Here is a 57,671-nt window from a genome sequence, read left to right on the forward strand (position 1 = left end):
CGCTGAGTACATTGCTAAGAAAAATAATAATCCAAAAACATTCAAACTCGTTAACGAAATGGATCCTAAAGATTGGCCAAGCTTAGCTGATATTTTTAATACGGAATATAAAGATGGTACAGATAGAGTTTATCGTTGGGGATATTTAGCTGTTCGTTTTATGAATGAAAATCATCAAGATGATTATAGGAAAATGGCACACTACTTAAAAACAGACTTCTTTGAGGGTTATAAAAAACTTGTAGAGGAGTCAGGTAATAAGTATAGAGCAGAGTTCACCCAGTGGTTGGTTGAACATAGTGCTAACTATGTTGCCAGCGATCAAGAAAGTAACCCTCACAAACCACGGCAATTCTATCGTTATACCTATAAAGATTATTTGCAGCCAACACATCTAACGGAAGATAAGTTGCATATGCACTGGCAGTATTGGCATGAAAATGCTTTAAAAAAGGTAGATCATAAGGTAGTTAATGAAATTAATACCATTAGATAAGGCATTGCTGCATTAGATATATTTTATTTTTAACATGGTAGTTGACTTAATTATAAAGCCTCACTTTTCAGTGGCGTTTTATAATGGCTGACAATACTTACATCAACATAATTATCATACTGATTAAGTGTCAGTACAATTTACCTCCTAAATTGCAATATTTATGTTGCAAAATGAAAATGAAATGACCTTTTCTCATTCGGATAATTAAAAGCATCGATAAATCAACGATTAAACTATCCTAAACTTTGGCATCTTTAATGCAAAAAAAACTAATAGCAATGCAAAAGTGCGGAGCCGTTGAATAAATTGAGGGTAGTCTTATGTTAAATAATTGTAATATGAGTAATAGACGAATGATCATGTCAGCAGAAATGCTGGATGCTTACCAACAAGATGCAAAGGAAAGCGGTAAAAATAGTGAGCAGGTTACTCAGCGAAACCAACAAAAGTCTGATGCTTTATATGAGCATGATGATAATCCTATTTATGAACTAGGGTATAACTAAATAATGGATAAACTATTACGGTCTTTACTATAAAGAAACTTTGCTTTTTAGTTATTTCTACTATGATGAAGCAGGATTTTATTTTTGAACGATGAGTATTATTCGCCAACACCATATACTAATAAATTACTCATCTATATATCTTTAATAATTTACCTTTGCATCATAGCGTTTAACTAAGTGGTGTTTTTGTGGGTGTCGGGCGCACTGGTTTCATGTTGCATTCTTGCTATTTGGGTATGTGAATAAGGTGGCGTGGTAACCTTGATAGGTAACCTTGTTGGTGAGCAATCTTTAACAAGGAAAGCTACTCAGAAAAATGTCGAAGGATAAGTTACGCAGGGAGAGGTGACGTTATTACTTTTGCCCGGATAATAATTTACCTCTTCGACTAATGTTATATCTCTGAGTTTTGTCATTTTTGTTAAGTGTTCAAAAATTACCTTGGTTGGTAATACTCTTATTTTACATCAATATATAATTGGAATAGTTAGGTTATTATAGCCATTAAATTATATTAATTTGATGAGTAATTGGTGGGTATTGTGACAGAATCTTCGAGCGTATTGCGGTTATCGAATGAAAAAATGGTAAGTTTCGGTTTAGTATTTTTTGCAAGTTTAGCCATATTTTTTATCTCGCAAGTTATCCAATTTTACCTCGGTGAGTATGATCTGACCACCATGTATATATCTTTTTGTGCAGGCTTTATTTTATTCATTCCTTTGGTAAGTCTTGTTTTACATCCCTTGTTAATTAACAAAGAAGGCAAAAGTGATACCTTTCACTTTAGTTCATTATTTGCCAATATTGGCTTAGTTTGCGTAGTTCAATTTTTATGCTTTCTTATTTGGATGACAGATGCCATTGCTCTGTATAGTTTATATGTCGATCAAAACTCATTTCTTGCTAAAGTTTTTGATATTCAAACACAAGCAAGGGGAGATATGACGTTTGAATTCTATGTATTTAACTTTGTTCTCGCTTGGCTATTTTCACTTTTATCTATGGTTGTCGGTGTATTACCTTGCCTGATTGCTCGCTTAGACAATCGTGGTGTAGTAGGAGACTTCGTCGCTTCTTTTGCTTTTTTTAAAGCACATAAGGGATTGATGTGTCTATATGCATTGATCATTGCTAGCTCAGTGTTATTAACCTTATTATATGCAAAATATTTATTCTTAATCTTGTTTCCTGTTAGTTTAATTTGGGTCTTTATTCAGTTAAATAATAAGTATTTACAGGCATAAGTACTAACCGATATGTTGTTTAGTTGAAATCATGCTTTAATTGACTGTTATTGGCCGTGTTTTTTTCTATAAGCAAAGGCTTTTTCACAAGCGGGTAACTCATAAAAAAGTGGTGCGCCATTAATTCTGTTCCCGTTATAATCCTTTGCTTCATTTTTACAAACCGTTTCACTTTTTTTAAACTTATGAATACACTCTTGGAAAATTTCCTGTCTTCTGGGCTCAAGCGCAACTTCTCTTGCGGCCTCACATGCTCGATCTAACTTGACTTGTTTCCCTTCACTCGCATATGAAGTTGAAATTAAGTTGGTGATAATAAGTACGGTAACAAAACGATATAGATTACTTGGCATATTGAATTCCTTGTAATAATTTTGAGGCCTGAGTTATTGTTGTTCAATAAAACCACTAAGTCTACTATTAAAATTGTAATAAAGTTGTAATAAAGGTGAGTAAAAATTGGTTTTTTGGCAAAGGCTTATCTACAGTTATTAATAGCACCACTTAGGTTTTCTTTGAGCATGAGAAACTAAATAAATTTTAGTTAAGGGTTAAAATGGAATCATTAAAAATACAAGAATATATGAATCACTACCCAGTAACTTTTACCGAGACTATGTCTGTAGAAGAGGCCACAATACGTTTCTTAAAAACGAAGCAAATTGGCGGTCCGGTGGTTGACCAAAATTATAAGGTACTTGGTTTTATCTCAGAAGGGGACGTTTTAGAGAAAATGCTTGAAACTATTTATTTCAATGAAAATGTTGCGATTATCAAAGATATTATGAGCAAGCAAGTACTTTCAGTGAAGCCTTATGACAGCATTATTGAGCTGGGACAATCCATGCGAAAGAATAAGCCCAAAGTGTACCCTGTGATTGATGATGATGGTAATTTACTCGGTACTATCGCTCGTAATGAAGTTTTACAAGCCTGTTATAAACACGGTAAAGCAAGGAGCTCTATTGAGAAGGAGCATGCTTCGGTGTGACTAACTTGTCGCTAATGGTTTTATAATTGTTGTACTATCTTCTTAAAGGAGCAGAAATGCTCCTTTTGTGTACCTGAAAGACTAGATAGTCATGAGCAATCAATATGTCTTTATTAGCGGGTTGGAGCGCTACTACCATGGGTATTGCAAAACGATATACCTTGTTAAATATTAAAATCCTAGAATAATTATGCTTGAATTATTTACTGGGCTAAAGTCATGTAAATCTCCACTAAAATACTGCACTTTGAATACTAACAGGTATATATATAATGTGTAACTTGCTGCCATTTAAAGCGTATTACTGTTAAAATATTTTTTTTGATTTTTATCCGAGTTTGTTTTGTCTGTTTCGATTGATTCCGCTATTACTTCATTTTCCCATTTACAAAAACTTTTTGAATTATTGCCGCAAGCAAAAAAGAGTGATGTGCCACGCTTTAAAAAAAGGTTGATGAACCTTAAAAAAGCGATAACGAAAGAAGCAGGGCAAAAGTCAGCTTCAGAATTAGCAGCCTTGCCATTATCAGCCAAACAATTAAAGCAGGTTGAACTATTAGAGCAACTTATTCTCAAATCTATCCAAGATAAACAGCAAAAAATTAGCAGCTTACCAAAAATAACATACCCTGAAGGCTTACCTATTTCAGAAAGTACTGCGCAGATTTCAGCAGCTATTGAAGCTAATCAAGTGGTTATTATTGCAGGAGAAACAGGCTCAGGTAAAACCACACAAATTCCTAAAATTTGTCTTGAACTTGGTCGAGGTGTTGATGGGCTTATTGGTCACACTCAACCAAGACGTATCGCCGCAAGAACAGTTGCTAATCGCATCGCAGAAGAGTTGGGTACTAAATTAGGCGAACAAGTAGGTTATAAAGTACGTTTTAATGATCAAGTCAGTGAACAAAGTTATATCAAATTGATGACTGATGGTATTTTGCTGGCGGAAATGCAAAGAGATAGGTTACTGCTTAAGTACGATACTATCATTATCGATGAAGCGCATGAGCGTAGTTTAAATATTGACTTTATTTTAGGTTATTTAAAGCAAATTTTAGTAAAGCGACCCGATCTTAAACTAATTATTACGTCAGCGACAATTGACCCCCAACGCTTTGCAAAACACTTTGCGACTAGAAACGGCGTACCTGCACCGATTATTGAAGTCTCGGGCAGAACATTCCCTGTTGAAATGCGTTATCGACCGCTAAATGACCGTACGATGAATGATGATGATGACCAATCATCGCAAGAGATTGATATTATCAGTGGTATATTGTCAGCAGTGGACGAGTTAAGTGATTGTGGTAATGGTGATATTCTTATTTTTCTTAATGGTGAACGTGAAATACGTGATACAGCCGCTGCGTTGAACAAGGCCAATTTACGGCACACTAATATCTTACCTTTATATGCACGCTTAACCGTTAGTGAACAAAATCAAATATTCAAACCTCATAGTGGCCGTAATATTGTATTAGCCACTAACGTTGCGGAAACAAGTTTAACCGTGCCTGGAATTAAATATGTCATTGATCCAGGTACGGCACGTATTTCACGTTATAGTTACCGAACAAAAGTGCAACGTTTACCTATTGAACCCGTTTCACAGGCGAGTGCTAATCAACGTTCTGGTCGATGTGGGCGTGTTTCTGAAGGTATTTGTATTCGCTTATATTCAGAAGATGATTATAAAAGTCGCGCAGAATTTACCGACCCAGAAATATTACGTACTAATTTAGCAACAGTCATATTGCAAATGCATGCACTGGATTTAGGTAATATTGCTAATTTCCCCTTTGTTGAAGCACCTGATAATAGAAATATCACCGATGGTGTTCGTTTATTAGAAGAAATTGCTGCGGTTGAAAGCATAGATACTCCTAAGAAGGCAAACAGAAATACCCCTAAAGGCCAACGAACAAGTTCATCAACTCAATTGACAAAATCAGGTCGTTTATTAGCTAAATTTCCAATTGATCCACGTTTAGCCAAAATGGTTATTAGTGCGATTGAGTTTGGTTGTATTGAGCAAATTTTGATTATCGTGAGTGCGTTAAGTATTCAAGACCCACGTGAAAGGCCACACGAAAAACAACAACTTAGTGATGAGAAACACAGTCGATTTAAAAATAAGTCATCTGACTTTATAAGTCTGCTTAATCTCTGGCAGTATATTAACGAGCAGAAAAAAGACTTAACACAAAACCAATTTAGAAAGCTGTGTCAACGCGAGTTTCTGTCTTATGTTCGTTTACGTGAATGGCAAGATATTTTCAGTCAATTAAAGTTGACGCTAAAAGAACAAAACATAGCATTGACATCGATTGATTATCAATTTTCTATGGCAAATGTTCAACAAGGTCAAGAAGCCGTAGACAAAGCAAAAGAGACGGAGCAAGAATCAGCGCTAGTACCTGTACATCAAGCACTGTTATCAGGCTTGCTTAGTCATATAGGTCAACAAGATGAAAACCGCGAATATAAAGGCGCGCGCGGTATGAAATTCTTTATCTTCCCAGGCTCAGCCTTAGCTAAAAAATCACCTAAATGGTTAATGTCTGCTGAATTGGTTGAAACAAGCCGGCTATTTGCGCGGATGAACGCTAAGATTGACCCATTATGGCTCGAACCGCTTGCCCAGCACTTGGTTAAGCGAAACTACAGTGAACCGCATTGGGAGAAAAAACAAGGCGCTGTCATGGCCTTTGAACACGTGACTTTATATGGTTTAAGCATTGTTAGTAAACGTAAAATCAATTTTAAGGCAATAGAGCCTGCGACCTGTAGAGAAATCTTTATTCGTGAAGCATTAGTCAATGGTGACTGTGTTATTAAAGAAAAATTCTTAAGTAAAAATCAGCAATTGGTAGAAAGTATCGAAGAGCTTGAACAAAAGGCTCGTCGTAGAGATTTTCTCATTGATGAACAGCACTTAGTTGATTTTTACAGTAACAAAATTCCTGAGACCGTAAGTTGTCAACGTAGCTTTCTTGCCTGGTGGAAAAAAGCTAAGCGAGAGAATGCACAATTATTAGATTTTAGTAAAGCTTTCTTGTTGAATGAATCGTCGAATGAGTTGAGTGCAGCAGAGTACCCCGATGTTTGGCAACAAGAGGGTATTACTTTGCCGTTGACTTATCATTTTAGCCCAGGTGATATTGATGATGGTATTAGCGTGATCTTGCCCATCGCCTTATTAAATCAGGTGCAGGACGTTGGTTTTGATTGGTTGATTCCTGCATTACGCGATGAGTTAGCTATCGCATTGATTAAAGCTTTGCCTAAAACATTGAGGCGTAATTTTGTTCCGGCACCGAACTATGCGCAAGCTTGTTTAGCAGCAATGCCTGCTGAGCAGGGCTCTTTACAAAGTGCATTAGCAAAACAGTTATTAAGAATGACAGGGGTACGCTTACCTGAAGATGCTTGGCAGAACATTGCATTACCAATTCATTTAACCATGAACTTTAAAGTTGTCGATGAAAAGGGCAAATTGATAAAGCAGGGCAGAGACTTAAATAAACTTAAAGCAGAGCTACAAGGTAAGGTTAAAGCATCGATTAAACAGGTTGCTGAAAAAGGAATCGAACAAGCTGGTTTAACTCAGTGGGACTTTGGTACACTGCCTAAAGGTTATGAAAAAAGCGTTGCGAATATAACGATTAAGGCATTTCCTGCACTTGTTGATCATAAAAAAAGTGTCGCTATTGAGCTTTTTGAACAAGAGCAACATGCACAAGAAGCTATGTTGAAAGGGCTTAGTCGACTTATTTTATTAAATATTCCAACGCCATTAAAATATTTACAGGAAAAACTGCCCAATAAAGCCAAATTAGGCTTATATTTCAATCCTTTTGGTTCGATCAATGAGTTATTACAAGATTGTATTCAAGGGGCTTGTTTGTTTTTGGTTCAGCAATTTTCTACAAAACAAAATGATGGTTTGCTTCCTCGAGAAGAAAAGCAATTTGCACAATGTTGTGATTATGTTAGGGCTGAAATAGCTGATTGTGTACTCACAGCAGCGATAAAAGTTGAGCGTGCTTTAACATTACGTCATGAAATTACTAAAAAAATGAAAGGTAGTGTGCCTTTAAATGTTATTCAATCTCATGGTGATATAAAACTGCAATGCGAGCAGTTAGTCTTTAAAGGTTTTGTTAGCGACTCGGGTTTAAGTAAATTGGATGATATCATTAGGTATTTACAAGGCATGTTACGCCGTTTAGAAAAGCTGCCAAGTGACCCTAATCAAGATCGATTAAAGCTTATTGAAGTATCAAAAGTGAATGATATGTATCAGATGATTATCAAAAAACAACGAAAAGATAAACCAATAGACAATGAATTACTTGCTACGCGTTGGTTAATTGAAGAACTCAGAATCTCATTGTTTGCTCAAAATCTTGGTACCTCAACACCAGTATCCGTTAAACGAATTCTAAATTACTTAAAAGATTTTTCTTAACTAAGCCTAACTGAGTTACAGAGCTAAGCCTTGAATTACTAATCTGGCTAATCATCAGTTTATTTGTCAGAAAGTTAATTTGATCAAGCTTTTACTTCTTTATTACTGTGAGTTGACACATCAGTCATTGCTCAGTATAAATAATAGAGATACATATCTATTTTGGAGAGCTCATGAAGGATTTTGATGATAAACGTGATTATTACCGGATGATGATTAACAGTGAAGTTGTTGTTACTGTGATAGATGACGAAGTAAACAGTCAACTATCTGCGACTTGTCGTGACTTAAGTGCGACGGGAATGGCGTTTGAAATTGAGCACCCTTTAGCAATATCTACCCATGTCAGAGTGAGAGTCGATTCTGCCAGCAGTCAAATACAAGCCCTTGATATTCGTGGCCGTGTTGTACGCATTGAAGAAGAGAGTAAAAATTTTTATCTGATTGGCATCGCAATTGAAGAAATAGATTAGCAGTAATGTGATTGCTACAGAGACTAAAAAGCCAGAGTTTACTCTGGCTTTTTAGTTTTTAGGTTAAGTGAAGTCGTCAACGACGCTACTCAACTTGGCAAACCAAGCCCTTTAAATAATAACCTTCAGGGTAGTTTGATGAGATAGGGTGATCTGCTGCTTGTTGTAATCGCTCAACAAAATATACATTACGCCTTGCATCTAAAGCAGCGTCAGCAACGACCTTTTGAAATAAACTTGCTTCCATTAATCCAGAGCAAGAAAAGGTTAATAATAAGCCACCGGGCTTTAATAATTGCATAGCGAGCATATTAATATCTTTATAACCCCGGCAGGCGCCAGTTAATTGAGCTTTTGATTCAACAAACTTTGGTGGGTCAAGGATGATCATGTCAAAACGGCGCTTATCTTCACGGTATTTTCGTAATAATTTGAAAACATCCTCTTTAACAAAAGAAACATTGCTATCAGATAAACCATTTAAAGCTAAGTTGCGCTTACCCATGTCAAGTGCTGCTTGTGATACGTCCACATTAATCACTTCTTTGGCATCATTTGCCGCACAGTGTAGTGAGAAGGTACTGGTATAAGAGAAGCAGTTTAAAATAGTTTTACCTTTTGCAAACTTACCTGCTGCAAGTCGTGAATCTCGTTGATCTAAATAAAATCCAGTTTTGTGTCCCGTGGCTATATCAACATGAATTTTGATACCGTGCTCTTCTATGATGCACTCAGTAGAGTCTTGAGGCTCAGTTAACCAACCTGTGGTAGGCTCTAAACCCTCCTTTTTACGAACATCGACATCGGAACGTTCATAAATATGACAACCTGGGTATAATTCAGTTAGACAATTAACTAGGGTGTAGCGATGAAAATCAGCACCGGCGCTAAGTAATTGGCAAACGACAAAGTTATCGTATTTATCAATAGTGATCCCAGGTAAGCCATCGGATTCCCCAGCAATGAGACGATAGCCAGTTAACTTGCCTTGCTTTATAAACCAGTCTCGTCTTGTTTGAGCATTCTTCAATTTATTAAAGAAAAATTCACGATCAATTTCTTGATGCTCGTCAAAGCTCCAGACTCTAATTCTAATTTGTGATTCAGGAGAGTAGGCGCCTTTTGCTAACCAATTACCTTTGCTATCGAATACATCAACAGTATCCCCAAGCATTGGTTTACCTTTAACTTTGTTTATAGCTTTCGAAAAAATCCATGGGTGTTTACGTAATAAAGATTTTTCACGACCAACATTTAAAGAAATTCTTGCTGACATAGGTCTATACTTACTTTTAATGAATAAATAAGCGTGTATTAAACAAGGTTATTTATTCTGTGGAAGAGAATTTGCGTCGATTCTAGTCAATGACAAGCTTGGGTGCAAACTTTACTGATAATAATACTGATTTAAGAAGAGAAATACGTATGAATGTTAGTTATATTGCTCATATTTCAGGAAGGGTGCAAGGGGTTTACTTTAGAGCCTCATCTCAGCAACAGGCCATCGAATATAGTTTAAGCGGCTATGCGCGTAATCTAGCCGATGGTGATGTAGAAGTACTGCTCTGTGGTGAGGAAGATAATATTGAAAAAATGCTAGCCTGGTTGGCTCATGGCCCAGAACAAGCACAAGTAACTGAAATTCAACATAAAAAAGTACCTTGGCAAGAACATAATTTTTTCTCAATAGGGTAATGCTTGTTGCCAAGGGTATTCTCAAAAATTGATGGTATAAATGCGTTATGGCCGAACAAAGCTAAAGCGCTTTAGTGTTTTACCATCTCGTTCAATGATTTCATCAAACATGGCTAACGGGCGTAACCAAATATCCTCTTTATTCTCTAGAGGGTGATAAACCACCATATATTCTTCAGTTTCACTATGCCTAGCGATATGGAGTACTTGGTAATAATTACCTTTGAAATGCTGATATGTGCCAATTTTTAACATTATTTAATCTTATTCGTTTTGTATGGGGAAATTTTAAAAGGGATCTTTTAATACTTTATCAATAAACCACTCGCCATCACGTTGGACAAACGCTAGCCGTTTAACATCCTTAATACGGTTATTATGATAATAGCCATCAAAATAGATGGTGATATTTGCATTATCTTTAAATTGTTCACGTACCTTAACACCTGCACTGTCTGGTTTAATTTCAACCTTGTCGAAAGACATATTAAATAAGTGGCGTGCTACCGCGCCAGGTGAACGATAATGAAGAATAAGCCGTGCTAATTGTGGATTACAGACTGAAGCTGCTTTTTCTACATTCTTTTCATTATAAAGAGCGTCAAAGAAAGCGATAGCAACTAATTCTGGGTTATCAACCGACGTTATTTTTTTTGAATTATCTTCACCACAAGCCGTTAATAAAGTGAGAGAACATAATAACAGTACTAAAAAACTGTTTTTTAAATGATGCATGCAAGTAAGTCAACAAGGGGAGGATTATTCAATAATAGCGTAATTACTTTGTTAAAGTGAAGCTAAATCTTAGTGCTAGTTTTTATCAAAAAAAAGGCACCTAAGTGCCTTTAATAAAATCGAGGTATAAATTTATCTAATTATCAAATTACTGAACAAGTTCTTTATCACTAAAGCTTTCAGTAAAAAGCGCACTTGATAAGTAACGTTCTGCTGAACTTGGTAGAATCACAACGATATTTTTATCTTTATTTTCAGGAAGCTCTGCATGACGTTTTGCGGCAATTACGGCTGCGCCAGATGAAATACCAGCAAGAATACCTTCTTCTTTCATCAAACGATGTGCCATTGCGAAAGCATCTTCATTTGAAACAAGCTCAACAGCATCGACCATATCAAGATCTAAATTGCCAGGAACAAAACCAGCACCGATACCTTGGATTTTATGAGGACCAGGTGTTAGTTCTTCACCAGCAAGTGCCTGAGTAATCACTGGAGAGTCTGTAGGCTCGACAGCTATCGTTTGAATTGCTTTACCTTTGGTAAGTTTCAGGTAACGACTTGTGCCTGTAAGTGTGCCACCGGTACCTACACCAGCAACAAAAATATCAACGTTACCATCGGTATCATTCCAAATTTCAGGGCCAGTGGTTTCTTCATGAATTTTTGGGTTAGCAGGGTTATCAAATTGGCCTAATAAGACATATTTTTCTGGATCTGAATCTTTAAGCTCTTGCGCTTTAGCAATTGCTCCGCCCATACCTTTCGCACCATCGGTAAGCTCTACTTTAGCACCTAAAGCCGATAATAATTTACGACGCTCTAAACTCATAGTGCTAGGCATGGTTAACGTAATACCGTAACCACGTGCTGCAGCAACAAATGCTAATGCGATACCTGTGTTGCCACTAGTCGGCTCTACAATTTCTTTGCCAGGGCTTAATAAACCTTTTTCTTCAGCATCCCAAACCATGCTTGCGCCGATACGGCATTTCACGCTGAAGCTTGGATTTCTAGCTTCGATTTTGGCATATACATTAGCGCCATTTTCAACATCAATCACGCGGTTTAATTTTACCAGAGGTGTATTGCCTATAGCTGTGGTGTTGTCTTCGAAGATTTTAGACATATTGATTCCTGTGAATTAGTAACTTTAATAGCTTAATGTTAGCTAGTTGTTATGAAAAAAGAAGTTATATTTTGTTATAAGTTATACTGCTATATAGCAAAAAGGTATAGAAAGCTCATTTTCTGATATTACACAAATATTATGTTAGTGTTCTGTTCTTTTTGCTTTTAATTGTAACATTCCTTGCTGGTCAAACATTGATAACTCTCCATTGTTGACTTGAAAGCGTTTAACTTTACTGAGCGACTGTAAAAAAATAGCTTCTTGCTTCATTAGCGCAGGCGCACACATTTTTCTAGTTGTTGCTATTGGTGCTATTTTTAGCGTGCTGTTATGTGAGCTATAACTAGTTGAAATGTTATTACATGACGCTGAACCTGACAATTTATTTTCTTCTGAAAAGACAAGTTTAGCCTTACTGTTAGCAATAACGGGTTTATCTTGGATAGCACTAACCATCCAACTCCCTGCTAACCTTTCTGGAGGCGGCAGCGATGGAGAACTGTTGCAAGCGCTCAAGATTGTTGAGACAGTCAATAATAATAAGAGTTGTCTGATGCCTTTCATAAAATTCCTGTATTGTATTGTATGACTTTTAAAACATGTGAATAACGTTATTGTCAGTGTTATGCAATTATATATAAAACTCAAGTGCTTAGTTTATTAATTTTGCTTAAATGGCTGTTTGCCTTAGTCATTTGTTATTATTTCATCTTATTTGATAAATGTTATTTACCATAAAAATACATTTAATGAATCAAATGAAGTTGTTGGTCAATAAAAGTTGTTGGCGTATAATCTTATTTTTTGTTGTCCCTTTACTTATTAAGGAATAGACTTTGCCTTTCTCTCCAGTCGATATGTTAGCTTTATCTGTTTTTATTGTTGCTTGGTACGGCTATACCGTATTCGCACGTAGAAAAGCCAAGACAACAGATTGTATTGCTCGCTCATTACATCAACATCGAATCCATTGGATGTATGAGGTTATTTCTCGTGAAGTGAGAGTTTCAGAAGCGGCTCTACTGGCTAATTTAGAACGTAATATTGCTTTTTTTGCCTCGAGTACGCTATTAATTCTAGCGGGTCTATTTACCTTATTCGCCAAAGTTGAAACCTTAGAAGTTGTTATTTCGTCATTACCTTTTGCTGCTGAAGTGAACCACTTAGCGATACAATTAAAACTCAGTTTATTAGCATTTATTTTTGTACTTTCTTTTTTCCAATTTACTTGGTCTATGCGTCAATACGGCTTTTTAAATGTAATGATAGGGGCAACACCTTTTGACCTATCAGGTTCAAATGAAAATTTAACCGCGTATGCAAAGCAAATGGCTATTGTGCAAGACCAAGCTGCGCACTCATATAACTATGGATTAAGATCTTATTACTTTGCGCTCGCCGCTATGTGTTGGTTTTTCCACCCTTTTTTATTGATATTTATGAGCTTATGGGTTGTTTATACCTTATTTACACGAGAATTTAACTCCAAGGCCGTTAAAGCAATCACTACTGCCCAAAGTTTGTTACATCAAGAACGTCAATTAAGGGATGAGAAAACACCAGGTGTCTAAGAAATACCAAGAATATTCTCTTGAAGACTTTGATAAGTTTGACTGCTTGAAATTGTCAAAGCACTTTTATTTAGTATTGCTATTCGTCCTGCGGGGTTATTTAGTATGGCTTATGTCAGTTACTAATATGAAAGATAGAGTAGCGACCATGCAGTGGATATACCCAGAAACAAATTTATTCTTTTTGAGCTTGGTCTCTGGGGTTATTGGTTTATTTGTTGTGGTTATTATCAGTTTGCGTAAACCAAACTCTGCAAATTGGGTAAAAACCATTTGGCCCCATAGTCGAAGTATGTTGGTGGTGGCGTTAATTTTTGACTTTAGCATCAATCTCATTGGTTTTTTCTACTGGCAAATATCATCAATTACATGGTTAGTGTGTCAAGGGCTAATAAGCTCTGCATTAATTGTATTATGTTTTACTAGTAAACGTATGCAAATAAACTTAATCGAATTCCCCCAAGCATTACCCGAAAAATAAAGACAAAGTCACTAGTTAATCGTGACTAATTTTACAGAGAAGGCTCGTCAGTGAATAATATTACCGATACCCAAAACTTAGAGAAAGATAAACGATTAATCATTCTTGATACAGAAACTACAGGCATCAATCCGAGAGAAGGACATCGCATTGTAGAAATTGGTTGTGTTGAAATGATTAATCGTCAATTAACAGGACGCATTTTTCACGCTTATATCAAACCGCTCGACCAACGTGGTCAGGTATTAGAAATGGAACAAGAGGTTATTGATATTCATGGTTTAACCAATGAATTCCTCAATGACAAACCTATTTTTTCTCAAGTTGTGCATGAGTTTATCGATTTTATCCGTGGTGCTGAGTTAGTTATCCATAACGCCAAGTTCGATGTTGGTTTTATGGACCATGAATTTTCTTTGTTTAACTCCATGGGGCGAAGCCAAGATAAAGTTCCTATGACAGAGGATATCTGTACCGTAACGGATACGTTGAAAGTATCAAAAGATGAATTTGGTTCACCAAAAACCTTGGATTATTTAGCTCGATTTTATCGTGTAGATAAATTAGTCGACCGTACATATCACGGAGCATTGATTGATGCTCAGCTGCTCGCCTTTGTATACATTGAAATGACTCGTAAGCAGTCAAGTTTCAATTTAACAGTGGGTGAGGGCAATAATAACGATGAGAATGCAATCAGAAGATTGCCGTCTGATAGGAATAAATTAAAGGTTATTACCGCTTCGGCCGATGAAATAGAAGCGCACACAGAACGAGTCGCTATAATCGGTAAAAAAGGAGGAGAACCGCTTTGGAAATAAATAAGCAATATTTTTTAAATTTTCCATTCATTAACGGATTGAAGATGATTGCTTTCATGCTGACCCTTATTGCTGCATTTAATGCAGGAGCTTTTGTCGATAGCGATAAAGAAAGTAAGCCTGAAAAAAATACGCTAAATAAAACGACCGTAGAGTATTATCAAAAAGATAATATAACTAACCAGATACCTTATTTTGATAATCGTTTTCGCCTTGATGCTAACCTAGACGAAATAACATTAATTTTTTATCGTAAAAGTGGTAGTACACCGATTATTCTTATCAGGCCTGATGGCAGTAAAATAAGAGTAAACCAATTCGATTATGAAAAAGTTCAGTGGTTTGATGACAGTACCTTTGACATGATTAAGATCAAAAATCCTATGCCAGGCCCTTGGCAAGCTGTAGGAGATATTTTACCTAACAGTCAGATACTCGTGGTCTCCGATGTTAAAATTGAGGTCGAACCATTACCCGAAATGGCTTTTTCCGGTGAGACCTTGAAAGTGGTAGGTAAGTTATTTAATGGTGATGATGCGATAGAAAGTCCATATTTCAAAAATGTTGTTAATCTAGATGTTAATTTTTACAGTACCAACAAAGCAGAGCACGAAAATTTTGGCGCTGATGCTATTAAAGTAACGTCTTTTCGTGATGATGGTCGCGGTTTAGATGAATATGCCAATGACAATAAGTTTACAGGGGAATTCATTCTAGATTTTGCACCTGGAGAGTGGCAACCTGTTTACTTGGTTAAATTGCCTATGACAACACGTGAGTTAAGGCAAACACCTATCTTATTATACAAAACACCAGTAGAGCTTAGTGTTGTTAGATCGGAAGATGATGAAAAACCACATCAATTAGTTGTATCAATAGATCCAAGTCATGTAGATCCCAATAGTTTAGTATTCCAAGGAAAGTTTACCTATCCAGATCGACAAACTGAACCTTTTTCTATTATGGAGGAAAGTGGTGAAAGTAGAACCGCTACTATTACTAATACAGAGCCTGGAATTTATCGGGTAAATGTCAGTGTTTTTGGTAAGACGATTACCGGACGAGAATTTCGACTAGTGGTACCTGAATTCAGTTTTAATGTAGAAGATAATGATACCTTGTTAACTCTTAATAGTTCAGTTGATGCAGATGGGACATATACGACTATTGAAACTGCTGAAGAATTACTCATTAAAGCAGAAAGAGAAAAAGCAGAGGCATTATTGCTTAAACAACAAGCGCAAGAGAAAGAAGAGCAAGAAACAATAATTATTATCGTAGCAGGTAATAGTATTATTATATTAATTGCTGTTATATTGTTTTTCACTTTACGCCGTAAAAAACTTAAAAGTAAATAACGTTAGTACTTAATGCAAATAAATTGAGCGAATCGATGAAAATAAGCTTGGATTTTCATCGTTTTGCTCGTCAAATGCTCAAGCAGTGATTTTTATTAAAAAAGTGGTTGACTGCGCCGCGTCATAACCGTATTATCTCGCCGCATTCAACGACATGTTGTTGAAGCAGACAAAAGATCGTGGAGTGGTAGTTCAGTTGGTTAGAATACCGGCCTGTCACGCCGGGGGTCGCGGGTTCGAGTCCCGTCCACTCCGCCAATTTTGTCAAATCATCATAATTGATGCGAAGAGAGCTTCGTTAAATACTCAAAGCGAAATATAGCGGAGTGGTAGTTCAGTTGGTTAGAATACCGGCCTGTCACGCCGGGGGTCGCGGGTTCGAGTCCCGTCCACTCCGCCAATTTTGTTTAAAATCATCATGATTGATGCGAAGAGAGCTTCGTTAAATACTCAACGCGAAATATAGCGGAGTGGTAGTTCAGTTGGTTAGAATACCGGCCTGTCACGCCGGGGGTCGCGGGTTCGAGTCCCGTCCACTCCGCCAATTTTGTTTAAAATCATCATAATTGATGCGAAGAGAGCTTCGTTAAATACTCAAAGCGAAATATAGCGGAGTGGTAGTTCAGTTGGTTAGAATACCGGCCTGTCACGCCGGGGGTCGCGGGTTCGAGTCCCGTCCACTCCGCCAATTTTGTTTAAAATCATCATGATTGATGCGAAGAGAGCTTCGTTAAATACTCAAAGCGAAATATAGCGGAGTGGTAGTTCAGTTGGTTAGAATACCGGCCTGTCACGCCGGGGGTCGCGGGTTCGAGTCCCGTCCACTCCGCCAATTTTGTTAAATCATCATATTTGGTGTCGGTTGTAAATCCGGCTAAAATTTACACGAGTAAAAGTTACAGTAATTAGTGTATTATCAATATATCTCAATTAATGTCACTGTAAGCAAAGATCGCGGAGTGGTAGTTCAGTTGGTTAGAATACCGGCCTGTCACGCCGGGGGTCGCGGGTTCGAGTCCCGTCCACTCCGCCAACTTTGTTCAAATTAATAAATATTTATCTAAACATCTTCATTATTTCCAATCGATATTCATTCAGCGTTCACTTTTTATCTAAATTATCTCCAAGTAATAATTACTGCAATGTCTCAATACACGTTACATTAATGCATTATATCAATATTTTTTAAGAGCTATTACGCTAAAGAAGTGAGCATAGATGCTAAGCTGAATGACTAGATATTGTAATCTATCCTCACTGCATATTTTAAGTGCAAGCGTTAATTTCATTTATAAGCATACTAAGTCTTAAGTTCCTCTGTCGCCTCTTGTTACCTTTAGTAAATGAATTACGCATTATCACAGTTAGATCTGATAACAATATCTTGCCAAAATATTGTGTTCAAATTACGCCGACATCTCAGACTAATTTAACTTAATCAGCAACTGTGCATTTGATAGTTAACTTGTTTCTTCGTCTATTTCCACGTATTTATGGCTCAAGCATAGGTAAAATTAGTTCCAACGAAAAGAAACTGATAAAGCTGAATTTTTTACAATTAGACCCATATCTTCTTTATTTTGACTTTCAATGTGATATTTACCTTAAAATAGCATCTCTGTTAACCAATATAAATATATTAAATACAGTAGGTTAAAGAATTTTATAAAAAACACTTGAATTGGTGGTATGACCAGTGGTTTAATCTAAGCATATAATTACAAATAGAACTGTAAAGTTGTGGAGTAGATAATGCTAAGTTATAAAGCACCTGTAGCCGATATTAAATTTTTGATTGAAGATGTTTTCAATTATTACGATCATTATAAAAAACATGAAGAATTTGAAGAAGCAACTCCTGATTTAGTGGATGCTATTCTTCAAGAGTGTGCAAAGTTTTGTGAAAATGAATTACTGCCGCTTTACCAAAGCGGTGACAAAGAAGGCTGTCGTTTTGATAATGGTAAAGTAATCACACCAAAAGGCTTTAAAGAAGCTTACCAGCAGTATGTCGATGGTGGCTGGTCGGCGTTATCACATCCTTTGGAGCATGGCGGCCAGGGCTTACCGCCTTCATTAGGTTTGGTTCAGTCTGAAATGACAGGTACTGCAAACTGGTCTTGGGCTATGTATCCAGGCCTTAGTCATGGCGCAATGAACACTATCGACGCACATGGCAATGATAAACAAAAAGAGCTGTATTTAACGCGGCTAATTCAAGGTACTTGGACTGGCACTATGTGCTTAACTGAGCCGCAATGTGGTACAGATTTAGGACAAGTTAAAACTAAAGCAGAGCCGAATGGCGATGGCACCTATAATATTACGGGCACGAAAATATTTATTTCTGCCGGTGAACATGATTTAACAGATAATATCATTCATATTGTTCTAGCAAGATTACCAGATGCACCAAAGGGCACTCGTGGTATATCATTATTTATTGTGCCTAAAATGAAAACCAGCCAAGACGGTACGTTAGGTGATTCTAATAATGTTACCTGCGGTTCGATAGAAGATAAAATGGGTATTAAAGCATCTGCAACAGCTGTGCTGAATTTTGATAATGCAGTAGGGGAATTGATAGGTCCAGAAAATAAAGGGTTAGAATGCATGTTCACCTTTATGAATACAGCACGACTTGGTACTGCATTGCAAGGCGTTTGTGCAGCAGAACTTGCCTTTCAAAATTCTTTGATTTATGCCAAAGAGCGTTTATCAATGCGTTCTTTAACGGGTAAAAAATACCCTGAGCAAGTCGCGGACCCCATTATTGTCCATCCAGATGTTCGTAAAATGTTAATGACACAGAAAGTGATTTCTGAAGGCGGTAGGGCGATGATTTATTACACTGCCAAAATCGTTGACGATATATCTATGGCCAAATCAGACAAAGAACGCGAAGCTGCAGATGATCGGTTAGGTTTTATAACACCTATTTTAAAAGCTTTTTTAACAGAACTAGGCTCTGAAAGTGCAAATCATGGTTTACAAATTTTTGGTGGCCATGGTTACATAAAAGAGTGGGGCATGGAACAAATAGTTAGAGATGTTAGAATCTCTACGCTATATGAAGGAACTACTGGCATACAAGCACTCGATTTATTAGGTCGAAAGATATTATTAACACGTGGTAAGTCACTAAATGATTTTTCTAAAGAAGTACTTGGTTTTTGTAAAGACAAGAGCTTGATATCAAGCAATCCACATAAACGTCAAATGAACCGTTTTATTTGGCCGTTGAGTAAATCAATAGCCAATTGGCAACAATACTCTGTACGCCTTGCTCTTAAAGCTAAGTCAGATAGAGATGTGGTAGGCTCAGCTTCGGTAGACTTCTTGATGTATTCAGGTTATGTCGTGATGGGGTATTTTTGGGCTCAAATGGCACAATCGGCTTATGAGAAATTAGCAGAAGATGTTGAAAACCGTGATTTCTATCGTGCCAAAATAAAAACTGCAGAATTTTATTTTGAACGTATGTTTCCTAGAACGAAATCTTTAGCAAAAACGATGATGGCAGATCCAAAAAGCTTAATGCAACTTGATCAAGAGCTAATGTCGTTTGTTTAATGTTATATAAATTCAAGCGTTAGCGAAAAATGCACGGTACAAACCGTGCATTTTTGTTTTTAAAATATGATGAGTTATGCTGAGAAAGTTAATAGTATGTGTTATTTCGTGAATCAGTTTTACTGGGATGAAATTTATTTTACATTACCCAAGTAAATATTCGGTGTATTGTTTGCCTAATTAATTTGCTATCTATGTTGATTAGTGTTGTAAGCTGACCATATTGAAGTTGCGTGAATTGGGTATACATAATTCTTGCATCAAGCTCAGGGTTAACTTTATTAAAGAATCGACAAAGCTGCTCAAAGGGTGCGAGTTGTGCTAATTCATGCGTTTGAATAAGTGACTTTAGCTCTGGTGTAACTTGAATCTCTGTAAGCATTAATTGCTCTACTGCTAACGATATTGCTTGATGTTTAATATTAGCAATTAGATGCTTAGCAGTTATTTCACTCAATTGTTGACACAACTTTTCTTTCACCGCTTTTTTTCTGCGTTCATTTTTATCTATTTTAGTAATAGCTAAAATGCTGTCTTTTAAAATAGTGTCTGACCGCGACAATATACGATTAGAATTTAACTTAAAAGCTTGATAAATAAGTTCTTGAATATCTTTGAAGTAATAAGTTGTTAAAGATAACTGTAAATCTGCATGACTGGCAATTGCACGATGTGTCGTGCCTTTAATACCATTGAGTGCTAAAACCTCTATGGCAGCTATAAGAATTTTCTCACGGGTAATCTCGCCTTTTGAGCGTTTCTTTACTGGCAGTGAGATCTTCTGTTGAGCTAGTTTTAGCGAGCTTAATTCTTCTATTGGCATTTTAAATTCTTTTTATTATCACCTTGTTAACCTTAATTTAACATTTTTTCTCTCGTGATAATAATGAAAATAACATTATTTGCCATTATTACACGTTAATTCTGACTTAATTAACGCGTACTTATGGCAAATAAATAGCCTTAAAGCTTTATTTAGTACTGTGATAGGCCGTCATTGTTTTACTATCAAAATCATCAACTGCGATAACCCACTGTCGACTTAACTCCGCGTTTGATAGTAAATCTGCTTCTACTTTTGAAATGATATTTTGACTAAGTCCTAGTTCTGCTACTTTATCAAGTTGATAAAAAGGTAATTTTGTATTTAACTCGCGGCATACTCTTTCATAAATAGGCTCACAGTTAATGATGTCTTCAAGTGCTTGTTCTAACTTGCCAAAAATATTACTGCCATCACGAGTCAAGTACTGCCCTTGGCCTAAACGAGTACGAGCTGAACAAGGTGTTTGTAATAGTTGCGCAACTTTATGGGCTATTTCATCACTTGGTTTACTTAACCAAGTACCCAAAGGGAAAACTATTATACGTAATGTTATTGCAATAATTTTGTTAGGAAAATTGCTAATCAACTCATCAATTGCATGTTGGATATTGTATAAGCAATCTTCTACAGCCCATTGTACTAAGGGAAGATCAGCGATATTTCTTCCTTCATCATTATAACGTTTTAAAGTAGCTGCAGCTAAGTAGAGTTGACTTAGCACATCACCAAGTCTTGCTGAAATTCGTTCTTTACGTTTTAAATCCGCTCCGAGAGAAACCATAGAAATATCTGAAAGCATGGCTAAGTTGGCACTAAAGCGTGTGAGTAACTGATAATAGCGGCGAGTTTCATCATCATAAGGACTGCCTAAGAAACGTGAGCCTGTAAAAGAACACCATAAACTACGACTTATATTACTGATGCTAAAACCGATATGGCCAAAAAGGGCATGGTCAAAATCATTGAGAGCTTGTTCATTATCACTGTTACTTGCTGCTTCTAATTCCGCCAATACGTAGGGATGACAACGAATAGCACCTTGACCGTAAATAATCATACTGCGAGTAAGAATATTGGCTCCTTCAACGGTCACTGCAATAGGGGCGCCTTGATAACCACGTGCTAGGTAATTATTTGGCCCCATACAAATACCTTTACCGCCATGTATGTCCATGGCATCGATAATGGAAGCACGCATCTTTTCGGTCAGATGGTATTTAGCTATCGCTGAAATAACAGATGGTTTTTCGCCTAAGTCTATTGCACCTGTTGAAAGAGTTGTCACGGCATCCATTAAATAGGCATTCGCACCGATACGTGCCAGTGGTTCTTCAATGCCTTCCATTTTACCAATAGGCATTTTAAATTGACGCCTTATACGGCTATATGCGCCCGAAGCTAATGCGGCAGTTTTGATACCACCTGCACTATTGGATGGTAAGGTAATAGCTCGGCCAACAGATAAGCACTCCACAAGCATGCGCCACCCTTGTCCAGCCATATCTGGACCACCGATAATAAAGTCTAATGGTACGAAAACTTCATTGCCCTGTGTGGGACCATTTTGGAAGGGAACGTTTAGTGGGAAATGTCTGCGTCCTATCGTAATACCTGCTAAATCTGTTGGAATAAGCGCACACGTGATACCTAAGTCTTCTTGCTCAGATAATAGATTATCAGGATCTTGTAATTTAAAGGCTAACCCTAAGACTGTCGCAATTGGCGCAAGCGTAATATAACGTTTATCCCAAGTCAGTTTCATTCCTAAAATATCTTCTCCATTAAATTGTCCACGACAAATAATACCGAAATCAGGAATAGAGCCTGCATCCGAGCCAGCCTCAGGACTTGTTAGAGCAAAACAAGGGATTTCTTCACCAATGGCTAAACGGGGTAGGTAATGATCCTGTTGTTCCTTGGTACCATATTCTTGCAATAGCTCACCCGGTCCTAGTGAATTTGGCACACCAACGGTACTGGCTAAAACAGAGCTTACACCGGTAAGTTTTTGTAACACACGAGATTGAGCATAAGCTGAAAACTCTAACCCGCCATATTGCTTTTTGATAATCATGGCAAAAAATTTGTTTTCTTTTAAGAACTGCCATATTTCTGGTGGCAGGTCAGCGATTTCATGGGTGATATGCCAGTCGTTAACCATGGCACAAAGTTTTTCAACTGGGCCATCTAGAAATGCTTTTTCTTGAGAACTTAACCTTGGACGCGGATAATTGTGAAGCTTTTGCCAATCTGGATCACCCCGAAATAAATCAGCATCGAACCAAGTAGTACCAGCGTCAATAGCTTCTTGCTCTGTTGAGGACATTTGCGGCATTATCTTTTTAAAAATAGCCAAAATGGGCATACTAATAAACTGCTGACGAATGTTGTCTATATTTATTGGCAAAGCGATAACCGCAAAAAGTAGCCATGAAACAATGCCAATGATGTTAAATAGAGAGCCAATAGCCATTAAGGCAGCAAAGCATAAGGTATAACTTGATAATGATGCTCTTGTATAGCTCATAAACCAAGTTAAGGATAATGCAATAAATAGCCAAATAATAATATCCACAAGGATCTCCTTTTAGTGTATGTTTTTATGTGAAGAGAAATGAGAGAAAAAGTATTTGAATTTAAAATATTTTTTAGTCAATGGTATACTCTATTTATAGAATAAATTGTAGGTTTAGCCAAGCAGATTTTATTTTTATCTGTTGGGTGGTTTTAAGAGGTAAAAAAATGTGTGAATTGTTAGCGATGAGTGCCAATGTGCCAACGGATATTTGTTTCAGCTTTAGTGGTTTGATGCAACGAGGTGGTAATACGGGGCCTCACAGAGATGGTTGGGGTGTGACCTTTTATGAAGGGAAGGGATGTCGTAGCTTTAAAGATCCGATGCCAAGCGCACAATCTCCAATTGCTGAGCTTGTCACTAAGTATCCGATGAAAAGTGAAGCGGTGATTTGCCATATTAGGCAAGCTAATTCAGGCGAAGTTTGCCTTGAGAATACGCATCCATTTGTGAGACAAATGTGGGGAAGAAATTGGACCTATGCACATAACGGCCAATTGAAAGATTTTAAACATGAATTACCCATTGAATTTCACTTGCCTATTGGGACAACCGATAGTGAACATGCTTTTTGTTGGATACTTGATCAGTTACATCTTGAATTTGGTGCTACGCAAGTCGATGCAAAATTACTCTTTGGTTTTATTGCTTCACTGGCGGCCAAAATAGACAAACTCGGCGTGGCAAATATTATTATCACCGATGGTGAATACTTGTTTGCCTATTGCTCAAATAATCTACATTGGCTCACTAGAAGGGCTCCATTTGGACAGGCAAGCCTTATTGATGCAGAGATGGCAGTGGATTTTCAAAAGGAAACAACGAGCAATGATGTGGTGACGGTTATTGCAACGCAACCACTGACAGACAATGAAACATGGCATAAAATGTCTGCAGGGCAATGGCAATTATTTTGTTTAGGGGAATTGGTTGCTGGTGAGCTCATTTGCTTGGAAAAAGATAAAACGTAAATACTAAAAAGAATGCGGGCTTTTAGTTAGCATTCTTTTAACTTATTTCATAAAAGCTCCAGGCAATAAAGCGGCTAATTTTTTGTCCTTGTGTCATATTAATGACTTTAACCTGCTTCGCATGTGCTTTTTTTAAGCTAAATTTTAGCTTAGATATGTGATCTTTCTTCGATACTAAACAAGTAAACCAAAGGACTTGTTTTTGATAAACTTTACTTTCTTTTATCATTTTACGAATAAAAGCTAACTCACCACCCGGGCACCAAAGTTCTGCTTTTTGCCCACCAAAATTAAGTGTTTTTTCTTGTTTGACAGGATATTGACTACCCTTGTTCAAATTCTTCAGTTTTCGTGCTGTACCTTGACTAGCTTCAGCTAAAGAGCTGTGAAAAGGGGGGTTACAAAGCGTTAAATGATAAAATTCATCTTCAGATATTATACCGTGAAATATATGGTTGCTATTCGTTTGCAGTCGGCAGTGGATGTTTCTATCTAAAGGTTTATTGGAGGATATGATTTGTTTTGCTGCGGTGATTGATACAGGATCAACATCTGAAGCGACAAAGTGCCAATCATATTCTCGTTGACCTAAAATAGGGTAAATACAACTCGCCCCTGTTCCTATATCTAAAACCTTAACAGGCATTTTATCATCCGGAAAGAAAGCACGTGGAGTTGTGGTTAATAGATCCTTAAGATGGTGAACATAATCAGCTCTGCCGGGAATAGCGGGACAAAGATAACCATCAGGGATATTCCAAAAGTTTATACGGTACTCGCTTTTCAATAATGCAGAGTTAAGTGCTTTTACCGCGACTGGATCGGCAAAGTTTATCGTATCTTGGTTATTATATTTGTTTTTTATAATAAATTTAAATAGATCAGGCTGAGCTTTCACTAAAGCGGTAAAATTATACCCTTGTTTGTGGCGATTATTTTTGTGCAAAGTAAGACCGTTGTAATCAATAGAAGGAAAATAGACGTTTATTTAAATACTGCTCGGCTTTTGTCCAATTTTAAAAAAACCATTGCTGGTAAATTGCACGACTTGCTGGCGTTTTTTACCTAATAAAATAGGACCGTCATCCATAAATAAAAAGTTCTTCCAACATTGCTGGAATGTAAGCCAATTTGTTTCGATGACATTATCTCGAGAACTACAGTAGTATACGACGGTATTTTGATCCCAGTCCAAGTGACTTTCTATTAACTGTGGCAGGGCGTGATCATTGCTGTCCCAAATACCTTCCCATTTTCCTTGCTCAAACCAGTTATTATTATCTGATGGCCAATCACCTTTTTTAAAAAAATCAGGATGATCTACTTGCCGTGAAATAAAGGTGTCCCATAAAATATTCGCGCGCTCTACACTCATGGGCTTTATTTTGGCTAAGTCACTTTCTGCAACAGGTAAACTTTTATGCTTGAATATCCAAGCATTTTTTAAACTGTCTAACGGGAGGTAATTCATTAATATTGCTCAAAAAGGGAAACAGCGTAATTATACCCAGCAATAGTGAAATAAAGAAGTGCTACATTACATAACTGTGTTAAGCGAGTTAAAAAAAGCAGATAGGTCAGCGGTGCACCAATCTATGATGATTGATCAGCAATGTGAACGTTGTGAATGTCCTTATTTGCGATTCGATAAGCATCTAACGCTGCAAACACCCAAATTACTAATATTACATAGCCGATATTTGGGTTTTCTAAAGCGCCTTGTTCCATTAAGGCTTGGCGGATTGATGAAATCTCAAAGGGAATTTCACCACGGATAATGCTGTCGACTATTTGTTGGGTTTTAGTATGTATATCTTTAATTAGGCCTATGAGTAAATAGGCAAAACTAGTGATGAAACTAATGCCTATCGCATATTTTTTTAACATTAAATGGCCAACTCCCGGAAACACGAGTAACGATAATAAAGTAACTTTACAGTTTAATTGCATAGATTAACCACATATTAAGATTGATGAACTCCATACTAATATATCCTGATGCTTTAACCTAATGTACCAAAGTGCAGTTTTATAGCGGCTAGTATCACACTATAGTGGGTAAAATGGCACTCACGGTGAGTAATCAAACGATTGTTTTAATTATGGTAGAAACATGTATACTCGAATTGATAAAAAAAATACTAATAAGTCTAATGATTATTTAAAATAAAATTAATTAGTTATGGTTTGAATGAAAGTGATTATTATTGGGGTTCTTAGCTCAATAATAAAAAAATTTTATTGTAAAAGATACATGTTAACTTTTAGTAACATAAAATTAACGCTTGTGTGATTTTTGTTCAAATGGTAGTTTTGATAAATAATAAGTAAAAGCAAAATAATAATAATAAAAAAGGATTGGTTATGCCACAAGCTGCAATTCGCCAAGAAGAGGACGATGAGTTTTTGTCCAAGGCAACAGAACAGCAACAAGATATTTCTCCACAGGGAGCTGAAGAAGCATTAGTGAGCGTGAATGCAGCCCCCGCTGAAGCAATAAAAAAAGAACCTTATTATCATTACACAGTAGATACCAAGGATCCTGATCCTTGGTTAATCATGCATAGAACTAAAATAATTATTGTTATAATTTTACTAGCAGTAGCAGTGACAGGTAGTATACTTTATAAGGATTTTCAATTAGATGAGCAAACGAAGGCAATAGTTGCTGCCCCCCAACTTAATGATCTGTACTACGTTGATTTCCGTGTTATTAAAAATAATTTACGTCCGACTGAAAAATTTCGTATGGCGAAAGTTTCAGACATTACTGGTAATGTGGTAACGATTAACTTTAGTAGTTACTTTTATCTGCAAGAACATGAACTAAATGAAGCCATTCGATATGCGCAGCTTAGATTTGAAAAGTTTTTCCAAGAAAAGCGTCATAACTATACTATGGTTGAATTGCAGTCATTAGTTGCCTCGGGCGCAATTGTATTAGCACGCAGACCTGAAGGTAACATGCTTGATGGTAATGTTGTTGTTCCTGACTCTCATTTTAAATCAAGTTCTATCTTTATTCCGGGTAAAAAAGAAAATCTTGCTGGGTTAGAATATTTAAAGTTTGCTAAAATGAATGAAAAAGCGACCTTAGCATTGACTAAATTTCAAGAATCGGCTGAATTAGGTTTTGCTCAGGGACAAGTAAACCTTGCTCAAATGTATCTTAACGGCACTGCTGTTGAGAAAGATCTACAAAAATCTCTCGAATGGTTTAAGAAAGCTTCTATACAAGCTTATGAACCTGCAATATTGAAATATGCGATCGTTTGTCAGCAAGTTGATGGTTGTAATATTGCAGAGTTTTATCAAGAGCTTGTACAAGCTGGTGTTAATATTGAATTCACTAAGCAAGCAGATATCAGAGCGACAACAAAAGCGTTCGAACGCGCATTAGAAGAGGCTAAAGTCAAAACCTAGTAAAAATCAGCTGTTTGAAACATAAAAAAGGCTTAAAGTATAATTTAAGTCTTTTTTATGTCAGAAAGTTAATAGTAAATCGATAGCATTATTTTTCGAATACACGACAAAAAGGGGGGAGTGAATCGAGTAACTGTTTTCCGTAACGCTTTGTTACTACGCGCTTATCCAATAAAGTAATAACCCCTTCATCCATTTCATTTCGTAATAACCTACCACAGGCTTGAACTAACTTTTTTGATGTATCAGGTACTGATAATGTCATAAAGGGATTACCACCTTTTGCCGTGATATATTCTGCTTGAGCTTGTTCAACAGGGGAAGTAGGCACTGAAAAGGGGAGTTTTGTAATAATTAAGTTATTAAGGTAATCGCCTGGTAAATCAAGTCCCTCTGAAAAACTCTGCGTGCCAAAAATTATACTTTCAATATTATCGTCACAACGTTTTTTGTGCTGGGAAATTATCTGTTGACGTGATAATTCACCCTGAACCATAATCTCAAGCTTGAGCTCTTCTCTCAATGTTTGGGCAACTTTATTCATTTGCCAATAAGAAGAGAAAAGAACTAAACTTGCATTACCTTGTTTAAGGTACTTGGGTAATTTGGCAATTATTTCATCAGTAAAGTCAGGGGCACTTGCCTCATTGTCCATGCTTGCAATAACAAGTTGTGAATTGTTTTGATAATCAAAAGGTGAGTCTACTTGTTGATATTGACTGCCATCATTCTTTTGTAATCCGGCTTGAAAGCGAAAGTGATCAAAAGAGTTTAATGCACGTAATGTAGCAGAGCAAAGGACAGCACCTTCACACTGGCTCCACAACATATTTTCTAAGGTAAAACCAACTTCAATCGGTGATGCACTTAATAAGTAATCCTGACGTTTGTTAGTAATTTTTTCTAACCATCGCGCCATTGGTGCACCTTTGTCACTGTCTGATTTAGCATACATAAACCAAAGCGCTTGTAGGTTCTCTAAACGTTGAAGCATAAAACCAGCCTCTGCGAGTAATGGCTCAGCAACATACATTTGTGTATCGCCATCTTTTACCGCTTCAATCAGCCCGTTATAGAGCTTATTTAAATGTGATAAAGATTTTTTACTCAGGTTTTGTAAATCTTCAGCCCAGTTTCTTAAGGTTTGAGGAATGATGCCATTTTCAAATCGATAGATTTGCTCATCATTTTTTGAATTTGTAGAAAACTTATTACGTTGAGGGGGGGTATCACTCTCCAAAAAATACACTGAGGCATTGGCTTGAATAAAGTCATGAACTTTTTGCATTTCTACTAATAAGTCTTGGCAATCATCACCTAGTTTTAATGCGGGAGAAATAGCATTTTTTGACTTGATGAGCTTGGCCATTTTATCGCCAGTATCTCTAAGCTTAGTTAGCCATTCGATTGAACCTTTTAAGGTAATGCTTGCACTTGAAAAATCACGAGTTACTTTAGGTAGATGATGTGCTTCATCAATAATATAAAAAGTGTCTTCAGGTGGAGAGAGTATTTTTCCGCCGCCAAGTTCTAAATCGGCTAATAGCAAGCTGTGATTTACCACTAATACATGGGCTTGGTCCATGGTTTCACGTGCTTTATGAAAAGGACAGTGGTTATGCTCTGATAAATTCTTTAAACAGCTATGTTTATCACTTTGCACTTGGTGCCAGATATGATTTGGTAAATGTGATTCCCAAGAATCAATATCGCCTAACCAACTTCCATCTAATAATGCTTTATGCATCTTATTAAGGGTTTCAATATCTTTAGCATCGGGCTTTTCGGCAAAAGTAAATCCTGCTTGTGCTGGCTCATCACTCGAGCTAGTGGTAACGGCTTGTGTTAATTTTTGACGACAAACATAACGCTGCCTTCCTTTTGCTAGGGTAAAATCAAAATCTAGACCGGCATACTTTTTAAGAAAGGGTAAATCTTTATCTACTAACTGCTCTTGAAGTGCGACAGTTGCGGTTGAAATGCATACCTTTTTATCTCGTGAAAGCGCAAGAGGAATGGCGCCAAGACTATACGCAAGCGATTTACCAGTCCCAGTGCCCGCTTCAATGGTAATAATTTTTCTCTCTTTGCTGTATTCACCCGCTAACGTTTTTGCAATTTCAGCAATCAGCAATGTTTGCTGCTTTCGGGGGTTGAAATGCGTTAAATTCTCGCCTATGGCTTTGTAAGCCTGACGGATAGCTTGTTTTAACTTATCAGATAACATTGTTGCTAGTTTCCAAAAAACAGGAGATCGGTTACACTGCTGTATATATTAACAGGTTTGGTCGTGTCGGACGAAAAATTTATTCATAAAATGAAAAATTATAAAACAGCAGGTGTTCAGAATGGTTTTTTATTGACTCGACAAGTGCAAGATAGGCGCTCAGGGTTAGAAATAACGCTATGGTTAAAAACAGATTCCGGAGCTGCTAAGCTGGAAATAAGTAATGAATTAGCGGTTTTTTTTGTTGAGTTAGCCCAACTTGATACGGCTAAATCTATCTTAAGAGAACAAAAAATTTCACTTGATAAGCATCAAGCCTTAACCCTAAAAACCTTCACTCACCGTGAGGTTGCTGCTTTGTATTTTTCAAGTTTGAGAAACTTTTACTGTGCCAGAGATGCGTTAAAATCTCAAAATATAAAGTGCTATGAAGATGATATTCGCCCCGACGATCGCTTTTTGATGGAACGTCACATTACGGCAGATGTTGATTATGTCGGAAATCATCAGATGTGTGGTGATTATCAGCTAACCAAACAGGCTAAATGTAAAGGAACAGCAGTAAAGCAAGCCCATAATTTAACTATGCTTTCAATCGATATAGAGTGCTCTATGCAAGGAGAATTATACTCTATTGGCTTATATGCAAATAATAACAGCAATGAATTTAAACGCGTGTTAATGATTGGCGAACCTCAGGTAGATGCTGACAACTATATTTATTGGCAAAGAGATGAAAAGCAGTTGTTAGTACAATTTATCAAAGAGGTTAACCTTGTCGATACTGATATCGTCATTGGATGGAATGTCATCAATTTTGACTTTATGCTTTTGCAAAAACGCTGTGATCTTCACAACATTCCCTTTTCAATAGGGCGTGATGGCTCATGTCCTTTCTGGCGTAAAAACACTAATAATACTGAGCAAAACTTTATAGAAATAGCAGGTCGTGTCGTCCTTGATGGTATCGATTTACTGAAAACAGCGACTTATAATTTTTCTAGTTTCTCTTTAGATAATGTCTCCCATACCTTGCTTGGTGTAAGGAAAAAAGTGGCTGATGTTGAAAATCGTGTACAGGAAATAACAGATAACTTTAACCATAATAAAACTGCGTTAGCAGCATATAATCTTGAAGATTGCCGTTTAGTTTGGCTTATTTTTGAAAAAACTCGATTACTTGATTTTGCTAAATTAAGAGCGCAACTCACAGGTTTATCCATTGATAGAGTTGGTGGTTCAGTTGCTGCTTTTACTAACCTCTATTTACCAAAATTACACCGTAGCGGATACATTGCACCCAACATGGGGGATGGTAAGTCTGGCTTAGTGTCACCCGGTGGCTATGTTATGGACTCCAAACCTGGTTTATATAACAATGTGCTGGTACTTGATTTCAAGTCACTGTATCCAAGTATAATTCGAACGTTTAAAATAGACCCCATGGGGCTTATTGAAGGACTCAAAACCGTTAATGAGCAAAAGTTAACTTATACTCAGTCTGATAAATACATTAATGATTGTTTTGACGATGTTATTCGTGGTTTTGACGGAGCTTACTTTTCTCGAAAGAAACACTTTTTACCTGATATTATCAAGTCACTTTGGTTAGAACGAGATAAAGCTAAGTTGCAAAAGGATGCTGCTTTATCTCAAGCGATCAAGATAATTATGAGTAGTTTTTACGGTGTGTTGGGCTCGACAGGCTGTCGCTTTTTTGATCCCCGATTATCAGGTTCGATTACAAAAAGAAGTCATGAAATTTTAAAGAAAACCAGTGATTGGATTGAGAAACTAGGATATCAAGTTATCTATGGTGATACCGATTCTATTTTTGTATCAATAGGCAATGATAAGTCCAAAAGTCAGGCAATGAACTTAGGGTCAGAGCTAAGAGTTTATATAAACGAGCAATGGCAATCCCGCTTAAAGCGTGACTATAACATTGAAAGTCAATTAGATATTGAGTTTGAAACACATTTTACTAAATTCTTGATGCCAACCGTTCGTGGGGTGAACACGGTTAAAGATCAAAAAAGTATCGGTACCAAAAAGCGCTATGCAGGTGTTGCTAATGGAGAACTTATTTTTAAGGGCTTAGAAACAGTTCGTAGCGACTGGACAGACTTAAGTAAAGACTTTCAACAAACATTATATCGTCTTATATTCGATGATAACCCCATCGAAGATTACATTAAAAAGGTAGTTGATGAAGTAAAACATGGTCTACATGATGAGAAGCTAATTTATACAAAGAAAATAAGACGAAAACTCAGTGATTATGTGAACACTCCTCCACATATTAAGGCGGCTTTGTTGGCTAATTTAGCTCTAACAACGTTAGGTGAAAAGCCTATATATAAACACCGAAGTGTGATCCGATATGTTATGACACTCGATGGTGTACAACCACTAGAATTTACAACCAGTAAGCTTGATTATGATTTTTATGTTGAGAAGCAACTAAAACCTATAGCAGACGATATATTACCCTTTATTGGTAAAGATTTTGATTCAATCGCTGGTGATCAAATGGGGCTTTTTTAAATCCCCCTGATTTCTACACATCGTTAATTTCAAATTTTATCTAACAATTCCTAGCCAGTTGAGTTGTTTCAGGTTATAAAGACATTATAAAATTTTAGATGGCTAGATAGCTGAATAACACATTGGGTATAATATTTATGCCACTATTGCGAAACCTCTTCAATGGAAATAAAAATGAAACAAGATACTAAAATAGTCAATGCAGGTCGAAGTGAAAAATGGACTCAGGGGGTCGTTAATCCCTCAGTAACTCGCGCATCTACCGTGGTCTTTAATACCGTTGCTGAGATGAATAATGCCGTGGCTAATCGACATAACCAAACGATGGTCTATGGTCGTCGTGGTACGACAACATCTTTTGCTTTTAGTGATGCGATGACAGAGTTAGAAGGCGGAGCGGGCTGTGCATTATACCCATCAGGTACTGCTGCGATAACTAATGCCATTTTAGCTTTTGTTAAACAGGGCGACCATATTTTAATGGTTGATAGTGCTTATGAGCCAACCCGTGATTACTGCGATAAAATATTAGCAAAAATGGGGGTTAGTACTACTTATTATGATCCTATGGTGGGTGGAGATATTGAATCTCTAATTCAAGATAATACTCGCCTGATCTTTTTAGAATCACCGGGGTCTATTACCATGGAGGTGCAAGATGTTCCTGCAATCAGTGCGGTTGCCCACAAACATGATTGTATCGTTATGCTAGATAATACGTGGGGAGCTGGTATTAACTTTAAGCCGTTCGACTATGGTGTTGATGTGAGTGTACAAGCTGCTACCAAATATATTGTCGGTCATTCAGATGTTATGTTGGGTACCGCGACCGCTGTTGAAAAATATTGGCCCCAATTAAGAGATTACAGTTATTTGATGGGGCAATGTACTTCACCTGATGATTTATACCTAGCGCTACGTGGTATCCGCACGCTTGGCGTGAGATTAAAACAACACCAACAAAGTGCAATTAAAGTAGCGCAATGGTTACAAGAGCGTCCAGAAGTTGCTAAAATTTTACATCCAGCGTTTGATTCTTGTCCTGGGCATGAATTTTTTCAACGCGATTTTGAAGGCTCTAATGGCTTATTCTCTTTTGTACTTAATTGTGGCAATAAAGCAGCATTGACTGAGTTCTTAGATGGTTTGCATCATTTTAAAATGGGGTATTCATGGGGGGGCTTTGAAAGCTTAATCTTAGGTATTACCAATGTAAATGCAATTCGCAGTGCGACAACATTTGATTGTGAGTATCCCTTAATAAGACTTCATATCGGTTTAGAAGATGTTGACGATTTAATTGAGGATTTATCAAAAGGGTTTGACCGATTTAATCAAGTGCTTGCTAACTCATAAGGTACTATTGGTGGGTTTCAATGTTAGCTAAATTGCACATTACTATCTAAGTAATGTGCAATTATGTTACTAATACTTTTTACTATCGGGCTCCTGTCTCTAGGTGATATTTGTCAATGTCATCTTCAAAGAAAAATAGTTACTAACTTATGCTTTTCTTATGCCATTACCGCTGTAGCAATAATTGTTAATAATTTATATATCAGATGAAGAAAGTTTTACCACATAGAATAAGCAGTCATTTATCGCAGTGTTTTTATTGGTTGTTGCCTTAAATAAGCGTAAATTATGCAGGCATACCAATTGATTTTCACGCGCATAAAAGTATTCGTTGAGTACGTTTTTACCACTTTTATCAATAAGCTGTAGATTATCCAAACCATTACCATCAATCCAGCCAATCATGTCGTCTTGGTGTGCACTGCCGAAGTTAAAGCACTCAATATTGTCTTTAAGGGTTACTCCGCTATACCCCTCATCATGCTGGGCATAAGATAACTTCACTTCTTTCTTTAATTGCAACCTAAGAGGACGATAGATGACTTCTACAGGCTTCTCTTGATGTATATAGCCTATACTATCACATTGAGCAACCTGACTAATCCCTGAAAAGGCAATTTCATGCGCTTGTTCATCTTTGCAACCACCGCACTCAATTGTAATAAAAGGACAGTCAAAGTTTTGCTCCATTATCGAACCCATGCTTAAATCCGATAAAATCAGCGTTTGGCAAAAAAGTGATGCTAATGATAATGTTTCTGTGGTCACTACTGAGCTAATAGCAAAGGTAGGGCCAGAGCTTGAGGAGTTGTGCAGATCAATCACCATTTCAGGAGCAACTTCTCTGATCGCTTGTTCAATCAATGAAGCTCTTTGGTAATAACCTTTGTGTTCATCATCTTGGCATTTGAATGACGAGTCTTTACCAAAACAGCGATTAATATCGATACCGCCGCTGATGAAACGCTGACTAAATAATGGCTTACTCGCTGCGGCCTCTACGGAACAGATAATAAACCGTAAATTGGTTGTCGGCTTATCTTCGGGTAATATTTCAGTTAAGTAGCGATGCATAGCAATGATGCCAGACGGTTCGTTACCATGCAGTAACGCAGTAAATACTCGACATTTTCCGTGATCCTTCCCTGATATATCAATGACCGTTGGGCCAGTCATTGATAGTAGAAACTGTTCATAATCAGCATGTAAATCTTGCCATGTCGGATCTTTTAAGTAATTGATTTCGCTAAAATCTATATCCATGATGCTGCCTAAGTAATTTTTATTGATGTACATTTCCATTCTGAATGGTAAGGATGTCACACTTGCAGCAACTACCGTGTTGATTAAGGTCAATAAATTGTAGTAAAGAGATGATTTATATTTATTTGGCGGTAAACTAACAATACATTTGTAATAAAATTAAATAGAGATACTAATATGAGTGAAGAAACCATTTTTTCTAAAATAATTCGTCAAGAAATCCCCACACCATTGTTATATCAAGATGAATTAGTAACCGCGTTTAGGGATGTTGCACCACGTGTTAATAGCCATATACTTATTGTTCCCAATAAACACATTGCAACGATTAATGATGTGACGAGTGACGATGAAATAACCTTAGGTCGTATGATTACGGTTGCTAAAAAATTGGCCAAAGAAGAAGGGATTGATGAAAAGGGCTATCGATTAATCATTAATTGTAATCATGATGGTGGACAGGAGGTTTATCACATCCATATGCATTTATTAGGTGGCCAGCCATTAGGAGCTATGTTGTCTATATAGCAAAATGCTCAGTTGATTTAGGCAACAATTATGCGATAAGTCGCTAGATAACTAAGGTCAAAGACAATGTAATCATTTAATTTTTAGCGCATACTTCGTTATAGCATCAATTAATTGGTTATTTTTGTGAATTGGAAAGAATTACTAGAAAATAGAAGTCGTTTGTTTTGGCTAGTCCATACCGCGGGGTGGTTTGGTTTTGCCTTTGTGCATTACCTTGGCTCATTACAACATGACTCACGAGATATCTTCGTGGTAATAATCTTTCTAAATGCATACGCTGGATGGTTATTTACTGTACCACTACGTTATATATATAGAAAAGCATGGAACTTTCCCCCGGTAAAGATTGCATTAGTCGTAATTCTTTCTTCATATTTTACTGGGGTATTGTGGCAAATAGTTAAAAATATCAACTATTGGGAAATTTATAAACATGGTTATGAGCCAGAATTTTGGTATATGTACACTCAATCAACTTTGGGGTCTTTTTATATTATTCTAAGTTGGAGTGGGCTCTATTTTGGTAGTAAATATTATCAAATGCTTCAGGTAGCAAAACAGAATGTTTTAAAAGCAAATACAGTTGCTCATCAGGCGCAACTTAAAATGTTGCGCTATCAACTTAATCCTCATTTTTTGTTTAATACCCTTAATGCCATTTCCACGCTGATATTGATAGAAGAAAATAAAACAGCGAATACCATGGTTACTAAACTCAGTGAGTTTTTACGCTATTCACTCGATAAAGATCCAATGAAGAAAGTAACATTGGAATCTGAAATGCATGCATTACAGTTGTATCTAGCCATAGAACAAGTCCGCTTCGAAGATAGGTTACAACTTGATTTTCAAATAAATGATAGTTGTCAGCAAGCGCTTGTTCCCAGCATGATTTTACAACCATTGGCTGAAAATGCGATAAAACACGCAATTGCTGTTCAAGAACATGGTGGTAGTATTACTATTGCGGTGAATCGATTTGCAGATGATTTATTGATAGAAGTTGCAGATAATGGTCCAGGAGCCGATATTATTGATGGAAACTTGCATCGCGAAAGTGGTGTCGGTCTTGCCAATACCCGTGAACGTTTACAAGCCTTGTATAATGAAAAATTTTCGTTAGTTGTTTCCCATAACCAGCCATCAGGTGTTAAAGTAAATTTGCGTATGCCATTTCAACTAAAATAACGTTAAATAGACATTGTGTTGCCTGACTTGAGCATACCGTAACATCCATGAGAACCATATAATTAGGGATTTTTTATGTCACTATCAACCATAATTGTTGATGATGAACCGTTGGCACGTAAAGGTTTAGCAATACGTTTAGCAGCACATGATGATATCAACGTTATTGAACAGTGTAGTAATGGGAGGGAGGCACTTGAAGCGATACGTGCTTATCAAGTTGACCTAATGTTCCTTGATATACAAATGCCTGGTCTTAATGGATTTCAGGTATTAGAAAGTATAATCGAGCAGAGCTTAGCAATGCCTGTAGTCGTTTTTGTGACTGCTTTTGATCAATATGCGTTAAAAGCCTTTGAAGTACACGCACTAGATTATTTATTAAAACCAGCTGATGAAGAAAGGCTGGAGCAAACTATTGATAAAATACATCACTACTTTAAAAGTAGTGCTGATACTGCCCACAAGTCTAAGTTAGTTCGTTTAGTCAGTGATGTAACTGGTAATGATTATCAGCAGATATTGACTGAATTGGATAATGATCAAGAACTGACAATATCTAGTTATTCTGATGTATTAGTCATTAAAGATGCTGGCGAAGTGAATCGTGTTCCGGTAAAAGATATACTTTGGATTGATGCCGCAGGTGATTATATGTGTGTACATACCTTGGAAGATAAGCAAAATTCTAAGCAAGAAAATACCTATATACTTAGAAAAACTATGAAAGAATTAGAGGCCTGCTTAGACCCAAAACAATTTATTCGCAACCATAGATCAACCATAGTTAACAAAAAAATTATTGATAAATTTTGTAGCCAAGTAAATGGTGAATACTTTTTAGTATTGAAAAATGGTAAAGAGCTAAAAGTGAGTCGCAGTTATAAAGATAAGGTAAAACAAGCCGTTAATAACTAATAAACTGACTTTGGGTTAGCAAAATTAAAACGGAAAATAACAAAGGCCATATGTTGAAAACATATGGCCTTTTTAATCTTAAAAACAGTGCTATTTTTATAAGAACCCTAAGGTTACTTAAGATGCTTTTTACTTACCGTTAAAATCTTCAAAGTATTTGAAGCACCAACGGTTTCCATCATATCACCATGGGTTAAAATAAGTTTATCGCCCACAGTTAAGTCAATTTTATTACTAACTACTTTGAGCATTTCATCAGATAAATGGTCATTAGTTACGTAAGTTGAATCAAATTCAATCGGATAAACACCACGATATATTGCCGTCTTATTCAATGTTTTTGCATGACGAGATAATGAAAATATAGGTAAACCAGAGGTAATACGTGACATTAACTTACTTGTTTGACCTGATTCGGTTAAAGAAATAATCGCTTTAACACCCGCTAAGTGATTGGCAGCGTACATAGCTGAAAGGGCAATGGTTTCTGACACTTCACTAAAAGTAAGCTCCATTCTATGGTTTGAAATGTTGACCGAACGATGTTGCTCTGCGCCAACACAAACATTAGCCATTGCGGTTACCGTTTCAATAGGATATTTACCTGCAGCCGTTTCAGCTGATAACATGACTGCATCAGTACCATCTAATACCGCATTTGCTACGTCCATCACTTCAGCACGTGTTGGCATAGGCTGCTCAATCATGGTTTCCATCATTTGAGTAGCTGTAATAACAACACGATTTAATTGACGAGAGCGATTGATAATATGTTTTTGTTTACCAACGAGTGCAGCATCGCCAATTTCAACGCCTAAATCTCCTCGCGCTACCATCACAACATCTGAGGCTAAGATAATGCCATCAAGAATTTCTTCATCATTAACGGCTTCAGCACGTTCAATTTTAGAGACCAAACGAGCATCGCAGCCAGCTTCTTGTGCAAGTAAACGCGCTTCACGCATGTCAGCTGCATCACGAGGAAAAGAAACGGCAAGAAAATCCACATTGATTTTTGCGGCTAATTTAATATCTTCTTTATCTTTAGCTGTAAGAGCCGGTGCAGTTAAACCACCACCTTGACGGTTTATGCCTTTATTATTTGATAATGGACCACCAACAGTAACTTCAGTAAATACAGATTTATCAGAGGTAGATAATACTTTTAATTGTACACGGCCATCATCAAGTAATAATATATCGCCAGTAGTAACATCTTGTACCAATTTTTTATAATCAATCCCCACTTTTTCTTGGCAACCTTCGCCTTTTTCTAAGGTGGCATCTAATTCAAATTTATCACCAATTGCTAATTTAATAGGGCCATTTTTAAAAGTAGAAACTCGAATTTTTGGTCCTTGTAAGTCACCTAAAATACCAACATAAACACCAAGCTCTTTTGCAATAGCTCTAACGTTATTAGCTCTATCTATATGGTCTTGTGGAATACCATGAGAGAAATTGAGTCTGACTACATTTACACCCGCAGTTAATACACTTTTTAAAATTTCTCGATCGTCGGTTGCAGGACCTAAGGTAGCAACAATTTTTGTTCTTCTAGGCATTTTAATCCTCTTATATTTTAAATTACGTTTATCTATTGTGTGAATGATGGTTGAAATACAGTTTCAAACATGAGTGATTGCTTGCTAGTCTTTTCTTTCGAAGCGTGAACTTCGCAAACTATCTTTTACTTTTTTCAGGTTATCTCTAAATTTGCTACCTCGTCGTAAAGTAAAGCCTGTGGCTAAAACGTCGATTAAGGCTAACTGCGCTATACGTGATGACATTGGCATATAAAGATCAGTATCTTCACTGACATCTACCGACAAGACTATGCTACATTCTTTAGCCAGTGGCGTACCTGTTGTAGTAATACCAATGACTGTCGCATCATTTTCTTTCGCTAAACTAGCAACTTCAACAAGTGACTTAGTGCGTCCAGTATGCGAAATAACTACCACGACATCGCCTTGACGACTATTTATAGCACTCATACGTTGCATTAATATGTCATCGAAATAAACAACAGGGACATTAAAGCGAAAAAACTTATTTTGTGCATCATGAGCGACAATCGCAGAGGCACCTAAACCAAAAAACGAAATTTTATTGGCTTGCGTTAATACATCGACACAGCGGTTGATATCATTAGCATCTAAACTTTTACGCGCTAATTCAAGACTGGCCATGGAAGATTCAAAAATCTTGGAAGTATATTCATCTGCTGAATCATTTTCGTCTACATGACGGTTTACATAAGGCGTGCCATTGGCAAGGCTTTGAGCTAAATGTAATTTAAAGTCAGGATATCCCTTTGTGTCCAAGCGACGACAAAAACGGTTAACGGTTGGTTCACTAATATTAGCTTGCTTGGCAAGTGCTGCAATACTTGAGTGAATAACTGTATTGGGTGACGCTAAAATAACTTCTGCTACTTTGCGCTCAGATTTACTGAGCATGTCTAGTTCGTTAGTGATCTTTTCTAATATATTCATTATGGTCTGATCCTAGCTCTTCTTTATCTACAATTTTAAACGATACTTCATTGAGAGCTCGTGTAAAACAATAGGCTAATTTGTCTATACTGTAATTTATTTTCTGCCTAAGGAACAGAAAAAATGAAATTTTATTTCATAAAATAAAATTTTTCATAGTAAATAGCGGCAAAATACCATGTTTCTTCTGCTTAAATAATACTGTGTTACAAGGGTGTTAGGTGATTTGAAGCTGTTGTTTGCTATAATTAACCTAAAGACTAAGAAATAGATATAATTTTAATTTATGTAGTAAAATTACAAAAAAGTTCTTTACTGTCAACTAAACAAGCGCTAAATTAGGGCTATATGTAGTTTAGTTACAATTAATTTTTACCGTTATCTCATGTGCTTTGACTGATGAGTAAAGTAATAAGTAACATTAAAGCAATAAATTTATATAAGAGAAATTCTATGAGTAATTTAGATTGTCAATCAGCTAGTGAAATTGTTATTTTTGGTGCTATGGGTGACTTATCTTGTCGTAAGCTACTGCCTGCATTATATCAATTAGAAGTCTGTGGTTTAATTAATAAAGATAGTCGAATTGTCGGCGCAGCAAGACAAGACCACACACTAGAAGAGTTTAGAAACGTTGTTGTAGACAGCTTAAATAAGTATGTTAAAGAAACGATTGATGAAACGGTACTGACACGATTTACCAACCGTTTGGTTTATCAGTCACTGGAGTTTAAAGATAGCAGTTCATTTAGTAAATTAAGTGACGCAATCGCGGGTGGCAACGAGACTCGCGTTTATTACTTTTCAACCCCGCCTGCTATCTATGGCGATATCTGCAAGGGGTTACACCACGCTAGTTTAATTACTGATGTTGATCGTGTTGTCATGGAAAAACCCATTGGTCATTCCCTAGAATCTTCAATAGCAATAAATAATCAAGTTTCAGAATACTTCAATGAGAATCAAACGTACCGTATCGATCACTACTTGGGTAAAGAAACAGTATTAAACCTATTGGTACTACGTTTTGCTAACTCACTTTTTACTAATAACTGGGATCGAAATAGCATTGATCACGTGCAAATTACTGTAGCGGAAAGTGTCGGAATAGAAGGACGTTGGGGGTTTTATGATGAAGCTGGACAATTGCGCGATATGGTTCAAAACCACCTATTACAGATTTTATCTCTGTTAGCCATGGAGCCACCAGCTGATTTAAGCGCTGATAGTGTACGTGCAGAAAAGCTAAAAGTTGTTAAAGCACTCAAAGCTATCAATCGCGAAAATATCAAAGATAAAGTAGTAAGAGGGCAATATGGCGATGGTTTCTTAAATGGTATTTCTGTTCCAGGTTATTTAAATGAAGAAGGGGCGAATGCTAATAGTAATACTGAAACATTCGTCGCGATAAAAGCAGAGATAGATAACTGGCGCTGGAAGGGGGTACCTTTTTACCTAAGAACAGGTAAGCGTATGCCTAAGAAACATAGTGAAATAGTCGTGCACTTTAAACAGCAACCACATAACATCTTTAAGGATAGTTATAGTGATTTACCAGCAAATAAATTAACTATTCGTTTGCAACCCGATGAAGGGGTTGAGTTACAAATGATGAATAAAATCCCAGGCATAGCAAGTCAAATGCGTATTCAAGAAAACAAATTAGATTTAAGTTTTTCTGATACTTATCACGATGAACGTGTTGTTGATGCTTATGAGCGTTTAATGTTAGAAGTGCTCAATGGCAATCAATCACTGTTTGTTAGTCGTGATGAAGTAGAAGCGGCTTGGGTTTGGGCAGATAGCATTATTGAAGCGTGGAATACTACTAATGAAGTACCTAAGCCTTATGCCGCGGGTTCATGGGGACCAGTTTCTTCAATATCGTTAATTGCGCGTGATGATCGTCAGTGGGTGGAATAACTATGTACAAAACAATAGAATTTAAAGCACGTAATGAATTAGATAATGCGTTAGCTGAAACGGTAAGTCATATTTTAGCTAAGGCAATTAAGGATACTGGCAAAGCAAGTATTGCCGTCTCTGGTGGCTCTACACCAAAAGGTTTTTTTAACCTGTTATCACAAAGTGATATTGATTGGTCAAAGGTAACAATTACCTTGGCTGATGAGCGTTGGGTTCCAATTGATAGTGAAGCAAGTAACACCCGATTAGTATATGAGAACTTACTGCAAAATAAGGCAAATACAGCCAAGTTTTTTCACCTCAAGCAGGGTGATGAATTAACCGATGAAACTCTTGCTGATTTAAATGTGGCAGCAAGAAAAACATTACTACCCCTGGATGTTTTGATTTTAGGCATGGGAGAAGACGGTCACACAGCTTCTCTATTCCCATGCAGTGCCGAAATCAATGTTGCTCTGGATGAAACTAATGATGCTGTATTGTTAAAGGTTCAACCTAAGACGGCACCGCACCAACGGATCAGTTTTACTTATGCTAGTTTAATCACCAGCAAAAACATCTTTCTTCACTCTTGTGGTGAAGCGAAGAAGACAGTATTAACAAAAGCCCTACTGGGTGATGATCCGTTTGAAATGCCTATCAGAGCATTTTTACAACACCCTAGCTTAAACACTCAAATTTTTTGGGCACCATAACTCACTTGTTGAATAAGATTAAGTATTAGACAACATAAAAGTATATAAGTTGAGAGAGTAAATGAAACAGCAAATAGTAGATATTACCGACAAAATCATTAAGCGTAGTGCTAAAACTCGAGCTGAATATTTAGCTAAAATTGATGCGGCAAAATCAAACACAGTACATCGAGCAAGTTTATCCTGTGGCAATTTAGCACACGGATTTGCGGCCTGCGGGAAAGATGACAAATCATCATTACGTGGCATAAACCATTCAGATATTGCTATTGTTTCAGCTTACAACGATATGCTTAGCGCTCATCAGCCATACCAGACATATCCAGACATTATTAAAGCTGCAGTGAAAGATGCTGGTGGTGTTGCGCAATTTGCTGCAGGCGTTCCTGCTATGTGTGATGGCGTTACCCAAGGCCAACCCGGCATGGACTTAAGCTTGATGAGCCGTGATGTCATTGCGATGTCAACCGCTGTAGGTTTATCTCACAACATGTTTGACGGCGCGTTAATGCTAGGTATCTGTGATAAAATTGTACCGGGATTATTGATCGCTAGTATGACGTTTGGGCATTTACCAACGGTATTTGTACCTGCAGGCCCAATGCCTTCTGGACTGCCAAACAAAGAAAAAGCACGAGTTCGTCAGCAGCATGCTAAAGGTGAAGTAGACGAAGCAGCTTTACTTGAGGCTGAATCAGCGTCATATCACTCTGCGGGGACTTGTACTTTCTTCGGTACGGCCAACTCCAACCAGCTTGTAGTCGAAGTGATGGGCTTGCATTTACCTGGTGCGTCTTTTGTGGCGCCGAATACACAATTACGTGAAGAATTAACCAAAGCTGCAGCTCGTCAAGCGACGCGTTTAACACAGCAATCAGGTAATTATATGCCGATTGGAAAAATGGTAGATGAGCGCTCGGTTGTTAACGCTATTGTTGCATTATTAGCAACGGGTGGTTCAACGAATCTAACCATGCACATCATTGCTTTTGCAAAAGCGGCAGGCATCATTATTAACTTCCAAGACTTTAATGATCTTTCTGAAGCTGTGCCACTATTAACACGTATATACCCTAACGGTCACGCAGATATAAACCAATTCCAAGAAGCGGGTGGTATGGCGTTATTATTCCAAGAGCTTATTGAAGGTGGCTTAGTGTTTGAAGATGTCGAAACGATCTGTGGTCGTGGCTTATCTCGATATACTAAAAAGCCAATTTTAGACAATGGTGAGCTTAAGTGGGTTGATTGCGTTGAAAAATCACTTGACGATGCCGTTATTGCAACGGTTGCTAAACCATTTAGTTCTCATGGTGGTTTACGTGTTATGAAAGGTAATTTAGGTGTTTCTGTTATTAAAACGTCGTCACTTAAAGAAAGTAGCTTGATAATTAAAGCCCCGGCGATTGTTTTTGAAGACCAACATGAACTACAGACTGCATTTGATGCAGGTGAACTAGAAAAAGACTTTGTTGCAGTGGTTCGTTTTCAAGGTCCAAAAGCACGTGGTATGCCTGAACTGCATAAATTGACGCCATTACTTGGTGTATTACAAGATAAGGGTTACAAAGTAGCGTTAGTGACGGACGGACGCATGTCTGGCGCATCCGGTAAAGTACCTGCTGCCATCCATTTATGTCCTGAAGCAGTTGATGGCGGTTTAATTGCTAAAGTTAATACCGGCGATATGATAAACCTCAATGGTGAAACTGGAGAACTTACCTTATTAGTTGATGAAGCAGAATTAGCATCACGTGACATAGCCCAATTTAAAGTCATTGGCCATCATCAAGGTATGGGGCGAGAACTATTTGGCTTTATGCGCCGTAACTTGAGTTCTGCCGAGACAGGTGCATGCTCGTTATTCGATTCATAACCAATAAGAACAGCTAACGTTTGAGGAGTTGAGTTTGACTCCTCAGTAGAAATTAATAAGAGAAAGAATTCAGCGTCTACTTTGCCTTTGAGGTAAGTATCGCCATGAAAATAAAGAGGAATTATGACAGTATCAAAAAATTGGCAAATTATGCCAAAGGAACTTTTCAGCATGGGACCTATTGTTCCAGTATTAGTCATTAACAATGTTGAAGAAGCGTTACCCATAGCTGAAGCTTTGTTGACAGCGGGTATTAAAGTTTTAGAAGTAACTTTACGCACGCCAGCTGCCCTTGATGTTATCAGCACGATTGCAAAAGAGCTACCTGAAGCGATTGTTGGTTCAGGTACAGTAACTAATCGCCAACAATTACAGCGATCTTATGATGCAGGCGCTAAATTTGCTATCAGTCCTGGTTTAACCAAAGACTTATTACAAGCTGGTAATGAGGGGAATATTGCACTAATCCCAGGTATCTCTTCTATTTCAGAACTGATGGATGGTGCTGATTATGGCTATGATCACTTGAAATTTTTCCCAGCCGAAGCATCTGGTGGTGTCAATGCGATTAAATCAATTGGTGGACCTTTCCCTGATATCCGTTTCTGTCCGACTGGTGGAATTAATTTAAACAATGTTCGTGATTATTTAGCCTTACCTAATGTTGTTTGTTGTGGTGGTTCTTGGTTGGTTTCAAATAACATTGTTGAAAATAAAAATTGGTCTGAAATAACCAAATTAGCAAATCAAGCACTAGCACACGTGAGGTAATTCGCTTGATAAGTTAATTAACAATCTTGTATTGATTAACCTGAACTCGATTTAAGAGATTTTTAAACCATTGAAATATAGGCACAAACTATTTTTATGAGTTTCTGGCTTGATAGTTTTTCTTAATTCAAGGCAAATTTCGCGTCAATAGCTGGTCTATTGCAAGTAAATTTAACGTAGAAGTTAGGAAAAATAGCTGCTAGTTAAACATTTGTTAAGCAGAGTTCAGCTTGATTATCAAAAAGGCCAATCATTTAAGCAATGATTGGCCTTTCTCTTTGAGAACTAAACGTTATCTAAAATGAGGTCTGTCTAACTTTTAGTGGTTATTTTGTGCTATTTTTAGACGTTCTGCCATTGATAAAGGTTCATCTTTACCTCTTTTGATTTCAACCTTTTCTGGCATCTTAGCTTTCTCGACCTTATGGTCACCTTTAAAAACAGATTTCATCATGTTCTTCATACCATTGAAGCTGTCTTTGGCCATCTTGTTAGCGTATTCAGCTTCTGGGTTAATCGCTTCTGCATGGTGAGTCTCTGCTTTTTTAGGCACATCTTTTTGAATCTTTTGTTCAGGCTCTTTAACGCTAACTTTAGCAGCTTCAGCTCGATTATAAGGTGTTGCTAGCTTTTCTTGTGCAAGTTTCGCCTTACTCACTAGAGAGCTGTCTTCAGAAGCTGATATTTTGCTTTGGTTACAAGAAGGCATAAATATATCATTTGAGCTCATTCTGCGATTAAAATCATTAACAACTTCAGTCATTTCATTTTCTGCAATATGAACAGCATCTTTAACTTGCGATAATTTTCGATTCAGACTTTTATGTTTCTTCTCGATATTATCAATTGCGTCTTTAACATTATCATTTAAGTTCTGTGTCAACGTTTTATAATTTTCAATTTGCTTTTCAAATTTCCCTAAAGAGGATTGACTATGATTTATGCTATCGCCAATTGACGTTAACTTTGAAGCTAGACGTTGTTTTTTAGCTAAAAATTTATCTGAAATTTCTTTTGGAATGAGAGGAGCTTGAACAGTCGCGGGAAGTACGTCAGTAAATTCACTAATACAGTTGACGGGTTTCCATTGAGTAAACGAAGGGTGCCAGCCATAAACATTTGGATTGCTAGCTAAATAATCTTTTGCTTCGTTTAAGTCTAAGGGGGCAGTGACTTCGCCATTATTTGAAAAAAACCATTTTTTCATCGTAAATACTCTTATCTGTTAACTTTAGTTTTTTGATTATTATGTCGCATTTGTTCATGGTAAAGAACTAATGAGTAGATTCTAATAATCAGTTTTAATTACGTTAGCTAGATTCTTCTGTAAAGCAGCATACTGCTCTTCAATTGTTTTAACTACTGCTTTAACTTCTTCTGTTAAATTATGCGCAATTTGGCCATAGTTATCTAACTCGGCATCTATTTCATATAAAGAGTCTGAAGTAATTTTAACCGTCTTATCTATACGATCTAATGTCGTTAATAATTCTTTTTCTTCACCGTTTAAATTATCGATCAATTCTTTTGGGATCGCTATTGGAGGTGGAGGAGGAGATATTGATACCTCAAACTCATTAATACAGCTGACAGGAACCCAATGAGTATACGAAGGGTGCCATGCATATAAATCTGGATTTTTTGAAATTAATTCGTTTGACTCTTTTAACCCTAAAGGACCTGTTACTTTACCATTGTCTGAAAAAAACCATTTTTTCATAATAATTATTACTCTCTATTAAAATCAGCTACGTTATTGTTAATTAAATAACGGCAACGACCTATCATATTAATTAACACCAAGCCCTTTACTTCCCTCCATTTAACGTTAGCCTTAGGCAACAGTCAAGCTATTTTGTTAATGGCAGGTTAAAGCCTTGCACAGCCATCATCAAGTGTACTGAAAAATGCAGTCACTTATAAATTAATTATAAAGAGATTATTGCCTGTGCATGCATAAATCTCGACTATAACGACTAATATTTAGACAAAAAAAAGCCAGTTATAAATCTTATAACTGGCTTTTAAATTTAGAGCAAATGTTAACTTATGGCTTAGTTGCCTGCGCACTACTGCGATTTACCACATCGGCAATAACAGCCGTTCTGCCTGAAGATTGATGAACCAGACGATCACTATCCGCCATAAAGGATGTCGGAATATCTTTAATTATTGTGATTGTTTCTGTCTTCGTCATCGGCGCCTTGGCATGACCAGATAGTCGGTTAGCTTTTTTTACTTGTCTTGCTAACTTTTTATCTTTAGGTGCGGATTTTTTGGTTGCAGGAGCAACTTTCTTCTTGGCTGGCTTTTTAACTGGAGCCACAACTTTTTCTTCTGTGGTAACGTTATTGTCGGCCGCTTTAGCATCTTCAGCAAGAGAAACAATTTCTGCATCTTGTGTAACCGCTTCAGTCTCAGATGTTGATACTTTAGTCTCAATATCCGTGTTGACTTTAACTTCAGGAGACGTTTCTGGCGTTATAACAGTATTTTCTTTTTGCTCTAACGGTAGTTCTTGCTGAACTTCAGTGACTTGTTCAGCAACACTTGAGGCAGAAACTTCTTCTTTGCTTTCAGATGTTAGCTGTTCTTTACTGTTATCTAACACTGCTTCAACAGCTTTAGTTTCAACAGCTTTGGCTTCAACAGCTTTAGTTTCAACAGCTTTAGTTTCAACAGCTTTAGTTTCAACAGCTTTAGTTTCAACAGCTTTGGTTTCAACAGCTTTGGTTTCAACAGCTTTAGTTTCAACAGGTGCAGGCTGTACTTGTTCGGCTACTGTGTCCTTAGTAACTTCTTCAACGGCAATTTCTGCTGGAGTAGATGCGGCTTTTGATTGCTCAATTGCTGCTTCGGCAATCGGAGTGGATTTTGCAGGATAACGCGCCTCTACTGATTCATCAGTTAGCACATTTTCAGTAGGCAATACCTGTTCTTGCTGTGTCGCTTCAGAGTTGTTTTCTGCATTATTACGACGACGACGTTGACCATTAGCTCTTAGATGTCTTGGAGAACGTCTATTGCGTGGTTTATCCTCGTTGTTTGATGCTGCTTCTATTGAAGGAGTATTTACTTTCACATTCTCAGCAGTCTCAACAGCCGCTAGTGTTTCAGTAGCCTTGATAACTTTATCTTTAGGCGCTATACGTACTTTTTTGCGATTATTTCGACGTTGACGACGCTCTGTATTTTTCTCTTCTTTAACAACTTTTTCTTTATCGACATTGTTGTTATTTTTACGAGGCTGTCTTTTCGGCTTATTCTGTTGCTCTTCATCACGATTTGAGCGATTACCTCTAATTTCATTCTCTTTATGAGAAGAGCGATTATTAGCACCTTCGCCATTACGATCGTTACGGTTACGATTATTACCGCGGTTATTACGACGTTTAGCTTGATGATTGCCACGTCTTTCCTGTGGCTTTTTAGTTTGCTGGCTTGTGCTTACTTCTTTGATCTCTTCTACGACTTCTTCAGCAACAAAAAGGCTCTTTAACCAACCAAAAAATCCACTAGGTTTTGTTTGTGTTGTTTCCGTAGTTCTTTCTGTTACTACTGGGGACTCTTCAGGTTTAGCGACACGAGTTGGTGCACTCATGCCCTGTATCAGAGGCTCATCACGTTTAGCAGCAGCTTTATCAAACTTAGGCATCTTAGCTTCTTCAAGCTCAGCTTGTTTCACCGGCACTTCATAACTTGCTTCTACGGTTGTTTCATCATTTTTAACACGCAAAACTTCGTATTGAGGAGTATCCATGTGTGGATTTGGAATGATCAAGACTCTTACATTATGATGTTTTTCAACATGCATAACTGAGCGTCGTTTTTCATTTAATAAATAGGTTGCAACAGGAACAGGTACTTGCGCTTGAACGTGCAAGGTATTTTCCTTAATGGCTTCTTCTTCCATTAAACGTAATATTGATAGTGCTAATGACTCAACCCCGCGTACATGACCGGTGCCATTACAACGAGGACATACGCCTTGGCTAGTTTCACCAATAGAAGGGCGCAAGCGTTGGCGCGACATCTCTAACAAACCAAAGCGAGATATTTTCCCTAATTGAATGCGCGCTCTATCTTGATGAACTGAATCTCGCATTCTGTTTTCTACTTCACGCTGGTGACGTACAGGTGTCATATCGATGAAATCAATAACCACTAGACCACCAAGATCACGTAAGCGAAGTTGGCGAGCAATTTCTTCAGCAGCCTCTAGATTGGTATTAAAAGCCGTTTCTTCAATATCACTTCCTTTAGTAGCGCGAGCTGAGTTGATATCAATAGACGTCATCGCTTCTGTAGGGTCAATTACGATTGAACCACCTGAAGGTAACCGCACTTCACGTTGAAATGCTGTTTCTATTTGAGTTTCAATTTGGTAGTGCGTGAATAAAGGCACATCGCTATTATAAAGTTTGATCTTATTTAAAAAATCAGGACGAACAACTTCAATGTGTTTTTTAACACTTTCAAATGTTTTAGGACGATCTATTAATACTTCGCCAATATCACGGCGTAAATAATCACGAATGGCACGTAAAATTAGGTTGGTTTCTTGATGAATTAAGAAAGGAGCAGGGCGACTGTTTCCTGCATCGCTAATTGCTTGCCAATGATGTAAAAGAACACTGAGATCCCATTTTAATTCTTCGTAATCTTTGCCTACACCAGCAGTTCTTACAATTAAGCCCATACCTTTAGGTAGATTTAATTTGCTCAATGAAGCTTTTAATTCAGTACGCTCATCACCTTCAATGCGGCGTGAAATACCACCAGCACGAGGATTATTTGGCATTAATACTAAATAGCTACCAGCAAGGCTGATAAAAGTAGTTAACGCAGCGCCTTTTTGGCCACGTTCTTCTTTATCAATCTGAACGATAACCTCTTGGCCTTCGTGTAATACTTCTTTAATGTTAGGACGGCCTTGGAATGTATAGCCTTTAGGGAAGTATTCGCGAGCGATTTCTTTCATTGGCAAGAAACCGTGACGGTCGGCACCATAATCAACAAAAGCGGCTTCTAAAGAAGGCTCAATGCGTGTGATTTTAGCTTTATAAATGTTTGATTTTTTTTGTTCATGACCTGGACTTTCAATATCTAAATCGTAAAGTTTCTGGCCATCTACTAGTGCTACGCGCAATTCTTCTGATTGGGTAGCGTTAATTAACATACGTTTCATAGTTTGTCGGACTCATTTTTAGTCACAACACACCGTTTGCTTAGGACACAAAGCAATCTGTTTTTCTGGTAACAGCAGCGTGTCAACCTCACGGTTGTCACGGTTAACCTGTCATAAAACCAGGTTAAGCTGTTATAAATTCTGATTGTTTTTTATATCACCGCCAATTATTTAAATAGGCAATGTTAATTTGTTTCTTTATGTGCTCAGCGTGTGTGCTGTGCAAAATACCAGCGTAATTGCTTCGGTATTATTTTATAATAATTGCTTTATGGTGCTGGGCTAATAACAAATCAAAATCGAAATATTAAAACTGTTTATGCTTCGTTGACAATCTACAACGGATAAATTATCAATAGTGATAATTTACTGTGTCAATTAATGCAATAGGCCGTACTATCAATATGTCTTTTACTCTATTTTGTTAACGCTATATAAGTACAGTTAACAAAATGAGATTTCGCATATAAATGTGGCCGCAGTTTGCCTCTTACGTCTCTCTTTAAAGCTTCTAGGGTTAAAATTGTTACGTTGATTAGCCTTGTATGACTCTTTCATATGGCTACTTAATATGCTGTTCGCGTTAAATATCAACTAATAACCCTTTTATTATCACACTATCCTTGGCGTTTAGCCAATAAAAAAGGGAGTTAATTGCATTATTAGCCAAATAAAGTGTGTTAAACTGCAGCGATGAAAGAAACTAAGACTCAAAAAGCCAATCACGTGCATAAAAATAAAGCAAACACACAACATCACTCAGTTGATAAAAAAACTCAGCATAAGAAAATTAATGCTGTTAACACTAATCAAGTCATCAATGTAGCTGAAGAAAGACCGAAAGTGCGCTTCATTACCATAGACAGCGAGGATGCTGGCCAACGTATTGATAATTTTTTATTAAGAACGCTTAAAGGTGTGCCGAAAAGCCACCTTTATCGTTTAATGCGTAAAGGTGAGATAAGGGTTAATAAAAAGCGTATTAAGCCTGTTTATAAATTAATGAATGATGATGAAGTGCGTATTGCTCCCATTAGAATTTCAGAAGAAAAAGAAACAGTATCAACAGGGCTAAATATTGTCGCTAATCTTGAAAAACAGATTCTTTTTGAAGATGAGCGGTTAATTGTCATTAATAAACCATCTGGTATGGCGGTTCATGGTGGTAGTGGTTTGAGTTTTGGACTGATTGAGGCACTGCGTGCATTGAGGCCAGAAGCTAGAATGTTAGAACTTGTACATCGATTGGATAGAGATACCTCAGGTTGTTTAATGGTGGCCAAAAAACGGTCAACTTTGCGTAATTTACACGAACAGTTTCGTGATAAAAATGTACAAAAATTTTACCATGCATTAGTGAAAGGTCATTGGCCTACTAAATTAACGCGAGTTACCGATGCATTAAAGAAAAATGATTTAAAATCAGGTGAGCGAGTAGTCGTTGTTGATAATCAGCAGGGCAAAGAGTCTGAAACACGTTTTAGAGTTCTAGAGCGTTATCGCGGTGCAACCTTAGTAAGAGCTTTTCCTGTCACAGGAAGGACACATCAAATACGAGTACACTGTCAAACTAATGGCCATTCTATTGCTATGGATGCAAAATATGGTCATGAAGAGTTTGATGAGCAAATGAGAAGTAAAGGCTTAAAGCGACTATTCTTACATGCAGCGAGTATTGAATTTACTCACCCAAGTACTGATCAAAGGCTAAAAATTGAAGCTCCTCTTGAAGCGAGTTTAGAAAAGTTATTATCCAAGTTGGTAAAAGAATAATCGATATGATCAAGTACAAATTAGTTATCTTTGATTGGGATGGCACGTTGATGGACTCAATCGCACGTATTGTTTCATCAATGCAAGCAGCGGCACAGCAATGTCAGTTAACTATACCAAGCGTAAAATCTGTCAAAGATATCATTGGCCTAAGTTTGCCAAAAGCACTTGAGATCTTATTTCCAGCGGCTTCTCAAAGTCAAATTTCGGCGTTAATCGGGCAATATCAATTTCAGTATGTTGAGGGTGATGTTACACCTGCACCATTATTTGAAGATGCACAGTTGTTGTTAAAAACACTGACTGATAATAATAGATTATTAGCAGTGGCAACAGGTAAAGGCCGACAAGGGTTACAACGAGTGTTAGCAGCGACACAAACAGAACATTTCTTTCATGCATCTCGTTGTGCGGATGAAGCCCTGTCAAAGCCTGATCCGCAAATGTTATTAAGCTTATTAACAGAGCTTAACATTGAACCCGAACAAGCGGTTATGATTGGTGACGCCAGCCATGATATGAAGATGGCTCAATCTGCTGGTATCGATCGTATTGGAGTTACTTTGGGTGTTCATAATAGAGAAGTATTAAGCAACTACCAGCCAATCGCGATTGTTGACTCTCTTATTGAGTTGCAACAAATATTAATACCTGTACCAGGCAATAAATAATAGGAAGGAGAGTGCTTTTAAAAGAAGTAAGCAGCAAGTGTGTTAAGCGCGTTACTTACTTTTTCTATTTTTAGAGCAACTGTTTACTTTGCTCAGCTAGCACATCAATACCTTGTTGCTTTAACAATTCGACGAGTTTAATTAATGGTAATCCTATTAATGTATTTGGATCGTCGCCTTCAAGTTTGCTAAACAAACATATTCCTAGCCCTTCACTTTTAAAACTACCTGCACAATTGTAGGGTTGTTCTGCATTGAGATAATTCTCGATGTCGTCTTGACTCAGTTGATTAAAATGTACTGTGAAAGGTTCAACCAATGAAACAACTATTTCTTTCTCGCTGTCATATACGCAAAGCCCTGTATAGAAGGTAATACTCTTACCGCTAAATTTATTTAACTGAATGACCGCATTTTCGAAATTGTGAGGTTTACCTAAAATTTCTCCTTCACAAACTGCAACTTGATCTGAGCCTATAATGAGTGCTTTTGGAAATTCCGGTTTAACGGCTTTCGCTTTTTCTATAGCGAGGCGTTCGACTAAGTCCTGAGGTAATTCATTGTCTTTTTCTGTTTCATCTATGTTAGGTTTTGCGCAGTAAAAAGGTAGTTTGAGCTTTTCTAAAATTGTTTTACGAAATGGAGAGGTGGAGCCAAGGACTAAGGTTTTCATATTTACCTTCTAAATAATCTTGTAAAAATAGTTTGATACGAACTGGGTTAATTTTTTAATTACCTAACATTATCTATAGATTCATAAAAACAGAAGCATTTATGATTTTATTAACCTATAGATTTTATTAACCTATATAGGCAGTAATTCTTTAGTCGTTCTACAGTAATTTGATTACATCACAAAATGAATGAAATAATAACTATGTTAACGTTATTTTTATTATTCATAAGTTCGTTATTGGTTCGCTGTGTTATTCTCTAAATAAAACGGCAGAATATAAGTAATGATATTACAGGTTTAATCAGTGGTTGTTGTTAGAGTAAACAATTAATACACGATTATTGTTAATATTGAGTTTATCTTGAGCTTTTAATCAAAATAGTGCAATTTTCTTTTGACACTTGCCTGTAGGGACTATATTATGCGCGCCTTATGCAGAATCTTAAACTTCCAATAACAATTAATCCATCCCGAAGCGCTCAACGTAGACTTGTGTGTGAGGGCGTGTGTAAATTGTCGGATATGACTCGACTGCTTGCTGAATGCGAAAGCAGAAGCGAGCATGTTCAAGTTAGTGTTAAGTTTGATGTGGATGAACGTGGTTTGACAGTAATGTCAGGCACAGCATCGGCATTAGTTGCATTAACTTGTCAGCGGTGTAACGAAAGTTTTGAGCAGTTACTTGAAGTAGATTTTGCTTTTAGTCCTGCCAAAAATGAGGAAGCAGCTGAGAAAATTCCGTCATATTATGACGTAGTCGAATTAGATGAAAATGGCGAAGTAAACTTACGTGAATTAGTGGAAGAAGAGTTAATTCTCATGATACCATTAATTCCAAGGCACGACATTCAAGATTGTCCAGCTGATGCTGATTCAGTTTGGGGTGAGTTGCCAGAAGAGGTTGAGAAGCCAAACCCATTTGATATATTAAAACAATTCAAATAGTTAATAAGCATAAAGCCCTTTAACTAATAACCGATTCAGGAGTAACTCATGGCAGTTCAAAAAAGCAAGAAGTCTCGTTCAAGACGTGGCATGCGCCGTTCACATGATGCATTAACAGTAGAAAACTTATCAGTAGACCCAGTATCAGGTGAAACGCATCGTCGTCACCACGTAACTGCTGATGGATTTTACAAAGGCGTTAAAGTAATCGCTAAATAAGCGATTACTTCGTTACAGTAAAATAGTTTAGGCTTACTTCGTTTGAGCTTAAATAGTTATCTAACCATAGCGTTAGATGTTATGGGGGGCGATCAAGGCCCCTCTATAACTATTTCTTCAGCAATAATGGCTATTAATAATCAGCCTAATTTGCACCTTATTCTTTGTGGTGATGAATTGATCATTACAGAATCTCTTGCCCGCTTTAATATTTCTCAAAAAAGTTTAGCTGCACATAAACAGCTCAGTATTCAGCCAACCTCTCAAGTCGTTTCAATGTCAGATAAACCTATTGTGGCACTGAGGACCAAAAAAGATTCTTCGATGCGTAAGGCCCTTGATTTAGTTCATGTTGGCAAGGCACAAGCTTGTGTAAGTGCTGGTAATACTGGTGCACTCTTTTCAATGGCACATTTTGTGTTAAAAAATATACCTGGAGTTGAGCGTCCAGCGCTGATTTCCTCACTACCTACCCATGATAAAGATAAACATGTTTTCATGCTTGATTTGGGGGCGAATGTTTTTTGTGACTCCCACGTATTATATCAATTTGGTGTGATGGGCTCAGTGATGGCAGAGCAAGTCGATGGTATAAGTAAACCACGTATTGCATTACTGAATATGGGTGAAGAAGCGATTAAAGGCAGTGATCATATAAAACTCGCGGCACTTGAGTTAAGTGAAAATAAAGACATTAATTATGTCGGCTTTATCGAAGGTTGTGACATTTTTTCAAATAAAGCTGATGTCATTGTTTGTGATGGATTTGTCGGTAATGTCGCATTAAAAACCTGTGAAGGTGTTGCTCGATTAGTCTATCAAAAATCTAAAACAGCTTTTAGTGCAAGTATATTGGCTAAAGTGTTTGGTTCATTACTTAAACCAAGCTTTAAAAAGCTGTTTAAAACTATGAACCCCGACCAGTACAATGGCGCAAGTTTGATAGGATTACGCGGTATAGTGGTGAAGAGTCATGGTAACGCCAATTCAGGTGCTTTTTTAGCTGCTATAGAAGAAGCAGTCAAAGAAGTTGAAAGACAAGTTCCCGAGAAAATTAAAACGTCATTAGAACATGGCTTTACTTGTCGTTAACCATGCTTTACTTAGTGGGCAAATACTTTCTACTATGTTACCTTTCCCTAAACCAATAATATTAAAATCAACATATTTACTAAAATAATTCAAATAGAGTATCAATATGCAAAATAAATTAGCATTCGTTTTTCCAGGGCAGGGCTCTCAAACTGTTGCCATGCTCAGTGACTTTGCAGAAAATAGTATCGTGCAAGCATCGTTTGCAGAAGCATCAAAAGCATTAGGTTATGACTTGTGGCAACTTGTGGCACAAGGCCCAGCAGAAAAATTAAATCAAACTAATTTTACCCAACCGGCACTGTTAACAGCAAGTGTTGCTTTATGGCGCCTCTGGCAAAGTGAATCAGAAGTGAAGCCAGCTATTATGGCGGGCCACAGTTTAGGTGAGTATTCTGCATTAGTATGTGCTGGGGTTATTTCACTGAGTGATGCTGCTGTGTTAGTCGAAAAGCGTGGCGAATTGATGCAAGCTTGTGTACCTGAAGGTGTCGGTGCAATGGCAGCTGTCATAGGTTTAGCTGATGAAGATATCACCTCTGCTTGTGATAACGCTAAGGAAGGACAAATTGTTTCTGCTGTTAACTTTAATTCGCCAGGGCAAGTTGTTATTGCTGGTCACAAAGAGGCAGTAGAAAGAGCTGGTGAACTATGTAAAACAGCGGGTGCTAAGCGTGTTTTACCATTACCTGTTAGTGTCCCATCTCATTGCGCTTTAATGAGTGACGCAGCTGATAAGTTAGCAATTGAACTTGAGTCAGTAACTTTTAATCAGCCAGAAATTGCTGTTGTAAACAATGTTGATGTGGCAGAAGAAGTCACAGGTGACGCAATTAAAGCTGCATTAGTGAAGCAATTATATTCTCCAGTTCGTTGGAGTGAAACAATAAGCCTACTTGCAAGTGATGGTATAGAACAAGTCATTGAAATAGGACCTGGCAAGGTTTTGCAAGGTTTGAATAAACGAATAAATAAATCATTGAAAAGTGTTAGCTTCAACACCAGTGATTCATTACAACAAGCAAAAGACTTAGTTAATAATTAATTTTAGTCTGTGGTCAAAAATACAACGCGCTAGCTTGCTTATCAAGCTAGCGTTATAAAATAAAATAGTAGGTGAAAAATATGTTTTCTTTAGAAGGAAAGATCGCTTTAGTTACTGGTGCAAGCCGTGGTATCGGTAAAGCAATAGCAACACAATTACAGTCCCTTGGTGCTACGGTCATAGGAACTGCGACATCAGAAAATGGTGCGAATAAAATAAGCGAATACTTAACTGCCGAAAATGGTAGTGGTATGGGATTAGTACTAAACGTAACCAGTGATGACTCTATTACGGACATGTTTGCAGCAATTAAAGAAGCACATGGTTCAATTGATATATTAGTCAATAACGCAGGTATTACTCGTGATAACCTATTTATGCGTATGAAAGATGATGAATGGTCAGATATTATAGAAACTAATTTAACGTCTGTTTATAAAGTCAGTAAGGCCGCCATTCGTCCCATGATGAAAAAGCGTACCGGTCGTATCATCAATATTGGTTCTGTGGTAGGCACTATGGGTAATGCAGGACAAGTAAACTATGCTACAGCTAAAGCGGGATTATTAGGCTTTACTAAAGCATTAGCACGCGAAGTTGCTTCACGCGGTATTACGGTAAATACTGTTTCGCCAGGCTTTATCGATACCGATATGACACAAACATTAACAGATGAACAAAAAGAGGGGATTTTCTCACAAGTTCCTGCTAATCGTTTAGGTAAACCAGAAGAAATTGCGAGTACTGTTGCTTTTCTAGCATCCGATTCTGCAGCTTATGTTACTGGTGAAACAATCCATGTTAATGGTGGTATGTATATGGTGTAAGCCTTGATTATTAAGGCTTACATTATTATTTAATTATATTTTTCAACAGTTCAACAGGTTAGACCAGTTCAAAAAAATGAATTAG

At 37.2% G+C, this 57,671-nt stretch carries 49 protein-coding genes and 6 tRNA genes (1 of these 55 only partly in view); 36 read left to right on the forward strand and 19 right to left on the reverse strand.

The features are described from left to right. From ND2E_RS08235 to ND2E_RS08225, 3 genes are all read left to right on the forward strand, one after another. A protein-coding gene (locus ND2E_RS08235) for a collagenase (protein ID WP_033094414.1) crosses the window boundary here: on the forward strand, nucleotides 1–496 show its 3' portion. The gene continues 1,508 nt to the left of window position 1, outside the view; the window shows 496 of its 2,004 coding nt (coding positions 1,509–2,004); its start codon lies beyond the left edge, outside the window; its stop codon occupies nucleotides 494–496. Nucleotides 497–819: 323 nt separating this feature from the next. Then, nucleotides 820–1,005: a hypothetical protein gene (locus ND2E_RS08230; protein WP_033094415.1), complete on the forward strand. Its 186-nt coding sequence runs from the start codon at nucleotides 820–822 to the stop codon at nucleotides 1,003–1,005. 545 nt (nucleotides 1,006–1,550) lie between these two features. Beyond that, complete coding sequence (locus ND2E_RS08225) at nucleotides 1,551–2,255, forward strand: DUF2189 domain-containing protein (RefSeq protein WP_033094416.1); 705 nt, start codon at nucleotides 1,551–1,553, stop codon at nucleotides 2,253–2,255. A 47-nt stretch (nucleotides 2,256–2,302) separates the two neighbouring features. Here ND2E_RS08225 and ND2E_RS08220 read toward each other — a convergent pair whose 3' ends face one another. Beyond that, the gene (locus tag ND2E_RS08220; protein WP_033094417.1) at nucleotides 2,303–2,608 is read right to left on the reverse strand and encodes a hypothetical protein; all 306 of its coding nucleotides are present in this window, start codon (nucleotides 2,606–2,608) and stop codon (nucleotides 2,303–2,305) included. Nucleotides 2,609–2,811: 203 nt separating this feature from the next. Between ND2E_RS08220 and ND2E_RS08215 the strand changes: the two genes are divergently transcribed. From ND2E_RS08215 to ND2E_RS08205, 3 genes are all read left to right on the forward strand, one after another. Then, the gene (locus ND2E_RS08215) at nucleotides 2,812–3,246 is read left to right on the forward strand and encodes a CBS domain-containing protein (protein WP_033094418.1); all 435 of its coding nucleotides are present in this window, start codon (nucleotides 2,812–2,814) and stop codon (nucleotides 3,244–3,246) included. Nucleotides 3,247–3,589: 343 nt separating this feature from the next. Next, nucleotides 3,590–7,720, forward strand: coding sequence for an ATP-dependent RNA helicase HrpA (gene hrpA, locus ND2E_RS08210; protein WP_081962056.1), 4,131 nt, complete (start codon nucleotides 3,590–3,592; stop codon nucleotides 7,718–7,720). A 173-nt stretch (nucleotides 7,721–7,893) separates the two neighbouring features. Then, a complete protein-coding gene (locus ND2E_RS08205) occupies nucleotides 7,894–8,193 on the forward strand; it encodes a PilZ domain-containing protein (RefSeq protein ID WP_033094419.1) in 300 nt (99 codons plus the stop codon). Between the two features lie 85 nt (nucleotides 8,194–8,278). On the opposite strand, the gene ND2E_RS08200 is transcribed toward ND2E_RS08205, so the two are convergent. After that, nucleotides 8,279–9,469 (reverse strand): class I SAM-dependent methyltransferase, encoded by a 1,191-nt coding sequence (locus ND2E_RS08200; protein ID WP_033094420.1) that lies wholly within the window; start codon nucleotides 9,467–9,469, stop codon nucleotides 8,279–8,281. Between the two features lie 149 nt (nucleotides 9,470–9,618). Here ND2E_RS08200 and ND2E_RS08195 point away from each other — a divergent pair, with 149 nt between their 5' ends. Then, nucleotides 9,619–9,888 carry an acylphosphatase gene (locus ND2E_RS08195; RefSeq protein WP_033094554.1) on the forward strand — a complete coding sequence of 90 codons (270 nt, stop codon included), beginning with the start codon at nucleotides 9,619–9,621 and terminating at the stop codon, nucleotides 9,886–9,888. 45 nt (nucleotides 9,889–9,933) lie between these two features. Here ND2E_RS08195 and ND2E_RS08190 read toward each other — a convergent pair whose 3' ends face one another. The 4 genes from ND2E_RS08190 to ND2E_RS08175 form a co-directional block, all read right to left on the reverse strand. Beyond that, nucleotides 9,934–10,143: a DUF1653 domain-containing protein gene (locus ND2E_RS08190; RefSeq protein WP_033094421.1), complete on the reverse strand. Its 210-nt coding sequence runs from the start codon at nucleotides 10,141–10,143 to the stop codon at nucleotides 9,934–9,936. A 33-nt stretch (nucleotides 10,144–10,176) separates the two neighbouring features. Further along, a complete protein-coding gene (locus ND2E_RS08185) occupies nucleotides 10,177–10,623 on the reverse strand; it encodes a hypothetical protein (protein WP_033094422.1) in 447 nt (148 codons plus the stop codon). Nucleotides 10,624–10,771: 148 nt separating this feature from the next. Then, nucleotides 10,772–11,752: a cysteine synthase A gene (cysK, locus tag ND2E_RS08180; protein ID WP_033094423.1), complete on the reverse strand. Its 981-nt coding sequence runs from the start codon at nucleotides 11,750–11,752 to the stop codon at nucleotides 10,772–10,774. A gap of 144 nt (nucleotides 11,753–11,896) precedes the next feature. Further along, a complete protein-coding gene (locus tag ND2E_RS08175; protein WP_033094424.1) occupies nucleotides 11,897–12,319 on the reverse strand; it encodes an META domain-containing protein in 423 nt (140 codons plus the stop codon). A 272-nt stretch (nucleotides 12,320–12,591) separates the two neighbouring features. Here ND2E_RS08175 and ND2E_RS08170 point away from each other — a divergent pair, with 272 nt between their 5' ends. From ND2E_RS08170 to ND2E_RS08120, 11 genes are all read left to right on the forward strand, one after another. Beyond that, nucleotides 12,592–13,326 (forward strand): DUF599 domain-containing protein, encoded by a 735-nt coding sequence (locus ND2E_RS08170; RefSeq protein ID WP_033094425.1) that lies wholly within the window; start codon nucleotides 12,592–12,594, stop codon nucleotides 13,324–13,326. Next, complete coding sequence (locus ND2E_RS08165; protein ID WP_081962057.1) at nucleotides 13,304–13,807, forward strand: DUF2919 family protein; 504 nt, start codon at nucleotides 13,304–13,306, stop codon at nucleotides 13,805–13,807. The genes ND2E_RS08170 and ND2E_RS08165 overlap by 23 nt, the downstream gene beginning before the upstream one ends. 50 nt (nucleotides 13,808–13,857) lie before the next feature. Then, nucleotides 13,858–14,628 (forward strand): DNA polymerase III subunit epsilon, encoded by a 771-nt coding sequence (gene dnaQ / locus ND2E_RS08160; protein ID WP_081962058.1) that lies wholly within the window; start codon nucleotides 13,858–13,860, stop codon nucleotides 14,626–14,628. 44 nt (nucleotides 14,629–14,672) lie between these two features. Next, entirely contained in the window at nucleotides 14,673–15,986 is a 1,314-nt protein-coding gene (locus ND2E_RS08155; protein ID WP_223303628.1) for a TIGR03503 family protein, read from the forward strand. Nucleotides 15,987–16,167: 181 nt separating this feature from the next. Then, nucleotides 16,168–16,244, forward strand: a tRNA-Asp gene (locus ND2E_RS08150). Nucleotides 16,245–16,309: 65 nt separating this feature from the next. Further along, a tRNA-Asp gene (locus ND2E_RS08145) sits at nucleotides 16,310–16,386 on the forward strand. Nucleotides 16,387–16,453: 67 nt separating this feature from the next. Continuing rightward, nucleotides 16,454–16,530: transfer RNA gene (locus tag ND2E_RS08140), tRNA-Asp, on the forward strand. A 67-nt stretch (nucleotides 16,531–16,597) separates the two neighbouring features. Continuing rightward, nucleotides 16,598–16,674, forward strand: a tRNA-Asp gene (locus ND2E_RS08135). Nucleotides 16,675–16,741: 67 nt separating this feature from the next. After that, nucleotides 16,742–16,818: transfer RNA gene (locus ND2E_RS08130), tRNA-Asp, on the forward strand. 124 nt (nucleotides 16,819–16,942) lie between these two features. Continuing rightward, nucleotides 16,943–17,019: transfer RNA gene (locus ND2E_RS08125), tRNA-Asp, on the forward strand. Between the two features lie 719 nt (nucleotides 17,020–17,738). Beyond that, nucleotides 17,739–19,559 carry an acyl-CoA dehydrogenase C-terminal domain-containing protein gene (locus ND2E_RS08120; RefSeq protein WP_033094428.1) on the forward strand — a complete coding sequence of 607 codons (1,821 nt, stop codon included), beginning with the start codon at nucleotides 17,739–17,741 and terminating at the stop codon, nucleotides 19,557–19,559. Between the two features lie 139 nt (nucleotides 19,560–19,698). On the opposite strand, the gene ND2E_RS08115 is transcribed toward ND2E_RS08120, so the two are convergent. Then, nucleotides 19,699–20,382 carry a TetR/AcrR family transcriptional regulator gene (locus tag ND2E_RS08115; protein ID WP_033094429.1) on the reverse strand — a complete coding sequence of 228 codons (684 nt, stop codon included), beginning with the start codon at nucleotides 20,380–20,382 and terminating at the stop codon, nucleotides 19,699–19,701. Between the two features lie 148 nt (nucleotides 20,383–20,530). After that, complete coding sequence (gene fadE, locus ND2E_RS08110) at nucleotides 20,531–22,960, reverse strand: acyl-CoA dehydrogenase FadE (RefSeq protein WP_081962059.1); 2,430 nt, start codon at nucleotides 22,958–22,960, stop codon at nucleotides 20,531–20,533. A 167-nt stretch (nucleotides 22,961–23,127) separates the two neighbouring features. On the opposite strand from fadE, the gene ND2E_RS08105 reads away from it, so the two are divergent. After that, nucleotides 23,128–23,931 carry a class II glutamine amidotransferase gene (locus ND2E_RS08105; protein WP_033094430.1) on the forward strand — a complete coding sequence of 268 codons (804 nt, stop codon included), beginning with the start codon at nucleotides 23,128–23,130 and terminating at the stop codon, nucleotides 23,929–23,931. Between the two features lie 37 nt (nucleotides 23,932–23,968). Here ND2E_RS08105 and rlmF read toward each other — a convergent pair whose 3' ends face one another. The 3 genes from rlmF to ND2E_RS08090 all read right to left on the reverse strand — a co-directional run bounded on the left by rlmF (nucleotide 23,969) and on the right by ND2E_RS08090 (nucleotide 25,881). Then, nucleotides 23,969–24,877 (reverse strand): 23S rRNA (adenine(1618)-N(6))-methyltransferase RlmF, encoded by a 909-nt coding sequence (gene rlmF, locus ND2E_RS08100; RefSeq protein WP_033094431.1) that lies wholly within the window; start codon nucleotides 24,875–24,877, stop codon nucleotides 23,969–23,971. A gap of 42 nt (nucleotides 24,878–24,919) precedes the next feature. After that, the gene (locus ND2E_RS08095) at nucleotides 24,920–25,402 is read right to left on the reverse strand and encodes a DUF2947 domain-containing protein (protein WP_033094432.1); all 483 of its coding nucleotides are present in this window, start codon (nucleotides 25,400–25,402) and stop codon (nucleotides 24,920–24,922) included. Nucleotides 25,403–25,524: 122 nt separating this feature from the next. Continuing rightward, nucleotides 25,525–25,881 carry a hypothetical protein gene (locus ND2E_RS08090; protein ID WP_033094433.1) on the reverse strand — a complete coding sequence of 119 codons (357 nt, stop codon included), beginning with the start codon at nucleotides 25,879–25,881 and terminating at the stop codon, nucleotides 25,525–25,527. A gap of 414 nt (nucleotides 25,882–26,295) precedes the next feature. Between ND2E_RS08090 and ND2E_RS08085 the strand changes: the two genes are divergently transcribed. Beyond that, nucleotides 26,296–27,354, forward strand: a complete 1,059-nt coding sequence (locus ND2E_RS08085; protein WP_033094434.1) for a tetratricopeptide repeat protein — start codon at nucleotides 26,296–26,298, stop codon at nucleotides 27,352–27,354. An 88-nt stretch (nucleotides 27,355–27,442) separates the two neighbouring features. On the opposite strand, the gene dinG is transcribed toward ND2E_RS08085, so the two are convergent. Beyond that, nucleotides 27,443–29,581, reverse strand: a complete 2,139-nt coding sequence (gene dinG / locus ND2E_RS08080; protein WP_033094435.1) for an ATP-dependent DNA helicase DinG — start codon at nucleotides 29,579–29,581, stop codon at nucleotides 27,443–27,445. 90 nt (nucleotides 29,582–29,671) lie between these two features. On the opposite strand from dinG, the gene ND2E_RS08075 reads away from it, so the two are divergent. Together ND2E_RS08075 and ND2E_RS08070 are read left to right on the forward strand one after the other, a co-directional pair. Continuing rightward, nucleotides 29,672–32,128 (forward strand): DNA polymerase II, encoded by a 2,457-nt coding sequence (locus ND2E_RS08075; protein ID WP_033094436.1) that lies wholly within the window; start codon nucleotides 29,672–29,674, stop codon nucleotides 32,126–32,128. Between the two features lie 174 nt (nucleotides 32,129–32,302). After that, nucleotides 32,303–33,484: a cystathionine beta-lyase gene (locus ND2E_RS08070; protein ID WP_150113763.1), complete on the forward strand. Its 1,182-nt coding sequence runs from the start codon at nucleotides 32,303–32,305 to the stop codon at nucleotides 33,482–33,484. A gap of 195 nt (nucleotides 33,485–33,679) precedes the next feature. Here ND2E_RS08070 and ND2E_RS08065 read toward each other — a convergent pair whose 3' ends face one another. Beyond that, the gene (locus tag ND2E_RS08065; RefSeq protein WP_033094438.1) at nucleotides 33,680–34,747 is read right to left on the reverse strand and encodes a M14 family metallopeptidase; all 1,068 of its coding nucleotides are present in this window, start codon (nucleotides 34,745–34,747) and stop codon (nucleotides 33,680–33,682) included. Nucleotides 34,748–34,924: 177 nt separating this feature from the next. Here ND2E_RS08065 and ND2E_RS08060 point away from each other — a divergent pair, with 177 nt between their 5' ends. From ND2E_RS08060 to ND2E_RS08050, 3 genes are all read left to right on the forward strand, one after another. Next, a complete protein-coding gene (locus tag ND2E_RS08060; protein ID WP_033094439.1) occupies nucleotides 34,925–35,275 on the forward strand; it encodes an HIT domain-containing protein in 351 nt (116 codons plus the stop codon). A 126-nt stretch (nucleotides 35,276–35,401) separates the two neighbouring features. Beyond that, nucleotides 35,402–36,466, forward strand: a complete 1,065-nt coding sequence (locus ND2E_RS08055) for a sensor histidine kinase (RefSeq protein ID WP_033094440.1) — start codon at nucleotides 35,402–35,404, stop codon at nucleotides 36,464–36,466. Nucleotides 36,467–36,541: 75 nt separating this feature from the next. Continuing rightward, a complete protein-coding gene (locus ND2E_RS08050; protein ID WP_033094441.1) occupies nucleotides 36,542–37,384 on the forward strand; it encodes a LytR/AlgR family response regulator transcription factor in 843 nt (280 codons plus the stop codon). 113 nt (nucleotides 37,385–37,497) lie between these two features. Here ND2E_RS08050 and pyk read toward each other — a convergent pair whose 3' ends face one another. Both pyk and ND2E_RS08040 read right to left on the reverse strand, forming a co-directional pair. Continuing rightward, nucleotides 37,498–38,949: a pyruvate kinase gene (gene pyk, locus ND2E_RS08045; RefSeq protein WP_033094442.1), complete on the reverse strand. Its 1,452-nt coding sequence runs from the start codon at nucleotides 38,947–38,949 to the stop codon at nucleotides 37,498–37,500. Nucleotides 38,950–39,033: 84 nt separating this feature from the next. Next, entirely contained in the window at nucleotides 39,034–39,882 is an 849-nt protein-coding gene (locus tag ND2E_RS08040; protein ID WP_033094443.1) for a MurR/RpiR family transcriptional regulator, read from the reverse strand. Between the two features lie 453 nt (nucleotides 39,883–40,335). Between ND2E_RS08040 and zwf the strand changes: the two genes are divergently transcribed. The 4 genes from zwf (at nucleotide 40,336) to ND2E_RS08020 (ending at nucleotide 45,150) form a co-directional block, all read left to right on the forward strand. Next, on the forward strand, nucleotides 40,336–41,805 hold the full coding sequence (gene zwf, locus ND2E_RS08035) for a glucose-6-phosphate dehydrogenase (RefSeq protein ID WP_033094444.1): 1,470 nt from the start codon (nucleotides 40,336–40,338) through the stop codon (nucleotides 41,803–41,805). Between the two features lie 2 nt (nucleotides 41,806–41,807). Then, nucleotides 41,808–42,503, forward strand: a complete 696-nt coding sequence (gene pgl, locus ND2E_RS08030) for a 6-phosphogluconolactonase (RefSeq protein ID WP_033094445.1) — start codon at nucleotides 41,808–41,810, stop codon at nucleotides 42,501–42,503. A 61-nt stretch (nucleotides 42,504–42,564) separates the two neighbouring features. Continuing rightward, nucleotides 42,565–44,379, forward strand: a complete 1,815-nt coding sequence (edd, locus tag ND2E_RS08025; protein WP_033094446.1) for a phosphogluconate dehydratase — start codon at nucleotides 42,565–42,567, stop codon at nucleotides 44,377–44,379. Between the two features lie 123 nt (nucleotides 44,380–44,502). Next, a complete protein-coding gene (locus tag ND2E_RS08020) occupies nucleotides 44,503–45,150 on the forward strand; it encodes a bifunctional 4-hydroxy-2-oxoglutarate aldolase/2-dehydro-3-deoxy-phosphogluconate aldolase (protein ID WP_033094447.1) in 648 nt (215 codons plus the stop codon). Nucleotides 45,151–45,469: 319 nt separating this feature from the next. Here the strand turns inward: ND2E_RS08020 and ND2E_RS08015 are convergent, their stop codons facing one another. The 3 genes from ND2E_RS08015 to rne form a co-directional block, all read right to left on the reverse strand. Continuing rightward, nucleotides 45,470–46,357 (reverse strand): DUF4339 domain-containing protein, encoded by an 888-nt coding sequence (locus ND2E_RS08015; protein WP_033094448.1) that lies wholly within the window; start codon nucleotides 46,355–46,357, stop codon nucleotides 45,470–45,472. An 81-nt stretch (nucleotides 46,358–46,438) separates the two neighbouring features. After that, on the reverse strand, nucleotides 46,439–46,870 hold the full coding sequence (locus ND2E_RS08010) for a DUF4339 domain-containing protein (protein WP_033094449.1): 432 nt from the start codon (nucleotides 46,868–46,870) through the stop codon (nucleotides 46,439–46,441). A gap of 327 nt (nucleotides 46,871–47,197) precedes the next feature. Continuing rightward, nucleotides 47,198–50,338 (reverse strand): ribonuclease E, encoded by a 3,141-nt coding sequence (gene rne / locus ND2E_RS08005; protein ID WP_033094450.1) that lies wholly within the window; start codon nucleotides 50,336–50,338, stop codon nucleotides 47,198–47,200. 693 nt (nucleotides 50,339–51,031) lie between these two features. Here rne and rluC point away from each other — a divergent pair. Further along, a complete protein-coding gene (gene rluC, locus ND2E_RS08000) occupies nucleotides 51,032–52,111 on the forward strand; it encodes a 23S rRNA pseudouridine(955/2504/2580) synthase RluC (RefSeq protein ID WP_223303630.1) in 1,080 nt (359 codons plus the stop codon). A gap of 5 nt (nucleotides 52,112–52,116) precedes the next feature. Beyond that, nucleotides 52,117–52,782, forward strand: coding sequence for an HAD-IA family hydrolase (locus ND2E_RS07995; protein WP_033094451.1), 666 nt, complete (start codon nucleotides 52,117–52,119; stop codon nucleotides 52,780–52,782). Between the two features lie 70 nt (nucleotides 52,783–52,852). Here the strand turns inward: ND2E_RS07995 and ND2E_RS07990 are convergent, their stop codons facing one another. Continuing rightward, nucleotides 52,853–53,455: a Maf family protein gene (locus ND2E_RS07990; protein WP_033094452.1), complete on the reverse strand. Its 603-nt coding sequence runs from the start codon at nucleotides 53,453–53,455 to the stop codon at nucleotides 52,853–52,855. Between the two features lie 435 nt (nucleotides 53,456–53,890). On the opposite strand from ND2E_RS07990, the gene yceD reads away from it, so the two are divergent. From yceD to fabG, 5 genes are all read left to right on the forward strand, one after another. Beyond that, the gene (gene yceD, locus ND2E_RS07985; RefSeq protein ID WP_033094453.1) at nucleotides 53,891–54,403 is read left to right on the forward strand and encodes a 23S rRNA accumulation protein YceD; all 513 of its coding nucleotides are present in this window, start codon (nucleotides 53,891–53,893) and stop codon (nucleotides 54,401–54,403) included. A gap of 48 nt (nucleotides 54,404–54,451) precedes the next feature. Beyond that, on the forward strand, nucleotides 54,452–54,622 hold the full coding sequence (gene rpmF, locus ND2E_RS07980; RefSeq protein ID WP_033094454.1) for a 50S ribosomal protein L32: 171 nt from the start codon (nucleotides 54,452–54,454) through the stop codon (nucleotides 54,620–54,622). A gap of 42 nt (nucleotides 54,623–54,664) precedes the next feature. Next, the gene (plsX, locus tag ND2E_RS07975; RefSeq protein WP_033094455.1) at nucleotides 54,665–55,714 is read left to right on the forward strand and encodes a phosphate acyltransferase PlsX; all 1,050 of its coding nucleotides are present in this window, start codon (nucleotides 54,665–54,667) and stop codon (nucleotides 55,712–55,714) included. Nucleotides 55,715–55,820: 106 nt separating this feature from the next. Further along, complete coding sequence (gene fabD, locus ND2E_RS07970) at nucleotides 55,821–56,759, forward strand: ACP S-malonyltransferase (RefSeq protein WP_033094456.1); 939 nt, start codon at nucleotides 55,821–55,823, stop codon at nucleotides 56,757–56,759. A gap of 80 nt (nucleotides 56,760–56,839) precedes the next feature. After that, nucleotides 56,840–57,586 carry a 3-oxoacyl-ACP reductase FabG gene (gene fabG / locus ND2E_RS07965; RefSeq protein ID WP_033094457.1) on the forward strand — a complete coding sequence of 249 codons (747 nt, stop codon included), beginning with the start codon at nucleotides 56,840–56,842 and terminating at the stop codon, nucleotides 57,584–57,586. Nucleotides 57,587–57,671: the final 85 nt, after the last annotated feature.

The organism is Colwellia psychrerythraea, from assembly GCF_000764225.1.
GTDB classification, from domain to species: Bacteria; Pseudomonadota; Gammaproteobacteria; order Enterobacterales; family Alteromonadaceae; genus Colwellia; species Colwellia psychrerythraea_D.

Bases quoted from the DNA above. Each gene is read 5' to 3' on its own strand.
- ND2E_RS08230 (WP_033094415.1), top strand. From the start codon at position 820: ATGTTAAATAATTGTAATATGAGTAATAGACGAATGATCATGTCAGCA.
- ND2E_RS08220 (WP_033094417.1), bottom strand. From the start codon at position 2,608: ATGCCAAGTAATCTATATCGTTTTGTTACCGTACTTATTATCACCAAC.
- ND2E_RS08215 (WP_033094418.1), top strand. From the start codon at position 2,812: ATGGAATCATTAAAAATACAAGAATATATGAATCACTACCCAGTAACT.
- ND2E_RS08205 (WP_033094419.1), top strand. From the start codon at position 7,894: ATGAAGGATTTTGATGATAAACGTGATTATTACCGGATGATGATTAAC.
- ND2E_RS08200 (WP_033094420.1), bottom strand. From the start codon at position 9,469: ATGTCAGCAAGAATTTCTTTAAATGTTGGTCGTGAAAAATCTTTATTA.
- ND2E_RS08195 (WP_033094554.1), top strand. From the start codon at position 9,619: ATGAATGTTAGTTATATTGCTCATATTTCAGGAAGGGTGCAAGGGGTT.
- ND2E_RS08190 (WP_033094421.1), bottom strand. From the start codon at position 10,143: ATGTTAAAAATTGGCACATATCAGCATTTCAAAGGTAATTATTACCAA.
- ND2E_RS08185 (WP_033094422.1), bottom strand. From the start codon at position 10,623: ATGCATCATTTAAAAAACAGTTTTTTAGTACTGTTATTATGTTCTCTC.
- cysK (WP_033094423.1), bottom strand. From the start codon at position 11,752: ATGTCTAAAATCTTCGAAGACAACACCACAGCTATAGGCAATACACCT.
- ND2E_RS08175 (WP_033094424.1), bottom strand. From the start codon at position 12,319: ATGAAAGGCATCAGACAACTCTTATTATTATTGACTGTCTCAACAATC.
- ND2E_RS08165 (WP_081962057.1), top strand. From the start codon at position 13,304: ATGAGAAAACACCAGGTGTCTAAGAAATACCAAGAATATTCTCTTGAA.
- ND2E_RS08155 (WP_223303628.1), top strand. From the start codon at position 14,673: ATGATTGCTTTCATGCTGACCCTTATTGCTGCATTTAATGCAGGAGCT.
- ND2E_RS08120 (WP_033094428.1), top strand. From the start codon at position 17,739: ATGCTAAGTTATAAAGCACCTGTAGCCGATATTAAATTTTTGATTGAA.
- ND2E_RS08115 (WP_033094429.1), bottom strand. From the start codon at position 20,382: ATGCCAATAGAAGAATTAAGCTCGCTAAAACTAGCTCAACAGAAGATC.
- ND2E_RS08105 (WP_033094430.1), top strand. From the start codon at position 23,128: ATGTGTGAATTGTTAGCGATGAGTGCCAATGTGCCAACGGATATTTGT.
- ND2E_RS08095 (WP_033094432.1), bottom strand. From the start codon at position 25,402: ATGAATTACCTCCCGTTAGACAGTTTAAAAAATGCTTGGATATTCAAG.
- ND2E_RS08090 (WP_033094433.1), bottom strand. From the start codon at position 25,881: ATGCAATTAAACTGTAAAGTTACTTTATTATCGTTACTCGTGTTTCCG.
- ND2E_RS08085 (WP_033094434.1), top strand. From the start codon at position 26,296: ATGCCACAAGCTGCAATTCGCCAAGAAGAGGACGATGAGTTTTTGTCC.
- dinG (WP_033094435.1), bottom strand. From the start codon at position 29,581: ATGTTATCTGATAAGTTAAAACAAGCTATCCGTCAGGCTTACAAAGCC.
- ND2E_RS08075 (WP_033094436.1), top strand. From the start codon at position 29,672: ATGAAAAATTATAAAACAGCAGGTGTTCAGAATGGTTTTTTATTGACT.
- ND2E_RS08070 (WP_150113763.1), top strand. From the start codon at position 32,303: ATGAAACAAGATACTAAAATAGTCAATGCAGGTCGAAGTGAAAAATGG.
- ND2E_RS08065 (WP_033094438.1), bottom strand. From the start codon at position 34,747: ATGGATATAGATTTTAGCGAAATCAATTACTTAAAAGATCCGACATGG.
- ND2E_RS08060 (WP_033094439.1), top strand. From the start codon at position 34,925: ATGAGTGAAGAAACCATTTTTTCTAAAATAATTCGTCAAGAAATCCCC.
- ND2E_RS08050 (WP_033094441.1), top strand. From the start codon at position 36,542: ATGTCACTATCAACCATAATTGTTGATGATGAACCGTTGGCACGTAAA.
- pyk (WP_033094442.1), bottom strand. From the start codon at position 38,949: ATGCCTAGAAGAACAAAAATTGTTGCTACCTTAGGTCCTGCAACCGAC.
- ND2E_RS08040 (WP_033094443.1), bottom strand. From the start codon at position 39,882: ATGAATATATTAGAAAAGATCACTAACGAACTAGACATGCTCAGTAAA.
- zwf (WP_033094444.1), top strand. From the start codon at position 40,336: ATGAGTAATTTAGATTGTCAATCAGCTAGTGAAATTGTTATTTTTGGT.
- pgl (WP_033094445.1), top strand. From the start codon at position 41,808: ATGTACAAAACAATAGAATTTAAAGCACGTAATGAATTAGATAATGCG.
- edd (WP_033094446.1), top strand. From the start codon at position 42,565: ATGAAACAGCAAATAGTAGATATTACCGACAAAATCATTAAGCGTAGT.
- ND2E_RS08020 (WP_033094447.1), top strand. From the start codon at position 44,503: ATGACAGTATCAAAAAATTGGCAAATTATGCCAAAGGAACTTTTCAGC.
- ND2E_RS08015 (WP_033094448.1), bottom strand. From the start codon at position 46,357: ATGAAAAAATGGTTTTTTTCAAATAATGGCGAAGTCACTGCCCCCTTA.
- ND2E_RS08010 (WP_033094449.1), bottom strand. From the start codon at position 46,870: ATGAAAAAATGGTTTTTTTCAGACAATGGTAAAGTAACAGGTCCTTTA.
- rne (WP_033094450.1), bottom strand. From the start codon at position 50,338: ATGAAACGTATGTTAATTAACGCTACCCAATCAGAAGAATTGCGCGTA.
- rluC (WP_223303630.1), top strand. From the start codon at position 51,032: ATGAAAGAAACTAAGACTCAAAAAGCCAATCACGTGCATAAAAATAAA.
- ND2E_RS07995 (WP_033094451.1), top strand. From the start codon at position 52,117: ATGATCAAGTACAAATTAGTTATCTTTGATTGGGATGGCACGTTGATG.
- ND2E_RS07990 (WP_033094452.1), bottom strand. From the start codon at position 53,455: ATGAAAACCTTAGTCCTTGGCTCCACCTCTCCATTTCGTAAAACAATT.
- yceD (WP_033094453.1), top strand. From the start codon at position 53,891: ATGCAGAATCTTAAACTTCCAATAACAATTAATCCATCCCGAAGCGCT.
- rpmF (WP_033094454.1), top strand. From the start codon at position 54,452: ATGGCAGTTCAAAAAAGCAAGAAGTCTCGTTCAAGACGTGGCATGCGC.
- fabD (WP_033094456.1), top strand. From the start codon at position 55,821: ATGCAAAATAAATTAGCATTCGTTTTTCCAGGGCAGGGCTCTCAAACT.
- fabG (WP_033094457.1), top strand. From the start codon at position 56,840: ATGTTTTCTTTAGAAGGAAAGATCGCTTTAGTTACTGGTGCAAGCCGT.